Origin of the sequence: Dactylosporangium sucinum, from assembly GCF_014647515.1 — a bacterium.
Classification (GTDB): domain Bacteria; phylum Actinomycetota; class Actinomycetes; order Mycobacteriales; family Micromonosporaceae; genus Dactylosporangium; species Dactylosporangium sucinum.
This window is the reverse complement of sequence record NZ_BMPI01000036.1, coordinates 1-54647: the sequence shown is the minus strand read 5'-3', so window position 1 is coordinate 54647 and position 54647 is coordinate 1. Positions and strand designations below refer to the sequence as shown.

The 54647-nt window shown below is 74.8% G+C and carries 57 protein-coding genes and 1 pseudogene; 31 read left to right on the top strand and 27 right to left on the bottom strand.

From position 1 onward, the window contains the following. Positions 1-146 precede the first annotated feature (146 nt). Positions 147-998 (top strand): annotated as a pseudogene (locus tag IEZ31_RS32180) (TIGR04222 domain-containing membrane protein); the annotation flags it as partial. Here IEZ31_RS32180 and IEZ31_RS32175 read toward each other — a convergent pair. Beyond that, positions 995-2125, bottom strand: coding sequence for a cytochrome P450 (locus tag IEZ31_RS32175; RefSeq protein ID WP_190253799.1), 1131 nt, complete (start codon positions 2123-2125; stop codon positions 995-997). The pseudogene IEZ31_RS32180 and the gene IEZ31_RS32175 overlap by 4 nt on opposite strands. 161 nt (positions 2126-2286) lie before the next feature. On the opposite strand from IEZ31_RS32175, the gene IEZ31_RS32170 reads away from it, so the two are divergent. Together IEZ31_RS32170 and IEZ31_RS32165 are read left to right on the top strand one after the other, a co-directional pair. Continuing rightward, positions 2287-3534, top strand: a complete 1248-nt coding sequence (locus tag IEZ31_RS32170) for an MFS transporter (protein WP_190253798.1) — start codon at positions 2287-2289, stop codon at positions 3532-3534. Between the two features lie 114 nt (positions 3535-3648). After that, a complete protein-coding gene (locus IEZ31_RS32165; RefSeq protein ID WP_190253797.1) occupies positions 3649-4380 on the top strand; it encodes a GAP family protein in 732 nt (243 codons plus the stop codon). A gap of 378 nt (positions 4381-4758) precedes the next feature. Here IEZ31_RS32165 and IEZ31_RS32160 read toward each other — a convergent pair whose 3' ends face one another. Further along, positions 4759-5439, bottom strand: coding sequence for a FadR/GntR family transcriptional regulator (locus tag IEZ31_RS32160; protein WP_190253796.1), 681 nt, complete (start codon positions 5437-5439; stop codon positions 4759-4761). Between the two features lie 66 nt (positions 5440-5505). Between IEZ31_RS32160 and IEZ31_RS32155 the strand changes: the two genes are divergently transcribed. The 3 genes from IEZ31_RS32155 to IEZ31_RS32145 are packed head-to-tail and all read left to right on the top strand — an operon-like array spanning position 5506 to position 8263. Continuing rightward, positions 5506-6252, top strand: coding sequence for a (Fe-S)-binding protein (locus tag IEZ31_RS32155; protein ID WP_190253795.1), 747 nt, complete (start codon positions 5506-5508; stop codon positions 6250-6252). Then, positions 6249-7676, top strand: coding sequence for a LutB/LldF family L-lactate oxidation iron-sulfur protein (locus IEZ31_RS32150; RefSeq protein WP_190253794.1), 1428 nt, complete (start codon positions 6249-6251; stop codon positions 7674-7676). Before IEZ31_RS32155 ends, IEZ31_RS32150 begins: the two co-directional genes overlap by 4 nt. Beyond that, complete coding sequence (locus tag IEZ31_RS32145) at positions 7673-8263, top strand: LutC/YkgG family protein (protein WP_190253793.1); 591 nt, start codon at positions 7673-7675, stop codon at positions 8261-8263. Before IEZ31_RS32150 ends, IEZ31_RS32145 begins: the two co-directional genes overlap by 4 nt. Here the strand turns inward: IEZ31_RS32145 and IEZ31_RS32140 are convergent. From IEZ31_RS32140 to IEZ31_RS32125, 4 genes are all read right to left on the bottom strand, one after another. Further along, positions 8256-9146, bottom strand: coding sequence for a carbohydrate ABC transporter permease (locus IEZ31_RS32140; RefSeq protein WP_190253792.1), 891 nt, complete (start codon positions 9144-9146; stop codon positions 8256-8258). The genes IEZ31_RS32145 and IEZ31_RS32140 overlap by 8 nt on opposite strands. A gap of 8 nt (positions 9147-9154) precedes the next feature. Continuing rightward, positions 9155-10066 (bottom strand): carbohydrate ABC transporter permease, encoded by a 912-nt coding sequence (locus IEZ31_RS32135; protein WP_190253791.1) that lies wholly within the window; start codon positions 10064-10066, stop codon positions 9155-9157. A 3-nt stretch (positions 10067-10069) separates the two neighbouring features. Further along, entirely contained in the window at positions 10070-11482 is a 1413-nt protein-coding gene (ngcE, locus tag IEZ31_RS32130; RefSeq protein WP_190253790.1) for an N-acetylglucosamine/diacetylchitobiose ABC transporter substrate-binding protein, read from the bottom strand. A 496-nt stretch (positions 11483-11978) separates the two neighbouring features. Further along, complete coding sequence (locus IEZ31_RS32125; RefSeq protein WP_190253789.1) at positions 11979-12956, bottom strand: N-acetylglucosamine kinase; 978 nt, start codon at positions 12954-12956, stop codon at positions 11979-11981. A 53-nt stretch (positions 12957-13009) separates the two neighbouring features. Between IEZ31_RS32125 and IEZ31_RS32120 the strand changes: the two genes are divergently transcribed. Next, positions 13010-13915, top strand: coding sequence for a MurR/RpiR family transcriptional regulator (locus IEZ31_RS32120; protein ID WP_190253788.1), 906 nt, complete (start codon positions 13010-13012; stop codon positions 13913-13915). Next, positions 13912-14811, top strand: coding sequence for an N-acetylmuramic acid 6-phosphate etherase (gene murQ / locus IEZ31_RS32115; protein ID WP_229836023.1), 900 nt, complete (start codon positions 13912-13914; stop codon positions 14809-14811). The genes IEZ31_RS32120 and murQ overlap by 4 nt, the downstream gene beginning before the upstream one ends. A gap of 40 nt (positions 14812-14851) precedes the next feature. Here murQ and IEZ31_RS32110 read toward each other — a convergent pair whose 3' ends face one another. Next, positions 14852-15145, bottom strand: coding sequence for an STAS domain-containing protein (locus tag IEZ31_RS32110; protein ID WP_190253787.1), 294 nt, complete (start codon positions 15143-15145; stop codon positions 14852-14854). 251 nt (positions 15146-15396) lie between these two features. Between IEZ31_RS32110 and IEZ31_RS32105 the strand changes: the two genes are divergently transcribed. Further along, positions 15397-16989 carry a ricin-type beta-trefoil lectin domain protein gene (locus IEZ31_RS32105; RefSeq protein WP_190253786.1) on the top strand — a complete coding sequence of 531 codons (1593 nt, stop codon included), beginning with the start codon at positions 15397-15399 and terminating at the stop codon, positions 16987-16989. Between the two features lie 96 nt (positions 16990-17085). Here the strand turns inward: IEZ31_RS32105 and IEZ31_RS32100 are convergent, their stop codons facing one another. Continuing rightward, the gene (locus IEZ31_RS32100; RefSeq protein ID WP_190253785.1) at positions 17086-17871 is read right to left on the bottom strand and encodes a siderophore-interacting protein; all 786 of its coding nucleotides are present in this window, start codon (positions 17869-17871) and stop codon (positions 17086-17088) included. Continuing rightward, positions 17868-18884 carry an ABC transporter substrate-binding protein gene (locus IEZ31_RS32095; protein ID WP_190253784.1) on the bottom strand — a complete coding sequence of 339 codons (1017 nt, stop codon included), beginning with the start codon at positions 18882-18884 and terminating at the stop codon, positions 17868-17870. Before IEZ31_RS32095 ends, IEZ31_RS32100 begins: the two co-directional genes overlap by 4 nt. 84 nt (positions 18885-18968) lie before the next feature. Here IEZ31_RS32095 and IEZ31_RS32090 point away from each other — a divergent pair, with 84 nt between their 5' ends. From IEZ31_RS32090 to IEZ31_RS32070, 5 genes are all read left to right on the top strand, one after another. Continuing rightward, entirely contained in the window at positions 18969-19949 is a 981-nt protein-coding gene (locus IEZ31_RS32090; protein WP_373294727.1) for a FecCD family ABC transporter permease, read from the top strand. Between the two features lie 83 nt (positions 19950-20032). After that, a complete protein-coding gene (locus tag IEZ31_RS32085; protein WP_190253782.1) occupies positions 20033-21010 on the top strand; it encodes a FecCD family ABC transporter permease in 978 nt (325 codons plus the stop codon). Continuing rightward, complete coding sequence (locus IEZ31_RS32080) at positions 21003-21803, top strand: ABC transporter ATP-binding protein (RefSeq protein ID WP_190253781.1); 801 nt, start codon at positions 21003-21005, stop codon at positions 21801-21803. The genes IEZ31_RS32085 and IEZ31_RS32080 overlap by 8 nt, the downstream gene beginning before the upstream one ends. A gap of 118 nt (positions 21804-21921) precedes the next feature. Further along, positions 21922-22890 carry an Acg family FMN-binding oxidoreductase gene (locus tag IEZ31_RS32075; RefSeq protein ID WP_190253780.1) on the top strand — a complete coding sequence of 323 codons (969 nt, stop codon included), beginning with the start codon at positions 21922-21924 and terminating at the stop codon, positions 22888-22890. A 61-nt stretch (positions 22891-22951) separates the two neighbouring features. Continuing rightward, positions 22952-23848, top strand: a complete 897-nt coding sequence (locus IEZ31_RS32070; protein WP_190253779.1) for a GH25 family lysozyme — start codon at positions 22952-22954, stop codon at positions 23846-23848. Positions 23849-23885: 37 nt separating this feature from the next. Here the strand turns inward: IEZ31_RS32070 and IEZ31_RS32065 are convergent, their stop codons facing one another. After that, on the bottom strand, positions 23886-24254 hold the full coding sequence (locus IEZ31_RS32065) for an ATP-binding protein (RefSeq protein WP_229836022.1): 369 nt from the start codon (positions 24252-24254) through the stop codon (positions 23886-23888). Beyond that, a complete protein-coding gene (locus IEZ31_RS32060) occupies positions 24247-24582 on the bottom strand; it encodes an STAS domain-containing protein (RefSeq protein WP_190253777.1) in 336 nt (111 codons plus the stop codon). The genes IEZ31_RS32065 and IEZ31_RS32060 overlap by 8 nt, the downstream gene beginning before the upstream one ends. A 58-nt stretch (positions 24583-24640) precedes the next feature. Here IEZ31_RS32060 and IEZ31_RS32055 point away from each other — a divergent pair, with 58 nt between their 5' ends. Next, entirely contained in the window at positions 24641-25015 is a 375-nt protein-coding gene (locus IEZ31_RS32055; RefSeq protein WP_190253776.1) for a hypothetical protein, read from the top strand. A gap of 204 nt (positions 25016-25219) precedes the next feature. Next, a complete protein-coding gene (locus IEZ31_RS32050) occupies positions 25220-25378 on the top strand; it encodes a hypothetical protein (protein WP_190253775.1) in 159 nt (52 codons plus the stop codon). A gap of 146 nt (positions 25379-25524) precedes the next feature. On the opposite strand, the gene IEZ31_RS32045 is transcribed toward IEZ31_RS32050, so the two are convergent. Then, on the bottom strand, positions 25525-26064 hold the full coding sequence (locus IEZ31_RS32045) for a permease-like cell division protein FtsX (protein WP_190253774.1): 540 nt from the start codon (positions 26062-26064) through the stop codon (positions 25525-25527). Then, a complete protein-coding gene (locus IEZ31_RS32040) occupies positions 26057-26587 on the bottom strand; it encodes an RNA polymerase sigma factor (protein WP_190253773.1) in 531 nt (176 codons plus the stop codon). The genes IEZ31_RS32045 and IEZ31_RS32040 overlap by 8 nt, the downstream gene beginning before the upstream one ends. Before the next feature lie 135 nt (positions 26588-26722). On the opposite strand from IEZ31_RS32040, the gene IEZ31_RS32035 reads away from it, so the two are divergent. Then, on the top strand, positions 26723-28246 hold the full coding sequence (locus IEZ31_RS32035; protein WP_190253772.1) for a family 43 glycosylhydrolase: 1524 nt from the start codon (positions 26723-26725) through the stop codon (positions 28244-28246). An 82-nt stretch (positions 28247-28328) separates the two neighbouring features. On the opposite strand, the gene IEZ31_RS32030 is transcribed toward IEZ31_RS32035, so the two are convergent. After that, on the bottom strand, positions 28329-28682 hold the full coding sequence (locus tag IEZ31_RS32030) for a hypothetical protein (protein ID WP_190253771.1): 354 nt from the start codon (positions 28680-28682) through the stop codon (positions 28329-28331). Positions 28683-28794: 112 nt separating this feature from the next. Between IEZ31_RS32030 and IEZ31_RS32025 the strand changes: the two genes are divergently transcribed. The 3 genes from IEZ31_RS32025 (at position 28795) to IEZ31_RS32015 (ending at position 31485) form a co-directional block, all read left to right on the top strand. Beyond that, positions 28795-29424 carry a class I SAM-dependent methyltransferase gene (locus IEZ31_RS32025; protein ID WP_229836021.1) on the top strand — a complete coding sequence of 210 codons (630 nt, stop codon included), beginning with the start codon at positions 28795-28797 and terminating at the stop codon, positions 29422-29424. A gap of 81 nt (positions 29425-29505) precedes the next feature. Next, positions 29506-30675: an MFS transporter gene (locus IEZ31_RS32020; RefSeq protein ID WP_190253770.1), complete on the top strand. Its 1170-nt coding sequence runs from the start codon at positions 29506-29508 to the stop codon at positions 30673-30675. Positions 30676-30711: 36 nt separating this feature from the next. After that, complete coding sequence (locus IEZ31_RS32015) at positions 30712-31485, top strand: 5-formyltetrahydrofolate cyclo-ligase (RefSeq protein WP_190253769.1); 774 nt, start codon at positions 30712-30714, stop codon at positions 31483-31485. A 103-nt stretch (positions 31486-31588) separates the two neighbouring features. On the opposite strand, the gene IEZ31_RS32010 is transcribed toward IEZ31_RS32015, so the two are convergent. Further along, complete coding sequence (locus IEZ31_RS32010; RefSeq protein ID WP_190253768.1) at positions 31589-32176, bottom strand: TetR/AcrR family transcriptional regulator C-terminal domain-containing protein; 588 nt, start codon at positions 32174-32176, stop codon at positions 31589-31591. Between the two features lie 29 nt (positions 32177-32205). Here IEZ31_RS32010 and IEZ31_RS32005 point away from each other — a divergent pair, with 29 nt between their 5' ends. Then, positions 32206-33447, top strand: coding sequence for a beta-ketoacyl-[acyl-carrier-protein] synthase family protein (locus tag IEZ31_RS32005; protein ID WP_190253767.1), 1242 nt, complete (start codon positions 32206-32208; stop codon positions 33445-33447). Between the two features lie 55 nt (positions 33448-33502). On the opposite strand, the gene IEZ31_RS32000 is transcribed toward IEZ31_RS32005, so the two are convergent. Next, entirely contained in the window at positions 33503-34375 is an 873-nt protein-coding gene (locus tag IEZ31_RS32000; protein ID WP_190253766.1) for an SDR family oxidoreductase, read from the bottom strand. A gap of 121 nt (positions 34376-34496) precedes the next feature. Here IEZ31_RS32000 and IEZ31_RS31995 point away from each other — a divergent pair, with 121 nt between their 5' ends. Then, a complete protein-coding gene (locus IEZ31_RS31995; RefSeq protein ID WP_190253765.1) occupies positions 34497-35201 on the top strand; it encodes a hemerythrin domain-containing protein in 705 nt (234 codons plus the stop codon). Positions 35202-35303: 102 nt separating this feature from the next. Here the strand turns inward: IEZ31_RS31995 and IEZ31_RS31990 are convergent, their stop codons facing one another. Beyond that, a complete protein-coding gene (locus IEZ31_RS31990) occupies positions 35304-37097 on the bottom strand; it encodes a galactose-binding domain-containing protein (protein WP_190253764.1) in 1794 nt (597 codons plus the stop codon). A 380-nt stretch (positions 37098-37477) separates the two neighbouring features. On the opposite strand from IEZ31_RS31990, the gene IEZ31_RS31985 reads away from it, so the two are divergent. Genes IEZ31_RS31985 through IEZ31_RS31975 form a run of 3 tightly spaced genes read left to right on the top strand, consistent with a single transcriptional unit; the run spans position 37478 to position 39715 of the window. Next, positions 37478-37819 carry a YciI family protein gene (locus IEZ31_RS31985; protein ID WP_190253763.1) on the top strand — a complete coding sequence of 114 codons (342 nt, stop codon included), beginning with the start codon at positions 37478-37480 and terminating at the stop codon, positions 37817-37819. Then, positions 37812-39029: an RNA polymerase sigma factor gene (locus tag IEZ31_RS31980; RefSeq protein ID WP_190253762.1), complete on the top strand. Its 1218-nt coding sequence runs from the start codon at positions 37812-37814 to the stop codon at positions 39027-39029. Before IEZ31_RS31985 ends, IEZ31_RS31980 begins: the two co-directional genes overlap by 8 nt. Next, positions 39029-39715, top strand: coding sequence for an acetoacetate decarboxylase family protein (locus IEZ31_RS31975; protein ID WP_190253761.1), 687 nt, complete (start codon positions 39029-39031; stop codon positions 39713-39715). The genes IEZ31_RS31980 and IEZ31_RS31975 overlap by 1 nt, the downstream gene beginning before the upstream one ends. Before the next feature lie 25 nt (positions 39716-39740). On the opposite strand, the gene IEZ31_RS31970 is transcribed toward IEZ31_RS31975, so the two are convergent. Together IEZ31_RS31970 and IEZ31_RS31965 are read right to left on the bottom strand one after the other, a co-directional pair. Then, on the bottom strand, positions 39741-40055 hold the full coding sequence (locus IEZ31_RS31970) for a hypothetical protein (protein ID WP_190253760.1): 315 nt from the start codon (positions 40053-40055) through the stop codon (positions 39741-39743). Between the two features lie 215 nt (positions 40056-40270). Then, the gene (locus tag IEZ31_RS31965; protein ID WP_190253759.1) at positions 40271-40633 is read right to left on the bottom strand and encodes a DUF2203 domain-containing protein; all 363 of its coding nucleotides are present in this window, start codon (positions 40631-40633) and stop codon (positions 40271-40273) included. Between the two features lie 23 nt (positions 40634-40656). On the opposite strand from IEZ31_RS31965, the gene IEZ31_RS31960 reads away from it, so the two are divergent. Beyond that, positions 40657-41055, top strand: coding sequence for an MmcQ/YjbR family DNA-binding protein (locus IEZ31_RS31960; protein WP_190253758.1), 399 nt, complete (start codon positions 40657-40659; stop codon positions 41053-41055). On the opposite strand, the gene IEZ31_RS31955 is transcribed toward IEZ31_RS31960, so the two are convergent. The 3 genes from IEZ31_RS31955 to IEZ31_RS31945 are packed head-to-tail and all read right to left on the bottom strand — an operon-like array spanning position 41030 to position 46171. Then, positions 41030-42676 carry an Hsp70 family protein gene (locus tag IEZ31_RS31955; protein WP_190253757.1) on the bottom strand — a complete coding sequence of 549 codons (1647 nt, stop codon included), beginning with the start codon at positions 42674-42676 and terminating at the stop codon, positions 41030-41032. The two genes, IEZ31_RS31960 and IEZ31_RS31955, sit on opposite strands and share 26 nt — an antisense overlap. 10 nt (positions 42677-42686) lie before the next feature. Then, positions 42687-43844, bottom strand: coding sequence for an SWIM zinc finger family protein (locus tag IEZ31_RS31950; RefSeq protein WP_190253756.1), 1158 nt, complete (start codon positions 43842-43844; stop codon positions 42687-42689). Continuing rightward, positions 43841-46171, bottom strand: coding sequence for a DUF6493 family protein (locus tag IEZ31_RS31945; RefSeq protein ID WP_190253755.1), 2331 nt, complete (start codon positions 46169-46171; stop codon positions 43841-43843). The genes IEZ31_RS31950 and IEZ31_RS31945 overlap by 4 nt, the downstream gene beginning before the upstream one ends. A 56-nt stretch (positions 46172-46227) precedes the next feature. Here IEZ31_RS31945 and IEZ31_RS31940 point away from each other — a divergent pair, with 56 nt between their 5' ends. Together IEZ31_RS31940 and IEZ31_RS57000 are read left to right on the top strand one after the other, a co-directional pair. Beyond that, positions 46228-46785 carry a hypothetical protein gene (locus IEZ31_RS31940; RefSeq protein ID WP_190253754.1) on the top strand — a complete coding sequence of 186 codons (558 nt, stop codon included), beginning with the start codon at positions 46228-46230 and terminating at the stop codon, positions 46783-46785. A gap of 9 nt (positions 46786-46794) precedes the next feature. Next, the gene (locus tag IEZ31_RS57000; RefSeq protein ID WP_229836020.1) at positions 46795-47001 is read left to right on the top strand and encodes a hypothetical protein; all 207 of its coding nucleotides are present in this window, start codon (positions 46795-46797) and stop codon (positions 46999-47001) included. Here IEZ31_RS57000 and IEZ31_RS31930 read toward each other — a convergent pair. Then, complete coding sequence (locus IEZ31_RS31930) at positions 46986-47873, bottom strand: TIGR03560 family F420-dependent LLM class oxidoreductase (protein ID WP_190253857.1); 888 nt, start codon at positions 47871-47873, stop codon at positions 46986-46988. The genes IEZ31_RS57000 and IEZ31_RS31930 overlap by 16 nt on opposite strands. A gap of 116 nt (positions 47874-47989) precedes the next feature. Here IEZ31_RS31930 and IEZ31_RS31925 point away from each other — a divergent pair, with 116 nt between their 5' ends. From IEZ31_RS31925 to IEZ31_RS31915, 3 genes are all read left to right on the top strand, one after another. Then, on the top strand, positions 47990-48457 hold the full coding sequence (locus IEZ31_RS31925; RefSeq protein ID WP_190253753.1) for a phosphoribosyltransferase: 468 nt from the start codon (positions 47990-47992) through the stop codon (positions 48455-48457). Between the two features lie 86 nt (positions 48458-48543). Continuing rightward, entirely contained in the window at positions 48544-48819 is a 276-nt protein-coding gene (locus tag IEZ31_RS31920; protein WP_190253752.1) for a YggT family protein, read from the top strand. Positions 48820-48858: 39 nt separating this feature from the next. Further along, positions 48859-50064 (top strand): hypothetical protein, encoded by a 1206-nt coding sequence (locus tag IEZ31_RS31915; protein WP_190253751.1) that lies wholly within the window; start codon positions 48859-48861, stop codon positions 50062-50064. Between the two features lie 244 nt (positions 50065-50308). On the opposite strand, the gene IEZ31_RS31910 is transcribed toward IEZ31_RS31915, so the two are convergent. From IEZ31_RS31910 to IEZ31_RS31895, 4 genes are all read right to left on the bottom strand, one after another. Further along, entirely contained in the window at positions 50309-52417 is a 2109-nt protein-coding gene (locus tag IEZ31_RS31910; RefSeq protein ID WP_190253750.1) for a cellulase family glycosylhydrolase, read from the bottom strand. A 131-nt stretch (positions 52418-52548) separates the two neighbouring features. Further along, the gene (locus IEZ31_RS31905) at positions 52549-53214 is read right to left on the bottom strand and encodes an alpha/beta hydrolase (protein WP_190253749.1); all 666 of its coding nucleotides are present in this window, start codon (positions 53212-53214) and stop codon (positions 52549-52551) included. Further along, positions 53211-53522, bottom strand: coding sequence for an antibiotic biosynthesis monooxygenase family protein (locus IEZ31_RS31900; RefSeq protein WP_190253748.1), 312 nt, complete (start codon positions 53520-53522; stop codon positions 53211-53213). The genes IEZ31_RS31905 and IEZ31_RS31900 overlap by 4 nt, the downstream gene beginning before the upstream one ends. Positions 53523-53814: 292 nt before the next feature. Further along, entirely contained in the window at positions 53815-54363 is a 549-nt protein-coding gene (locus IEZ31_RS31895; RefSeq protein ID WP_229836019.1) for a mycothiol transferase, read from the bottom strand. Positions 54364-54647: the final 284 nt, after the last annotated feature.

Sequence of the window (54647 nt, the reverse complement as noted above, 5' to 3'; positions counted from 1 at the left end):
GCAAGGGTGCGAGGCCGGCGGACGGGAGCTGACTCGGGGCGGAACCGACCCGGACCGGAACCGACCCGGACCGGAACCGACCCGGACCGGAACCGACGCGGGGCGGAACCGACGCGGGGCGAAGCGGCGGGGTTGCGTGGGCGGCGCACACTGCGTCCATGAAGCGCGACGGGGAGGCGCTGCCGCGGCCGGCCGTGATCGGGCTGCTGGCGGGTGGGCGGTGGCGGGCCTGCGTGACCGGGTACGCCGTGTTGTGGAGCCGCGGGCGGCTCGAGCACGACGGGCGGGGACGGGTCGACCGGCGGGGGTCGGCGCCGCGGGACGGCGAGCCGATCGAGCGGAGTCTGTTCAACGCGCTGCTCGGGTCGCAGGGGGCCCGGGAGGCGGCCAACCGGGGCGGGGTCCAGCGGGCCCTGCGTGAGGGTCGGCGGGAGCTCGGCCGGCTTCGGCTGCGCCGGTCGCTCCCCCGCCGGATCCTGGTGCCGCTCGCGTGCCTGGTCGTGCCGGCCTGGGTCGCGGCGCGCACCGGGTTGCCGCCCGTCGCCGGGATCGTCCTCGTCCTCGTCGGGACCTGCGCGGCCGTCTGGTTCGCCTGGCCGCGGACCGCCCGCGGTGAGCGGCTGCTGAGCGAGCTCCGCCGCCGGCACCCCCTGCCGGCCACCGCGCCCGAGGCCGCCGGCGCACAACAAGCCGCGCAAGAACAAGCCGCGCAAGAACAAGCGGCACAGGAACAGGCGGCACAGGAACAGGCGGCACAGGAACGGGCCGGACAAGAACAGGCCGGACAGGAACAGGCCGCGCAAGAACCCGAGGCAGTCGGGATGCTGGTCGCCCTCCACGGTAACGCCGCCCTGCACGCGCTCCTGCCCGGGCTCGCCCGCGGTGCGCGCCTCTACGAGGGCGGGCGGTGGAGCCGCGAGTACCGCCACCACGGCGACCACAGCATCGAGCCGTGGGCGGACGCCGCCGCGAGCGACCTCGACGCCGGCCGCCCCTAAGCGCTCACCGCCACCGGAAGGCGGGTCGGGCTCGCCATCACCCACGGGTTGCGGTAGCGGATCGGCTCGGCGCTGTCGACGGCGATCTCGCGGTACCGCCGCAAGAGCATGCGCAACGCCACGCGCGCCTCCAGGCGGGCCAGTGGCGCGCCCAGGCAGAAGTGGATGCCGTGCCCGAACGCCAGGTGCGGGTTCGGGTTGCGGTGCGGATCGAAGCGCGACGGGTCGGTGAACACGCGCGGGTCGCGGTTCGCCGCCGCGAGCCACACGGCCACGAGCGCCCCGGCGGGCAGCTCGACGCCGCCGAGCGTCACCGGTGCGGTGGTGCGGCGGGCCAGCCGCGGGAACGGCGTGCGCAGCCGCAGCGCCTCCTCGATCGCCGCCGGCAGCAGGTCCGGCGACGCGCGCACCTCGTCGGCGGCGCCCGGATGCTCGTCGAAGCACAGCACGGTGTTGCCGAGCGTGGCCGTGGTCGTGACGTGCCCGGCGATGAGCAGCACCCCGACGAACGCGGCCGCCTCCTCGTCGTCGAGGCCCTCCCGCACGAGCGCCGTCGTCAGGTCGTCCGCAGGGGCGGCCCGGCGCCGCCGGACGTGCTCGACCAGATATTCCCGCATCTCGTGTACCGCGGGCGCCACGGCCGCGAGCGCGTCCTCGTCGAGCAGCCGCTCCCCCGCCCGGTCGAACAGCCGGTCGGCCCAGCGCCGGAACGTCGGCCGGTCGGCGGCCGGCACCCCGAGCAGCTCGGCGATGACGATGACCGGCAGCGGGTACGCGAGGTCGTCGATCAGGTCGAACCGCGACCCGTGCCCGTCCAGCAGCGACCCGGTGATCGCCTCGATGCGCGGCTCCAGCCCGGCGACGACCCGCGGCGTGAACGCCCGGCTCACCATCCGCCGCAGCTCATCGTGGCGCGGCGGGTCCATCTGCACCACGTTCCCGCGCCGGAACAGGTCGAAGTCGTCCTGCCGCGGCACGAGGTCGCTGAGGTCGGACGAGAACATCGCCGGGTCGCCGAGCAGCGCCAGCGCCTCGGGATGCCCGGTCACGGACCAGCATCGTTGCTCGTCGTCGAAGTACACCGGACCGCGCCGCAGCGCTCCCTCGATCCACGCCGCTGTGCTCACCGTGCGGCGCTACCCGCGCCGTTCCCGGGCAAACGCCCCTCGACAGCCGGGGGCGGCCGGCGACATGCCGCACTGGCAGTGCAACATCATGCCGACCGATGGAAGGGATGCCTGGTCGTCGTCCGGTGACCGCAGCACCGTGAACTTCTAAGATCGGCCGGGTGCAGCAGCAGCAACGTCGTGTCACCGCCGTCGCGGTCGTCGTCGGCGCCGGGTACGGGTACTTCGGCGCCGCGATGGCCGGGGCCCAGCTCACCCTCGCCCCGGCGCTCGGGCTCACCGTCGCCGAGCAGGGCACCCTGTTCGCCGTCCCGGTCCTCGGCATGCTCCTCGGGGTGCTCGTCGCCGCCCGGGTGGTCGCCCGGGCCGGCCGGCGCGGGACCCTGCTCGCCGCGTCGGCCGTGGTCGGCGTGGTCGGCGGCGCGTCGCCGCTCGTCGCCGACCTGGTGTGGCTCGACGCGACCCGGTTCGTCGTCGGGGTCGCCTTCGGCGTGAGCACCGTCGTCGTGCCGATCTGGGTGGCCGAGGCCGCGCCGCCCGGGGTGCGGGGGCGCATCGCGGTGCTGTACCAGGTGTCGACGGTGGCCGGGATCGTCGCCGCGTTCCTGCTCGCGTACGCGCTCGGCGGCTGGCGGGTCGTCCTCGGGGTGACCGCGCTGCTCGCCGCGCTCGCCGTGGTGCTGCTGCGGGGCGCGCCGGAGACCGTGCCCGGCAGCGGCCCGTCGGTCGCGCCGAAGGCCGCCAGAGGGGTGGTCGCGGAGCTGTTCGGGCCGCGGTACCGCACCCTCACCGGTTTCGTCGTGGCGCTCGGCACGCTCGTCCAGCTCACCGGGATCAGCGCGGTCAGCAACTTCAGCCCGCTGATCTTCGCCGGCATGGGGTACCGCGGAACCCTCGCCCTCCTCGTCCTGCCGGCCGTCGTCCAGGTCAGCGGCCTGCTCGCGGCCCTGGCGTCGGCGGCCACGATCGAGCGGTTCGGCCGGCGCGCCACCCTGCTCACCGGCACCGCGGTCATGGCGGCCGGGCACGCGCTGCTCGTGCTCGCCTTCGCCCGCGACAGCGGCGGGACGGCGCTCGGCCTGGCCGGGCTGCTGGTGTTCACGATCGGCTTCAACGCGGGCCTCGGCTCGCTGCTGTGGATCTACGCGGCGGAGGGGTACACCGACCGGCTCCGCAGCGCCGGGGCCACCGCCCTGCTGCTGCCCAACCTCACCGCGAACGTGCTGCTCGCGCAGTTCTTCCTCGGCGCGCTGACCGCGTTCGGCGGCGCCGCGACGTTCGGGGTGCTGCTCGGCGTCACCGCGCTGTCCTGGCTGTACCTGTTCCGGGTGGCGCCGGAGACCCGGGGGCGCAGCCTGGAGGAGATCCACGCCTACTGGCAGGCCGGCCGGCGCTGGCCGGCCTACTGAGCGATCGCCCGGACGCGCAGCTTCGGGCCCGCCTCGGATGTTCCGGCGGACTTCACGGTGCTTCATCCCGCCGGGGTGGCGGCCACCGCCCGGCCCGGTGGCCACGATGGTCGCGTGGCACTCGGCGCGGCGATCGGCGGCATCCTCGTGCCGGCTGTGGGCGTGGCGCTCAGCCCCGTCCCGATCCTGGCCGCCTTCCAGGCCGCCGGCCCGGCCCGTGCCCCGGACAGCCCCGACGCCACCGCCACCGCTGTGTCCGAGGGGTCTCGGCGCACCGGGACCGCGCTGCTCGACCGCACCCGGACCGCGTTCGGTGACCTGGCCGCGGCGACCGCGGTGCCCCGCCCGACGGGCCTGGCCTACCTGTGCGCGTTCCTGGTCGCCCTCGCCGTCCCCGCCGTCCTGGTGGTCGCGGTGGCCGGCCCGGCGGCGCGCAACGCGATCGACATCCTGCTCATCCTCCTGGGCATCGTCCTGCTCCTCCTCGCGGCGACCGAGTGGCGCCGCCGCCCGCTGCCCGGGCACCAGCGCCGCCCGCCGCCGTGGCTGGCCGGCCTGGCCACGATGCCGCTGCGCGACGCGGCCCTGCGCGGCGCCCGGGCGGCGGTCGACCCGAAGAACCTGACCCTGACGGTGGCCGCGGCACTGCTCACGGCCCGCGCGGGCGGCGGGGAGGGCCCGGCCGTCCTCTACGCCGTCCTGGGGAGCCTCACGGTGGCCGCCCCGATGCTGTGGGGCGCCCGGCTCGCCCCGCTGGGCGACTGGTTCGCCCGCGACCACGCGCCGATCCTGGTCACCACGCTGCTCCTGACCGGCGCCGCCGTCCTCGGCGCGGGCCTCGCCTGACCCACCCGGCCGCGCCGGGGCCCCGTGGCATCGCCACGGCCTCGGGTGCGCCTGACCCGGTGCCGGAATGGCGGCCCCGTTCGGGCGGCGGGAACCGGCCGCGCGGGGCTGCGGGTCCGGGTGGCCGCGTTCCTACGATCTCTGTCATGCGGTGGCGCTCCGCATCGTCCTGACGACGGCGGTCGCCGCGTGCGGCGGCGAGGACAAGGCCCCGTCCTCGTCCGCCGGGACCCCCGGCGGGGTCCCGTGCTCGGCGACCGCTCAAGCAGGCGCGGGCGCCACCGCGCCGTGCCGCCGCCTGCGGCGCGGCCCTCGGCGTCCGGGCCGGCGAGCGTCGTGGCGGCCCGGCACCCGGACCGGCCGGCCGAGCGGCCGCGATCAGCGCAGCGTCTGGCGGTAGAAGCCCTCGATGTGGGCCACCACCCGTCGCGCGGCCAGCTCGGCGTCGCCGGTCGTGACGGCCTCCAGGACCGCCCGGTGCTCGGTGCGCAGCCGGCCGACGAGGCGGGTCCACTGCCGCTGCTCACGCTGCACGTACCCCGCGATCGCCCCCCGCAGCGCGGCCATCATCGCCGTCACCACCGCGTTGCCGGCGGCCCGGGTCAGCGCGAGGTGGAACTCGGTGTCGAGCGCGTAGAACTCGCCCGGCGCGATGCCGCGGCGCTCGCTGCGGGCGAGCAGCTCCGCCGCCTCGTCGAGGGCCGGCGACGGGCCGGCGGCCGCGGCGCCGCGCACCGACCACGACTCCAGCACCACCCGCGTGCGGACCACGTCGCGGACCGGCAGCGCGGTCGAGGCGAGGTGCAGCCGCAGGGCCGCGCTCAGCCCGGCGGCGGTGTCGGCGGTGACGACGGCGCCCGACGCTGGGCCGGAGCCGACGCCGATGCGCACCAGGCCCATCGCCTCCAGCACGCGCAGCCCCTCGCGGACCGTCGCGCGGCTCACCCCGAGCTCGGCGGCGAGCACCCGCTCGGCCGGCAGCCGCGAGCCGACCCGCAGGTCGCCGGCGGCGAGGGCCGCCTCGACGTGCGCGATGACCCGCTCGTGACTGCGCTGCACGAACCCACCCCCTGTGGTCAGACCATAGCTTGGACGCCGCGGTACGGCGGGCCTATGTTCGGCGGTATGCGCGTCGCACTGTTCGCCACGTGCCTGGTCGACGGCCTGCGGCCGGAGGTCGGGCGGGCCACGGCCCGGCTGCTGCGCCGGCTCGGCCACGACGTGGTGGTGCCGCCGGCGCAGACCTGCTGCGGCCAGATGCACGTCAACACCGGCTATCCGAAGCAGGCCGCCGGCCTCGTCGCCAACCACGTGCGGGCGTTCGCCGGCGCCGACGTGGTCGTGACGCCGAGCGGCTCCTGCGCGGGCGCGATCCGCCACCAGCACGAGGACGTCGCCCGGCGGCACGGGCCGCCCGGGCTGGCCGGTGACGCGGCGGCCGTCGCCGGGCGGACGTACGAGCTGTCCGAGTTCATCGTCGACGTGCTCGGGCTGACCGACGTGGGCGCGTACTATCCGCACCGGGTGACGTACCACCCGACCTGCCACTCGCTGCGCGTGCTGCGGGTCGGGGACCGGCCGCTGCGGCTGCTGCGTGCGGTGCGCGGGATCGATCTGGTGGAACTGCCGGAGGCCGAGCAGTGCTGCGGGTTCGGCGGCACGTTCGCGCTGAAGAACCCGGGCGTGTCCGCCGCGATGCTCGCCGACAAGCTGGCCGCGATCCACGCCACCGGCGCCGAGTACTGCACCGCGGGCGACGCGTCCTGCCTGCTGCACATCTGGGGCGGCCTGAGCCGGGCCGGCAGCCCGGCGGGCACCGTCCACCTCGCCGAGATCCTGGCGTCCACGAAGGACACGGAGGAGGAAGCATGACGTCCCCGCCGACCGCGCGCCCGGTCACCGAGCTGCGGGCCGAAGCGCCGTTCCCGGTCAACGCGGCCGTCCAGCTGCGCAACGAGCAGCTGCGCCGCAACCTGGCCGGCGCCACCCGCACGATCCGCACCAAGCGCGCCAACGTCGTCGGCGAGCTGCCCGACTGGGCCGAGCTGCGCGCGGCCGGCGCCGCCGTCAAGGACGACGTGCTGGCCCACCTCGACACGTACCTGCTCCAGTTGGAGGAGCGGGTCACCGCCAACGGCGGCGTGGTCCACTGGGCCCGCGACGGCGCCGAGGCCAACCGGATCGTCACCGACCTGGTCCGGGCGACCGGCGCGACCGAGGTCGTGAAGGTCAAGTCGATGGCCACCCAGGAGATCGGGCTCAACGAGGCCCTCGCCGAGGCCGGCGTCACCGCGATCGAGACCGACCTGGCCGAGCTCATCGTGCAGCTCGGCCACGAGAAGCCGAGCCACATCCTGGTCCCGGCCATCCACAAGAACCGCGACGAGATCCGCGACCTGTTCCAGCGCGAGATCCCGACGGCCGGCGACATCCCGACGAGCGAGCCGCGCGTGCTGGCCGAGGTCGCCCGCCGCCACCTGCGGGCCAAGTTCCTGTCGACCCCGGTCGCCATCAGCGGCGCCAACTTCGCCGTGGCCGAGACCGGCACGCTGGGGGTGGTGGAGAGCGAGGGCAACGGCCGCATGTGCCTGACCCTCCCGCGCACGCTCATCACGGTGATGGGCATCGAGAAGCTGGTGCCGACCTTCGCCGACCTCGGCGTCTTCCTGCAGCTGCTGCCCCGCTCGTCGACGGGCGAGCGCATGAACCCCTACACGTCGATGTGGACCGGTGCCGTCGAGGGCCAGGCCTTCCACCTGGTCCTGCTGGACAACGGCCGCACCGCGACGCTGGCCGACCCGGACGGCCGCGACGCGCTGCGCTGCATCCGCTGCTCGGCCTGCCTGAACGTCTGCCCGGTCTACGAGCGCACGGGCGGCCACGCCTACGGCTCGGTGTATCCGGGCCCGATCGGCGCGGTATTGTCCCCCCAGCTGACCGGTGTCCGGGAGAACCTGTCGCTGCCCTTCGCGTCGACGCTGTGCGGCGCCTGCCTGGACGCCTGCCCGGTCGCCATCGACATCCCCCGCATGCTGGTCCACCTGCGCGCGAAGGCGGTCGAGGCGAAGGGCCCGACGGCGGAGTCGGCGGCGATGCGCCTGGCCGCGTCGACGATGCGCTCCCCGCGCCGCTGGCGGATGGCGCTGCGCGCGGCGCGCGCCGGCCGCGTCCTGGGCCGCCGCGACGGTGTCATCCACCGCCTGCCGTTCCCGCTGACCGGCCTGCTGAAGGGCTGGACCGCGGCCCGCGACCTGCCCCGCCCTCCGCGCCGGCCGTATCGGGACGGTGCCGCATGAGTTCCCGCGACGAGGTCCTGTCCCGCATCCGTACCGCCCTTTCGGACCGCCCCGCCCCGGCACCGGCGGAACGCACCTACCGCACGTCGGTCCCGGCGGACGTGGAGCGCTTCGAGGACCGGCTCCGCGACTACAAGGCCACGGTCCACCGGTGCGCCCCGGACGCGATCGCCGCCACGGTGGCCGCCGTCCTGCCCACGCAGGGCCGGATCGTGGTCCCCGCGGGCTGGCTGGACCTCCCCGGCCGCGACGTGGTCACCGACGACCCCGAGCTGTCCCCGGCCGACCTGGACGCCGCGGCCGCGGTGGTGACCCGCTGCGCGGTGGGGATCGCCGAGACGGGCACGATCGTCCTGGACGCGGGCGAGGCCCAGGGCCGCCGCGCCCTGACCCTGGTCCCGGACGTGCACGTGGTGGTCATCGACACGGACCAGGTGGTGGGGCTGGTCCCGGAGGCGCTGACCCGCCTGACCGCGACCCGCCCGCTGACCTGGATCAGCGGCCCGAGCGCCACGAGCGACATCGAGCTGCAGCGCGTGGAGGGCGTCCACGGCCCCCGCACGCTCCACGTGGTGATCGTTACTTGAGCTGGCCGGCGGTGAGGCCCGACTGGACCTGGCGCTGGAACGCGAGGTACAGGATGAGCACCGGCAGCATCGCGATCGCCATGCCGGCGAAGAGGGCGCTGTAGTCGCCGGCGTATCCCTGGTTGATGGTCAGCGCGGTCAGGCCCTGGGTCAGCACCCAGCGTTTCTCCGCGCCCTCGCCCTGCATGAGGACGATCGGCAGCACGTACTGGTTCCAGTGGCCCAGCAGGTTGAAGATGCCGACGCTGATCAGGCCCGGCTTGGCCATCGGGAGCATGACGCGGAAGAACAGGCCCCAGTGCGAGCAGCCGTCGACCATCGCCGCCTCGCCCACCTCGGTCGGCAGCGTGCGGAAGAACGCGGTCAGGAAGAACACCGTGAACGGCAGCGAGTAGGCGGTGTACACCAGGATCAGGCCGAGGTGCGTCGAGAGCAGCCCCAGGTTCTTCACCACGAAGAACAGCGGGACCAGCGAGAGGAAGACGGGGAACATCATGCCCCCGACGAACGTGAAGTAGATGAGGCGGCCGAACCTCAGGTCGTACCGCGCGAGCACGTACGCCGCCATCGCGCCGAGCATCATGGTGAGCACCAGCGCGCCGCTCACGACGATGGCCGAGTTCAGGAAGTACCGCCCGATGTTCGCCTCGGTCCAGGCGCGCGACCAGTTCTCCCACCGCAGGTGCGACGGCAGGCTCCAGGCGTCGGTGAGGATCTCGTTGTCGTCCTTGAACGCGCTGACGAACGCCCACACGAGCGGGAACGTGGTGAGCACCGCCCAGCCGGCGAGGACGGTGTGGGAGAACATGTTCAGCGGGCTGGGCAGCCGCCGGCGGGGACGCTGCCGCGCCGCCGGTTCGTCCCGCACCGATGGGGTCGTCATGGAGTCGATCACGACAGCTCGATTCGCTCGCGGCGGGTGGCCCGCAGCGCGACGACGGCGACGGACAGGGTCAGGAAGAACATGGCGACGCCGATCGCGGAGGCGTAGCCGAACTTGAAGTCGCCCATGGCGTTGGTGTAGAGGCGCAGGCCGATGACGTCGGAGCTGTTGCCCGGGCCGCCCTCGGTGATGATCTGCACGAGCGCGAACCCGTCGATCGCCAGGATCGCGAGGTACACCCACGCCACCTGGATCGTGTCCCACACCAGCGGGACGGTGATGCGCGCCAGGGTGGCCGCGCGGCCGGCCCCGTCCAGCAGGGCCGCCTCGTAGATCTCCCGCGGGATCGACTGCATCGCGGCGTTGAACAGCACCACGTAGAAGCCGACGTTGCTCCACACCATGACCGCGAGGACGCACCAGAACGCGAGGGCGGGGTCGCCGAGCCAGGGCTTCGCGAGGGCGTCGAGGCCGACGGCGCGCAGGAAGCCGTTGAGGATGCCGCTGTTGGGCGCGTACACCTGCTTCCAGAGCACGCCGATGATCGCCACCGACAACACCTGCGGGAAGAAGTACACGATGCGATAGAGCGCGGCGCCGCGCACCCCCGTGACACCCGCCTTGCCCGCGCGGCCGCCGACGCTCAGCATCGAGGCGAAGAACAACGCCAGCAGGATCGTGACCACCGGCAGGGCCACGAGGATGATGGCGTTGTTCTTCAGGGCGTTCCAGACGTACTGGTCGTGCAGGAGCAGGCGGAAGTTCTCCGGCCCCACGTACTCGTACTCCGGCGACAGGCCCCGCCAGTCGGTCAGCGAGATCTGGAACGCCTGCAGGTACGGCGAGATGACGAACACGGCGTACAGCGCCAGCGGCGGCAGCAGGAACGTGAACGCGAACAGGCGCCTACCGTGCCGCATCCGTCAGCTCCGCTTGTACTTCGTGATCGAGGTGTCCTTGGCGATCTCGTCGGCGCCCTTCTGGCACGCCTCGACGAACTGCTGCGCGTTGATCCGCTTGGTGAACAGGTCGCCGCAGGCGGCGTCGACGAGGTTGCGCTCCAGGCGCCGATAGAAGGAGTTGTACACCCAGTTGAACCCGTTGGACCCGGACGCCTTGAGCACCTTGGTGACGCTGGTGAGGCCGGGCGGCAGGTCGACGCCCTCCTCGGCGCCGGCCACGCAGGTGAGGCTGGACGTCTTGCGGGTGAAGTCGGCCGCGCCCTTCTGCGACAGCATGATGCGCATGAGCTCCATGCCGCCGTTGGCGTTCTTCGCCTTCGCCGGCACGATGTAGGGCTCGCCCGCGGTACCGCGGATGGCCTCGAACGGCAGCTTGTCACCCTTGCCGAGGCTCGGGGTCGGCGCGACCGCCATCCTGAAGTCGGGCGGGGTGACCTTCTTCTGCTCGCTCTCCAGCCACGAGCCGCACGAGATGAACACGGCCTTGCCCTGGGACCACTCGGTCTGCGACTGGATGTGGTCGAGCCCCTCGGAGCCGGGCAGGATGAAGCCGTCGACGGCGAGCTGCGAGTACGCCTCGGCGGCCGCCTTGATGGCCTCGTGCTTCCAGGCGTTGGGCTCGAGGTTGTCGATCGCGACCAGGACCTCCGGCCCGGCCATCTTGGCCGCCGCCGACAGGATGGGCCAGCTCATGTACCGCGGGTGCTTCCCCTGGTAGGTCCAGGGCGCCAGGCCGGCCGCCTTGATCGTGCGGCACAGGGCGATCATCTCGTCCCAGGTCTTCGGGTACTGCCAGCCGCGGTCGGCGAGCAGCTTCTCGTTGTACCAGATGCCGTAGGCGGTGTAGGCGTAGTTGAGCGAGAAGACCTTGCCGTTGTACGTTCCGGGCAGCAGGGAGCCGGGCAGCAGCGTGTCGCGGACCTTCTTGCCGGGGATGTCGAGGCTGGGCGCGTCGAGCAGCGGCTGCAGGTCGGTGAGCGCGTTCTGCGACACGAGCCCGTTGAAGTCGATCTGGGCCGACCCGGAGTTGTTCACCATGTCGGGCGGGCTGCCGTCGACGAACCGCGGCTGCAGGGTCTTGGCGATCTCCTGCGTGGCGGAGTGCTTGATCTCGGCCTTGGGGTATTGCTCCTTGTACATGGCCTCGTGGGCCTTCGCGTAGTCCTCGCCGAAGCCACCGTTGAAGATCACGACCTCCAACGGGGCATCGTCCTTGACGCCGAGCGGGTTGGCGTCACTCTTGTCGCCCTGGGCACTCTTGCTGTCGCTGTCGCCACCACCGGTGGCGCAGGCACTCAGGACGGCCGGACCGGCGGCGAGCAGACCGGCGGTGGCGGCGGTCTGCAGGACGCCCCTGCGAGTCAGCGTGTTCATCCGTCGTGCTCCTTCGTGGGGGTTCGAGGGGGCGCTCGTCGATGACGACGATGAAGGTTTCTTACATGTTTTTCAAGAGTAGGAAGATTCCTGCCACCCGGCAGGTCACGGTGTGGCAGCGAGCCAGTTCGATGGTTCGATGCGCCGGCAGGATGCGGTGCGACCTGCGGATATCGCCGGCGCTCGACACCCGGCCGGGGTCGTCGGAAGCGCCCGGAAGCGGTCAAGGCGCTGGCAAAAATTGACGAAATCGTTGCCACTCGGCGACGGGACGATGGCGGCCGCAGGGGCGCTCAGCATCCGTCGCCGCGCTCGCGCCGGCTCGCGGTCGGCCCGGGCGGCCTCGCGCGGTCCGCGCCATGATCGTGGGAAAGTTACGGCTGTCAGAGCGACCAGCTGCGTCCCACGATCAGGGCAACGGGCCGGCGCGGCGAGTGGATACCCGCCCTCCGAGCGGCAACCCGGCCGACGTCGGTGGGCACCGGGCCAGCCGGGGCTAGCCGGGCCGGGCCGTCAGGCGGGCGTGGATCTCAGCGGAGACCGGCGTGCCCGTGCGGCCGGCAATCGCGAGCGCCGCGGCGCCGGCCGCGCCGTCCCGGGCCTCCGCGGGGTCGGCGGCGAACCGGTCCCGGACCCCGTCGCGCACCCGGTCGGCGACCGGGCCGCCGGCGAGCAGGACCGAACCGGCGAGGACCACGGCGCCCAGCTCCCCGGCCGGTACGTGCCGGGAGGCCGCGTCGAGGGACTCCAGCAGCCGGTCCGCGGCCTCCTGCACGATCGCCGACGCCACCGGATCCCTGTCCGTCGCCGCCGCCCCTACGAGGGGTGCGAGCCGGCCGAGGGCGGCGGGCGGCTCCCGGTACGCGGCCCGCAGCACGGCCGCGATCACCGCAGACGCGTCGCCGGGTGCGGCGCGCAGCGCGGCCAGGACCGGGGCCGTCAGCGTCGTCGGGGCGCCCCGGCCGTCCACCGCGCGCAGGACCACGCGCACCGCCTCGCGGCCCAGCCAGACCGCGGAGCCGTCGTCGCCCAGCAGCCAGCCGTAGCCGTCGCAGCGGGCCAGCAGCCGGCCGTCGCGGAACGCCACCGCGGCCGCGCCCGTGCCGGACAGCAGCAGGAGGCCGGACGGGGACGGGGTGCCGGCCGCGTACGCGACCTCCAGGTCCGTCACCACCCGCACCGCCGACGGGTCCAGGCCCAGGTCGCGCCACATCTCGGCGCCCCGCGAACCGGCCGTGCCGTCGGCCACCGCGCCCGAGCGGCCGACCACGCCGGCCACGACCGACGTCGGGTCCAGGCCGGTCAGCGCCGCGCCCACCGCGGCCGTCAGCGCGGCCGTTGCCGCGGCGCCGCTGGACTGGGCGTTCGCGCCGCCCGCGCGGCCGCGGCCGACCACCTCGCCGTCCAGCCCGGCCACCACGCAGCGGGTCGTGGTGCCGCCGGCGTCGACGCCGATGACCAGCGGTACAGGCATCGCCACACCGTACTCCATTGACGAAAAGGTCTGGGAAACGGAAACTTTCCCACATGAACGTCGACGAGAGCGGCGGCGCCCCGTCCACGGCGGTGCGCATCCGCGGGTTGCTGCCCTCCCTGTCGCCGGCCGAGCAGCGCGTGGGGCGGCTCATCGCCGACGAGGCTGCGACCGCGGCGCAGCTCACCATCACCGAGCTGGCCAAGCGGGCCGAGACGTCCGAGACGACGGTCGTGCGGTTCTGCCGGGCGATCGGCTTCTCCGGCTATCCCGAGCTGCGGCTCACGCTCGCCGCCGAGGCCGGCCGGGCCCAGGACGACGGCGAGCGGGCCGAGGCGCCGGGCAGCGACATCAGCCCGACGGATCCCCTCGGTACCGTCGTGAAGACCATCGCCTTCGCGGACGCGAGAGCCGTCGAGGACACCGCCGCCCAGCTCGACCTCGACACGCTGCAGCAGGTGATCGACGCGGTGGCCGCGGCCCGGCGCATCGACATCTACGGCGTCGGGGCCAGCGCGTTCGTGGCCCGCGACTTCCAGATGAAGCTGCACCGGGTCGGCCTGGTCGCCTACGCCTGGTCCGACCTGCATCTCGCCCTCACCAGCGCGGCGCTGCTCGACGAGCGGGACGTGGCGATCGGCATCTCGCACACCGGCACGACGATCGACACGATCGAGGCGTTCGCGGAGGCGGGCCGGCGCGGCGCCCGTACCGTCGCGCTCACCAACTTCCCCAAGTCGCCCATCACGCGCATCGCCGACCTGACCCTCACCACCGCCGCGCGGGAGACGACCTTCCGGTCGGGCGCGATGGCGAGCCGGCTGGCGCAGCTCACCGTCGTCGACTGCGTGTTCGTCGGCGTCGCCCAGAAGACCTACGGACAGACCAAGTCGGCTGTGGAGAAGACCCGCGAGGCGGTCCGCAGCCGGCGCGTACGACCGGAACGAGGCCACTGGTGACGACTGCCCCCACGGAAGCCCCGACGGAGGCCCGCAACCCGCGCACCCTGGAGATCGACCGGCTGCCGACGCTGGAGATCCTGCGCCTGGTCAACGCCGAGGACGCCACGGTCGCGCCGGCCGTCGCGGCGGTCCTGCCCGACCTCGCGCGGGCCGTCGACGTCGCCGTCGACGCCCTCCAGAACGGGCGGCGGCTGCACTACTTCGGCGCGGGCAGCTCCGGGCGGATGGCGGTGCTCGACGCGACCGAGCTGCGCCCGACGTACGGCATCGCGCCCGGCTTCGTCGTCGCGCACCTCGCCGGCGGCGAGCGGGCGATGGTCGACGCGGTCGAGGCGGCCGAGGACAACGAGGACGCGGGTGCCGCCGCGGCCGGCGACCTCGCGGCGGGCGATGTGGCGTTCGGGGTGACGGCCAGCGGCGGCACGCCGTTCGTCGGCGCCGCGCTGCGGGCGGCCCGGCTGCGCGGCGCGCACACCGTGCTGCTGTCGGCGAACCCGGCCGCGCCGGTGGCCGCGCACGCCGACATCCACCTGGCGGTCGACACCGGCCCGGAGGTGGTGACCGGCTCGACCCGGATGAAGGCCGGCACGGCGCAGAAGCTGGTGCTCAACGCGCTGTCGACGGCGGTCATGGTGCGGCTCGGCCGCACGTACTCCAACCTGATGACCGACATGCTGGCCACGAACGCGAAGCTGCGGGTGCGGCAGGTGCGCATGCTGGTGCAGGCGACCGGCGCGCCGGCGGAGGCCTGCCAGGCGGCACTGTCGGCGGCGGACGGCGAGGCGAAGGTGGCGCTGCTGACGCTGCTCTCCCCCGCCGACGCGCAGCAGGCCCGCAAGGCCCTGCGCGCGGCCGGCGGCGTCGTCCACCGCGCGCTGCGGGAAGTGGGCTGAAACGGCGCTCGCCCGAACGGCGAATCGCCTAAGGCTTAGCTTAGAGCGGCGGCAACAGCGCGAGCAGCCGCTCGACCGGCGGCGCGACCGCCACGAGCACCACGTCCACACCGGCGCGCCGGGCGCCGAGGACGACCTCCATGCCGGCCGACGAGAAATACGTCACGCCGGACAGGTCGAGCTCGACGCGGCCGGTCACCCGGTCGGTCCGCAGGAACGCGGCCAGCCGGGGCGCGGTGGCGGCGTCGACGTCGCCCGTGACCGACACCCGGAGGGTGCCGCCACGCTGCGTGGTCGTCAGGCCGAAGTCCACACCGGTCAGGAGCGCATTCACACCACCCACCGTAGCGGCGGGGCCTGCCGCCGAGCACCGGACGATCAGCCGATCCCATCGGCTGCCCGGTCAGGACGGCCGGTCGACCCGGCGTACCCCACAATACGGAGGTGACCGGCCGGTGAGATGACGGCGACGGCGGCTGCCCCCGGACGCGGCGGCGTGGGTGACCGGGTGAGGCGGCGGGTGATTCGGCGAATCACCCGAAGAAGCTGAATCGGTGAGCGCCGATCCTCAATACGGTCGCCCACATGACCGCCTACGACACGATGGACGCCCGCCCGATCCCCCTCGACCCCCGGCGCGAGCCCGTCCTGGTCCGCCCCTACGTCTCGGCGCTCGACGACCCGCCCCCCATGGACCGCACGGACTGGCCGGTCGGCGGCAAGGTGCAGCGCAAGCCGGGGGCGACGATCCCGGCCGAGCTGCGGGGCCGGTCGGCGAAGGGCGGTCAGCCGGCCCGGGAAGGGCGGCCCAGGACCCGCCACGACTGGTTCGGCGCCACCGCGGCGCCGGCCCGGACGGCCGGGGACGACGAGCCGGCGCGGGTGGTGCCGCTCGCCCGGGGCGCGGACGTGCCCCAGGCGCGGGTGGCGGAGGACGCGGTGCAGCCACGCGGCGGGCACAGGGACGCCGAGTGGGCGCAGGACGCGGCGCAGGCGCGTGGCGGGCAGCCGCGCGTTGCGGCGGGTGGCGGTGCGCGGGCGGTTCGGCCCTCGACGCCGTTCGGTACGCCCGCCGAGCCGGACTCGGTCGCGCGAGTGGCCGAGGACATGCCGGAGCCCCGATCGGCGCGGCCCGCCCGGCCCTCGCGGGCCGCGGCGACCGGCGGCGACCGGCGCACGGGGCAGGCCCGGGCGGCGCAGCGCGGCGCCGCCCGGGCCGTGCCTCCGGACCACCACACCGGATCGCCCGAGCCGGTGACCCATCGGCAGACGATCACGCGGGCCGAGCGGCGGGCGGCCGAGCGGGCCGCGGCGCGCGGCGAGAAGCGGGTCCTGTCCCGCAGCGAGGCGCAGGCCGCCGCGCGCGGCGAGAAGCGGGTCGTGACCCGCAGCGACCCGCAGGCCGTGACGCGGGGCGAGAAGCGGGTCCTGACCCGCAGCGAGGCGCGGGCCATGGCGCGCAGCGAGCAGCGGCGGCGCAGGGCACGCCGGGGGACGCACGGGGACTATCGGCGGCGGCACTCCGGCGGGGCAGCGTCGGGGCGGGCCGGCGGCCGGCGGCGCGGGCCGGCGCTCGGTTGGGGGGTGCTCGCGCTCACCGTGGGCACGACCGGGCTGGTGCTGGGGGTGCACGAGCAAGCGGCCATGCCGATGCCGACCGCGGTGGCGTTGACGTCACCGCAGCCCGTGCGGGCGCACACGGCCACCGCGCCGGCGCCCGCCGACGGGGAGCAGGGTGCGAGGGCCGCCGCCGCGGGCCGGACCCGGGCGCCGCACACGCCCGGGTCCACCACGGGCGCGCCCGCCGGCTCGACGGCACCGGGGCGGGCACCGCTGCCGCCCTCGACCGGGCCGATCGTGAGCCACGACGGGAAGTGCCTCGACGGGGCAGCCCTCCTGCTGGCGAACTGCGACGACTCGGACACGCAGGTCTGGACCGCGGCTGGCGACGGCACCCTGCGGCTCGCCGGGCAGTGCCTGCAGGCCGGCGGCGCCGCGCTCGTCATCCAGCCGTGCGACGGTAGCGCCGGGCAGTCCTGGGGCCGCATCGCCCAGCCCGGCGACGCGGCCGAGGTGGCCAGCGTGGCCTCCGGGCTGTGCCTCGACCCCGGCCTGGGCACCGTCCCCGGCCTGGCCAACTGCGACGGCACCGCCGACCAGCGCTGGCAGCTCCCCTGACCCGCCCGCGTCGATCTTGCAGTTGTGGTGCCCGACAAACCCGGACATCGTGGGAGTGTCATGGCACCACAAGTGCAAGATCGACGCGGGTGGGGGTCAGGGGAGGGACTCGGCCAGCAGGTCGTCCTCGGTGGCGCCGCGGCGCCAGTAGCCGGTGAAGACCACGCGGCTGCGGTCGACCTCCCGCTCCCGGACCAGGTGGCGGCGCACCGAGCGGACGACGCCCGCCTCGCCGGCGACCCAGGCGTACGGGACGCCGGAGGGCAGCGCCGCCGCCCGGACCGCGTCCAGGGTGCCGCCGCCGAACAGCCAGGTCACCTCGCGGCCCGGGGCCGGGGGCAGCGGCCGCACGCCGGCCGGGTCGTGGACCTCGATCCAGGCCCGCACCGGCACCGCGGGGTCCAGCCAGGTGAGGATGGCCTCGATCGCCGGGATCGCCGTGTCGTCGCCGGTGAGCAGCACCCAGTCGGTGTCCGGCGGCGGCTGGAAGTCCACGCCGCCGTTGTCGGGCACGGTCGGGCACAGCGCCAGGAGGCGGTCGCCCGGGACCGCTGTGCGCGCCCACGAGGCGGCCGGGCCCGCCGGGCCGTGCAGGGCGAAGTCCACGTCGAACTCGCCGACGCGCTGCTCCCGCACGGTGTAGGTGCGCATGATGCCGCGGGTGGCCGGGTCGGCGGCCCGCCAGGCCGCGTACCAGTCCGCGCCGACCGACGGCACGACCGGCAGCTCCTGGCCGGCCTGCGGCAGGAACAGCTTGAACCGCTGGTCGCGCCCGCCGCTGACGAACCCCGACAGATCCGGGCCGCCGAAGACGATCCGGACGGCCGACGGCGTCAGCCGCGCAGTGCGCAGGACGTGCAGCTCGAAGAAGCCGTACGTCACGCGCTGACCTTTCTGGCCGCGGCGAGGGCCTTGCCCAGCGCCTCGAGCGGGCCGGCGCACCCGGCGTGGCTGAAGCGCGGCTCGCTCTGCCACGGGACGACCTGGCCGGCCTTGACCGCGGGCAGCGCGGCCCAGGTCGGCTTGGCGGTGAGGTCCTTGGGCTGCAGCGCGGACGTGCGGCTGTCGAGCAGGATGACGTCGGCCTTGTACTTGTCGACGGTCTCCCAGCTGAGGTTCTCGAAGAACCCGCCGGTGACGTTGTCCGGGACGATGACCTCGACGCCGAGCTCCTGGTAGTAGCTCAGGTCGGCGTAGATCTTCGGGGTGGAGACGTAGAACAGGTCGGCGCTGGCCGAGCCGGCGAGGACCTTGAGGCCGCCGTTGGCCTTCACGGCGTCCCGCACGGCGGCGGCGGCGGCCTCGAAGCGGGCCTTGGCGTCGGTGACGAGCTTCGCGTTCTGGTCGGCGCCGAGCGAGGCGGCCAGCTCGCCGTACCTGGCCAGCACCTGGGCCAGCGAGACGCCCGCGACCTTGATCGCGACGCTCGGCGCGAGCGCGGCGATCTTGTCCTTGCTGTCGTCGGGGACGTACCACAGCGCCGGCGGCTCGTAGGTGTTGGTGACCAGCAGCTCGGGCTGGAGCGTGGCGTACTTCTCGATGTTGAACTCGCCCCAGGCGTTGCCCAGCGACGTGACCTTGGCGACGTCGAGGTCACCGGCCAGCGGATCCTTGCTACCGTCGGACGCCTTCGACGGCCCGAAGACGCCGACGAGCTGGCTGTCGACGCCGAAGTCCTTGAGCGCCGCGGCCGACCCGACGTAGGCGACGATCCTCTTCGGCGTGCCCGGCGCGGTGACCTTGGTGCCGCGGTCGTCCGTGAACGCCCACGGTCCGGCCGCGGCCGGTGCCGCCCCACCCTCGTCGTCGGTCCCGCCGCACGCGGCGAGCAGGGCGCCGAGGCCGAGCGCGCCGGCGCCCGTCAGCAGCCGGCGGCGGGACAGGGATGGGGACATGGCATTGCCTCGTTTCTGACGACTTGTACGCGAACCGCGATAAGGTTAGCCTTCCCTAACCAACGGATGTCAAGGGAGCGCGGGTTGCAGGTCGTCCACAAAGGACGCTGGCTGGTCGCCGCGGCGGGCCTGCTGCTCGGGGCCCTCGCCGCCAGCCTCGCGATCGGCGCCCGGCCGCTCGGCCCGGCCGAGGTCTGGCACGGCCTCACCGACGCGTCCGGCGCGGCCGCGACCGTCGTACGCGAGCTGCGCCTGCCCCGCACCGCGCTCGGCCTCGCCGTCGGCGCCGCGCTCGGCCTGGCCGGCGCGCTCATGCAGGCGCTGACCCGCAACCCGCTCGCCGACCCCGGCCTGCTCGGCGTCAACGCCGGAGCGGCGGCCGCCGTCGTGTCGGCGATCGCGTTCCTCGGCGTGACGGACCTCATCGGGTACGTCTGGTTCGCCTTCGCCGGCGCCGCCGTCGTGTCGGTCGGGGTGTGGGCCGTCGCCGGCGGGCGGCGGGCCGGCCCGGCCGGGCTCGCGCTGTCCGGCACCGCCGTCACCGCGGCGCTGTTCGCCTACGTCTACGCGGTACAACTGCTGAACACGAACTCCCTGGACCGCATGCGGTTCTGGACGGCCGGCTCGCTCGCCGCGGCCCGGCCGGGCACCACCACCGTCGTCGTGCCGTTCATCGCGGCCGGCATCCTGCTCACCGCGCTGCTCGCCCGCTCGCTCAACGTCCTCGCCCTCGGCGACGACGCCGCCCGCGGGCTCGGCGCCCATCCGGACCGCATCCGCGTCCTCGCCGCGCTCGCGATCGTGCTGCTGTGCGGGGCGGCGACCGCGGCCTGCGGCCCGATCGTGTTCCTCGGCCTCATGGTGCCGCACCTGGTCCGCCCGATCACCGGGCCGGACCTGCGCTGGCTGCTGCCCTTCTCGGCGGTACTGGCCCCGGCCCTGCTGCTGGTCGCGGACGTGCTCGGCCGGGTGGTGGCCCGCCCCGGCGAGCTGCAGGTCGGCGTGGTCACCGCGGTCGTCGGCGGCGCCTTCTTCCTCGGCGTGGTCCAGCGGAGGCGGGCATGAACGGTTCCGGGAGCGAAGCGGAGGAGGCCGCTCATCATGGGCTCAGCTGCAGACTCATTCGGCCGTAGCGAAGTGGAGGCCGCATGAGGGCGAAGGTGGCGACGGCGGCGTTCCTGGTCGTCGCGGTGGTCGTCGGGCTGGTCGCGATCGGCAGCGGCGACTACCCGATCACCGTCCCCGACGTGGTGCGCACGCTGCTGGGCAACGGCTCCCCCGCCGACACGTTCATCGTCGAGGAGCTGCGGCTGCCACGCGTGCTCACCGGCCTGTTCGCCGGGGCCGCGCTCGCCCTGGCCGGCGCCGTGTTCCAGTCGCTGGTGCGCAACCCGCTCGGCAGCCCCGACGTGCTCGGCTTCACGCAGGGCTCGGCGACCGGCGCGCTCGTCGCGGTCGTGCTCGTCGGCGGCGGCGCCGTCGCGGTCGCCGCCGGCGCCGTCGCCGGAGCCCTGGCCACCGGCGCCGTCATCTACCTGCTCGCCTGGCGCCGCGGCGGCCACGGCCACCGGCTCATCCTGGTCGGCATCGGCGTGGCCGGCATCCTCACCGGCGTCATCAGCTGGCTGCTGACCCGGGCGCAGATCGTCGACGCGGCCCGCGCGATCCTCTGGCTGACCGGCAGCCTCGACGGCCGCGGCTGGGGCAACGTCGCCGTCGCCGGCGGCGGCCTCGCGATCGTCGCGCCCGTGCTGCTCGGGTACACCCGCGCGCTCACCGTCCTGGAGCTCGGCGACGACCCGGCCCTCGCGCTCGGCGTGCCCGTCCGCGCGGTACGCCTGGTGGCCCTCACCGGCGCCGTCCTGCTGTGCGCCGCCGCGGCGGCCGCCGCCGGCCCGGTCGCGTTCGTGGCCCTCGCGTCGCCGCAGCTCGCGAAGCGGCTCACCCGCGCGTCCGGCCCCAACCTGGCGCCCGCGCTGTGCCTCGGCGCCGCGCTCATGGTCGCCGCCGACGTCGTCGGCCAGCGCGCCCTCCCCGGCCACCAGGTGCCGGTCGGCGTGGTCACCGGGCTGCTCGGCGGCGGGTACCTCATCTGGCTGCTGGCACGGAGGAGCAAGCATGTCTGACCGGCTCAGTGGCCAGGGGCTCACGCTCGGCTACGACCGCCGCACCGTCGCCACCGACCTGACGGTGACCGTCCCCGACCACTCGTTCACCGTCATCGTCGGCCCGAACGCGTGCGGCAAGTCGACCCTGCTGCGCGCCCTGGCCCGCACGCTGAAGCCGCGCGCCGGCAGCGTCCTGCTCGACGGCCGCGAGATCGGCACGCGCCCGGCCCGCGAGGTGGCCCGCATCCTCGGCCTGCTGGCCCAGACGTCGATCGCCCCCGACGGGATCACCGTCGCCGACCTGGTCTCCCGGGGCCGGTACCCGCACCGCGGCCCGCTCAGCCAGTGGACCCCGGACGACGAGCGGGCGGTCCGCACCGCGATGGCGGAGACGGGCGTGGCCGACCTGGGCACCGCGTTCGTCGACGAGCTGTCCGGCGGCCAGCGCCAGCGGGTGTGGATCGCGATGGTCCTCGCGCAGGAGACGCCCCTGCTGCTGCTCGACGAGCCCACGACGTACCTCGACATCGCCCACCAGATCGACGTGCTCGAGCTGTGCGCGCGGCTGCACCGCGAGCGCGACCGCACGCTCGTCGCCGTCCTGCACGACCTCAACCTGGCCGCGCGCTACGCCACCCACATGATCGCCATGCGGGACGGCCGCGTGGTGGCCGAGGGCCCGCCGGCCGAGGTGATGACGGAGCCGGTGATCGAGCACGTGTTCGGCCTGCCCTGCCGGGTCGTCCCCGATCCGGAGACCGGCACCGCGCTCGTCATCCCGCGCCGCCCGGCCGCCGCTACCGTCCAGTGACATCGCGCCCGTGGCCGCCACACCGACGGCGTGGTGCTCACCGTGCAGGGCCTGTCATGAGCGCGTCCTGACGGGGTAGAGCCGCTCCCGCTGCGTTCATCGGCGGAGGGGGTGCACGGTGGCTGTCCGAACCGACGCGGTCGGCCGCCTGCTCACGCAGGCGGTCCTGACGGCCCTGGAGGCGCCGTCGGTGCTCAACACCCAGCCCTGGCACTGGCGCATCGACGGCGACGCGGCGCAGCTGAGCGCCGACCGGACCCGGCAGCTGCGGGTCATCGACCCGGACGGGCGGCTGCTGACGCTCTGCTGCGGCTCGTCGCTGCACCACGCCCGCGTCGCGCTGGCCGCCGACGGGGTCGCCGTCGCGGTGAGTTACCTGCCGGACGAGGCCGACCCCGATCTGCTGGCCGTCCTGCAGTACCACGGGAGCGCCGAACCCTCGACGGCGGCGCAGCGGCTGCGGGCGGCGATCGGGCGGCGGCGCTCCGACCGGCGCCCGTTCACCGACGAGCCGGTCCCGGACGCGGTCGTCGCCCGGCTGGCCCGCGCGGCCGCCGACGCCGGCGCGAACCTCCACGTGGCCCGGCCGCAGGACCGCTCGACGCTCGCGGTGGCGGCCGGCCACGCGGCGAACGTCGAGCGGTCGGATCCCGCGTACCGCGCCGAGATCGCCACCTGGGTCCGCGGCGGCCTGCCGGCCGAGGTGGCGGCGCAGTCGTCCGGGGTCCGGCCGGTGTCGCTGCGCGCCCTCGACGACGAGCCGGACGCGTCGATCTACAGTGGACAGCGGGTGACCGACCGCAACGCGCGGTACGTGATCGTCGTCACCGACGGCGACTCGCCCCGCGACTGGCTCACGGCCGGCGAGGCGTACTCGGCGGTGGTGCTCGGCGCGATCGCCGACGGGCTGGCGTTCTCGCCGATGAGCGACCTGGTGGAGGTCGTCGCGGCCCGCACCACCCTGCGGCGCATGCTCGGCGACGTGGGCTGGCCGGCGATGGTGGTGCGGCTCGGCGTGGCGGCCGCCTCCCGCGGGGCGCCGCGCTCGCCCCTGCGGCCGACCGCCGACGTCATGGACGTGGCTTGATGCGCACACCGCCCGAGCTGCGGCTCGATTGCGGGTCGCGGTGGCCGGGCACACTGGTGTGATGCGCTCGTTCCCGGCGGCTCAGCGGCGTGTCGCGACGGCCTGGCGGCTTGCCCGCCGGTTCGTCGCCGACCTGACCCCTGGCCAGCGCAAGGCCGCCCTGATCGCGACGATCGTCGTCAGCAGCCCGATCTGGGCGGTCGCGGCCGCGCCGGCCCGCCAGGCGCCGCTGCTGCGGCTGGGCCCGCCGGTGCTGGAGGCGGTCAGCGCGATCGAGGCGGCCCGCCCGGCCGGGTTCCCGGTCGGCGGCATCGATTTGTCCAGCCACGACCACCGCACGTTCGGCGTGCACTGGCCGACCGAGGTCGCGGCCGGCAGCCGGTTCGTCTACATCAAGGCGACCGAGGGCCGCTCGTACGTCAACCCGCACTTCGCCGCCGACTACGCCACGGCCCGGGCCACCGGCCGGTACGTCGGCGCCTACGTGTACGCCCGCCCCGACCTCGGCGACCCGGTCGGCCAGGCCGAGCACTTCCTGCGCCACGCCCGGTTCACCCGCGACCAGCGCACCCTGGTCCCGTTCGTCGACCTCGAGTGGCCCTACGCGGGCGTGCGGGCGGACGACTGCTACAACCTCTCCCCGGAGCGGCTGCGCGCGTGGATCGCCGCGTTCATCGGCCGGATCGAGGCGGGCATCGGCCGCAAGCCGATGATCTACACGAACACGAACTGGTGGAACCCGTGCACGGACAACGACGCGTCCTACGCGACGTACCCGCTGAACATCGCCGGCTACACGAAACGCCCCCCGAAGCTGCCGGCGGGCTGGACGACCTTCGCGATCTGGCAGTACCAGCCGGGCGACCCGAACCGCCGCCACAGCCACGACCGCGACGTGGTCCAGGGCGGCGAGGCCGGCCTGCGCGCTCTCGCCTGGCCACCCCCGTCCGGCGGCTGACGCCCGCGGTCCACCGGGCTTCCGGGCGGCGGCCGCGCTAAAGGTCGAGGCGCATCCGGACGACGGTGCCCTCGGCGGCGGTGAAGACGCTGACGTCGTCGCAGATCCGCTCGACGATCGCGAGGCCACGGCCGCCGATCGCCTCGGCCGGCGGCATGGCGCGCCCGAAGGCGCGCGGCGCCCCCTGGTCGACGACGTCGCACCACAGCCCGGACGCGTCGGCCCACACCCGCACGGTGCCGCCGCCGGTCGTGTGCTGCAGCGTGTTCGTGGCCAGCTCGTTGACGGCGAGCATGAGCAGGTCGGCCCGCGGCGCCGCCAGCCCGAGCGCGAGGGCCCGCGCGGCGACGAACTCACGCAGCGGCCGCAGGTCGCTGATCGCCGAATACCCCGCCGTGTCAGCCACGGCCGTTTCCCCCGGTCTCACCGGGCGGGCGCAACAGGTCCGCGACGCCGGTGACCTCCAGGACGTGGGCCACCACCCCGGTCGCGTTCACCAGGTGCAGCCGCCGCCCCTCCGCCTGCGCCGCCCGGTGCGCCATGACCAGCGTGTGCACGCCGCTGGAGTCGAGGAACCGCAGCTCGGCGGCGTCGACGAGCACCTCCGGCGCGGCCCGCACCGCCGCCGTCAGGGCCGCCTCGAACTGGTCGCGCACGGCGAGGTCACACTCGCCGGCCAGGGACACGACGGCCCGGCCGGTGCCCGTCGCCGTCCGCGCCTCGAACTGCGTCACGCGGCCATCATGCCATTCGCGTCGCCCTCCCCGTTGCGCCGGTCGATACAGTGAACTGATGGCCGCGGACCAGCCGGACGGCGTGCTCCACGTCGTCAGCGACGGCACGGGCGTCCACCTCGTCAGCCTTGACCAACCCTCGTTGCTGCGCGCCGAGCTGACCGACCGCATCGCCCGGGTCGAGGCGGCCCTGCGGCCGCTGTGGACGGACGCCCGCCGCCGGGTGGCCTCCCTGGAGCACCTCGCGCGGCAGTGCTCCGACCTGGCCCGCGACGAGCAGGCGACGGCGACCGCCCACGAGGCCCTGCGCCGCGCCGACCGGTCGCTGGGCCTGCGGCCGGCCCAGCCCCAGCCCGGGCTCCCGGCCGACGAGTTCGCCGACCGGGTCCGCTGGGTCATCAGCGCGTACCGCGACCTGTCCGGCCTCGGCTGACCCGGCGCAAGGCGTTGCGCGAAGCGGGTGCGATGCCTGAGGCGGCAGGGTGAGCAGCATGATCACGGACGTTTCTGTGTCGTGGAGGTACACAAAGTTCCGTGATCATGCAGTCGAGCCGCGAGCATCGACGCCCCGCCGCGCCGGGATCCCGCTCCGACCCGGCACGTCGTGCGAGCGTGGCTTGGGATCACACTCGTCGGCATGACCGATTCCGTAGCCCCGCGTGCTGGCATGGTCATCAGTGTTCGCACCCGCCGGGACGTGGTGGTGACCGACCCGGAGCGGTTCCTGGCCGCGGCCCGTCAGGCACTGTGTGACACCGGCCCGGCCATGACCGCGACCGGGCCGCCGCGATGGTGACCGACGTGTACGACGCCGTTCACGCGCTGCTCGACCGCGACGGCACGCTGGTCGCGGACACCATCGCCACCGAACTGGTGGGCCGGGGCGGCCCGCCGCCCCGTTCGCCCTCCCGGAGCCGCACGCCCGCGACTCCCGCTGACCGCTCAGCGGGTCGGGGTGGGCGACGGCTCGCAGCGCTGGCAGATCACGTCGACGATGCGCGTGGACTCCAGCAACCGGGACTTGACCGGCGGGAAGTCCGTCGTGCAGCGCAGCGTGAAGCGCCACGAGGCCGGGATTTGGTCCTCCGTCGTCGCGTTCACCAGCTCCGGCGTGTCGGCGAACTCGACCCTGAAGCGTTCCCACGCCTCCCTGCGCGACTCGAAGACCACCGACGTCACCTCCGGGGAGGCGTACAGGACCGACCCGACCGCGGCCTTCGCCTCCTCCTCGCCGTAGATCGGCAGGAAGGCCGTGACCTCCGCCGGGGTGCAGGCGGCCACCTCGGCCGGGCGGTCGGACAGGGTCCAGGCGCCGGTCGCGGTGGCCCCCGCGAGCAGGGCCAGGGCGGCGCCCGCCCCGGCGAGGCGGCGGCGGTGGCCCGCGGTGGCCGCGGCCGCGGCGCCGGGCGCGTGCAGCTGTCGCTCGGCCTGCTCGGCCAGGGCGCCGAGCGCGGTGCGGATGCGGTCGTCGAGCTCAGGCATCGTCGGACACCTCCAGGTGGCGGGCGAGGGTCTGGCGGGCGCGGTACAACCAGGTGCGCACGGCGCCCTCGCGCGCCCGGCACAGGTCGGCGATCTCGGCGACCGGCAGGCCGGCCAGGTAGTGCAGGACGACGGCGCGGCGCTGGTTCGGCGGCAGCTCGGCGAGGGCGGCCTCCAGGGCCACCCGGTCCGGGCCGGGGCCGGCGACGAGCTCGAGGCGCTGGCCGCGCCAGTGCCGCAGGGCCGTGCGGGCCCGGCGGAGCCGGCTCGTCGCCAGGTTCCACGCGACCCGGCGCACCCAAGCGCCCGGGTCGTCGTAGTGGGCGATGCGGCTCCAGCGCGACCAGGCCCGCGTGAACGCCTCCTGGGTGACCTCCTGGGCCTCCTCGACGCTGCCGAGGTACACGGCGAGCTGGGCCGCGATGACCCGGAACTGCGCCGCGTAGCAGTCGGCGAACTCCGGTGGCCGGTCGGAGGTCGCGGGCGGCGCGGGCACGCCGTCCAGCGTATGGATCGTCGTCATACCAGCAACACGCGCGGCCCCGGCGGAACGTCACACGCCGAAATGTTTTCGGGTGCCGATGTTCCATGTCACAGCATTGACACGAGGAAATGGCGCTGCAACTATTCCGAAAAGGTTTTCAGGGAGGTATCCGCCATGCCATCCGGGAAAGTCCGCAGGTCGTCCGGCGTGCTCATCGCCGTCACGGCCGTCGTCGCGGGCCTGCTGCCCGCCATCCCCGCGTCCGCCGCTCCGGTGACGTTCACGAGCACCGCCGTCAACCAGGCCAACGGCCGCTGCGCCACGGTCCCCGGCGGCGCGTCGACCCAGGCCCTGCAGCTGCAGCAGCAGAGCTGCACGTCGGCGACGAGCCAGAACTTCACCTTCAACCCCGTCGCCGGCACCACCGACACGTACACGGTCGCGACCGTCGCGGCCGGCCGCTGCCTCGACGTCAGCGGCGTGTCGACGGCCGACAACGCGCAGATCATCCAGTACTCCTGCAACAGCCAGACCAACCAGCAGTTCCGGCTGCAGCCGGTGACCGTCTCGGGCGCCACGAACACGTTCAACCTGGTGGCCGTCCACTCGGGCAAGTGCGTCGCCCCAGCCGGCGACTCGACCGCCCAGAACGCGCTGCTGGTGCAGCTGCCGTGCACGACGGCCACGAGCCGCGTGTGGCGCCTGGCGGGGTACAACCCCGGGACCGGCGGCGGTGGCGGTGGAACGTTCACCAACCCGCTCGACCCGCAGGGCCCCGACCCGTGGCTCACGTACTACAACGGCTACTACTACCTGGCCGCCACGACGTGGAACCGCACCATCACGATGCGCAAGGCCACCACGCTCACCGGGCTGAAGAGCGCCCCGGAGACCGTGATCTTCAACCTCACCCGCCCGAACGGCGCCGGCACCATGTGGGCGCCCGAGTTCCACCTGCTCAACGGTCCCAACGGGCAGCGGTGGTACTTCTACTACACCGCCGGGCAGGAGCCGTACAACCTCGGCACGCAACGCATCCACGTCCTCGAGAGCGCCGGGCTGGACCCGATGGGCCCGTACTCGTGGAAGGCCGACATGCTGGACCCGACGGCCGACAACACGTGGGAGCTGGACGCCAGCATCCTGCAGCTCAACGGCCAGCTGTACCTGCTCGGCACCTTCTACAACGGCGCGCAGCCGATGTTCATCCGCCCGCTGTCGAACCCCTGGACGGCGAGCGGCACCCGGCGGACCCTCTCGACGGCGACGTACTCCTGGGAGACCATCGGCGGTTCCGTGAACGAGGGCCCGGAGGTGCTGCAGCGGGGCGGCAAGACGTTCATCGTCTACTCGGCGAGCCACTGCTCCACGCCGGACTACAAGCTGGGCATGCTGACGTACAACGGCGGTGACCCGCTGCTGTCGTCGTCGTGGGTGAAGTCGCCGAACCCGGTGTTCCAGCGCTCCAACGCCAACGGGGTGTACGCGCCGGGCCACAACGGCTTCTTCAAGTCACCGGACGGCACCGAGGACTGGATCGTGTACCACGCGAACAGCTCCGCGAGCGGCGGCTGCGACATGAACCGCAGCACGCGCGCGCAGAAGTTCACCTGGAACGCCGACGGCACCCCGAACTTCGGCGTGCCGGCGGCCCTGAGCACCGCGCTCCCCGTCCCGTCCGGCGAGCCCGCGGCGTGACGGACCCCGGTGGCGGGCGGCCGTTCCCTTCCCTTCGGGCCGCCCGCCACCGGCTCAGCCCCGCAGCAGAGGACGCGCACGGTCAGCAGCGCACGCCCTGCTTGCCCAGCTCGGCGATCAGCGCGGACGCGGTCAGGTTGGTGAAGCTGACGTCCTTGCCGTTGACCGTCTCGATGACGTAGTCGTGGTCGCCCGAGTCCTGCTCGACCTCCACCGTGCAGCTGCCGGCCTTGGCGGTGGCCTCGTAGTCGTCGAGCTTCTTCTTCTTTTTGCCGTTCTTCGTGGTGGTGTCGTAGTCGGCCTCGGCCGACACGTTCGTGTAGCCGGCCTTGCTCAGCTGCTGCTCGAGCTCGTCGGCCTGCGACGAGCACGCGGCCAGACCGGCGCCGATCAGCAACGTCAGGGTGGCGGTGACAACCGTCCGGGGGGCACGCATATCGTTTCGCACTCTTTCGGGTCGCGATCGGGGGGTCGGAGCCATCCATTCTGACCGACGCCCGCCACGGCACTGTCACCTTGCCGATGCACCCGCTGTAGGGTGGCGGATCGTGGACGGTTGGCTGGACGACACCCGCACCTCGTACGACACGGTCGCCGGCAACTACGCCGAGCTCGTCCGCGACTCGCTGGAGCGCGAGCCGTATCTCACCGCCGCCCTCGCCCTCTTCGCCGCGCTCGCCGGCCCCGGCCCGGTCGCCGACGTCGGCTGCGGCCCCGGCCACGTCACCGCGCACCTGCGCGGCCTCGGCGCCGACGCGTTCGGCATCGACCTGTCCCCGGCGATGGTCGAGCTGGCCCGCCGGGCGCACCCGGGCACCCGCTTCGAGACGGGCGACATGACCGGCCTCGCGCTGGAGGACGGGTCGCTGGCCGGCCTCCTGACGTACTGGTCGACCATCCACGTCCCCGACGAGCTGATGCCGGCCGTGTGCGAGGGCTTCCACCGCGCCCTGCGCCCCGGCGGCGTCCTGCTGGCCGGCTTCCATGCCGGCGACAGCACCCGCCTGAAGACCGAGGGCTACGGCGGCCTGCCGATGCGGGTGTACGTCCACCGCCGCTCACCGGCGAAGGTGTCCGCCTGGCTGCGCGAAGCGGGCTTCGCCGTCGAGGCCGAGTGGCTCCTCGACCCGGCCGAGCCGGCGACGGGCGCGCTGGTGTTCGCCCGCCGCCCCGCATGATCGTGGGAAGCATCTGGTCGTCGGGACGGCCAGCACGTTCCCACGATCATGGCCCACCGCGGAGCCGATAGGATCGCGTCGATGCAAACGGTCCGGGGGCTGCTGCGGCACCGCGAGTACGTCGTGGTGCTCGGTGGGTTCGCCGGCACCGCGCTGGCGAGCACCCTGACCGTGGTGGCGCTCGCCGTGCTGGTGTTCGAGCGGACCGGTTCACCGCTGCTGAGCGGGCTCGCGCTGGCCTCGGGTTCGCTGCCGTACCTCGTCGGCGCGGTCTTCCTCCTCGCGCACGCCGACCGGTTGCCGCCGCGGCGCGCCCTGGCCGCGGTCGGCGCGCTGCAGGCCGCCACGCTCGCGGTCCTGGCCACGGGACTGCTCTCGCCGGCCGTGATGCTGCTGGTGATGCTCGCCCTCGGCACGGTGCTGCCGGTCGGCACCGCCGCCCGCACGGGGCTGCTGCCCGACCTGCTGCCCGAGGACGCCTACGTGCTCGGGCGCGCCGTCTACAACGCGACCGGCTACGTCACCCAGCTCGCCGGGTACGCGGCCGGCGGGGTCCTGCTGAGCGTCACCGGCCCGGCCACCGCGCTGTGGGTCGCCGCGGCGCTCGCCGCCGGCGCGACCCTCGCGAGCGCCGCCCTGCGCGCCCGCCCGCCCCGGGGCCGGGCCGACGGGGCCGCCTGGCGGCAGACGTGGCGGACGAACCGGCGGCTGCTCGCCGACCCGGCGGTCCGCGGCCTGCTGCTCGCCCACTGGCTGCCGATGGCCGCCGCCTCGGGCGCGGAGGGCGCCTTCGTGCCGTACGCCGCCGCCCACGGCCCGGCCGCCCTCGCGAGCGCGCTGTTCTGGGCCGGCGCGGCCGGCATGCTGGTCGGGGACCTGACGTTCGGCCGGTTCCTGACCCCCGAGCGGCAGGACCGGCTGACCCTGCCGGCGGCGTTGCTCCTGGGGGCGCCGCTGCTGCTCTTCGCGGCCGGCCCGCCCGTGCTGCCGGCGGCCGTGGCCTGCTTCTTGGCGTTCGCCGGCATGTCCTACCACCTCGGGCTGCAGCGGCGGTTCCTGGCGGCCGTGCCGGCGCAGACCCGCGGGCAGGGGTTCGGGCTGCTGCTCACCGGGATCGCGACCACGCAGGGCGTGACGCTGGTGGCCGGCGGCGCTCTGGCCGAGGTGTGGCCGCCCGGGACCGTGGTCGCGGTCTTCGGCGCCGCCGTGCTGGTCACCGCGGTCGTCCTGCAGCGGCAGCTGCGGCCCTGAGCGGCCGGTCGCGGCCCGCGGCCGTAGGGTGGGGGCGTGCCGAGACGTGCGCCCCGCCATGACCACGACGCCGGCGGGCCGGCCGAGCTGCTCGCCGCCAAGGCCGCGCTGCGCGAGGAGGTGTGGGCCGCGCTGACCGCGGCGCGGGTCGCGCGGTTCCCCGGCGCCAAGGGACGCATCACGAACTTCACCGGCGCCGAGGCGGCCGCCGAGCGGTTGCGCGGGACGGCCGAGTGGGCGGCCGCCGGCACCGTCAAGGCCAATCCCGACTCGGCCCAGCTCCCCGTGCGCCAGCGCGCCCTCGAGGACGGCAAGGTCGTCTACATGGCGGTGCCGCGGCTCGCCGAGGCCGACCCGTTCTTCCTGCTCGACCCCGCGCACCTCGCCGACAAGCCGCGGACCGCGGCGTCGATCAGCGGGGCGACCCGCTCGGCCCGCCGGGTCGCGGTGGCCGGCCTCGCCCCGGTCGACCTGGTCGTCACCGGCTGCGTCGCCGCCGGGGAGGACGGTGCGCGGCTCGGCAAGGGCGGCGGGTTCGCCGACCTCGAGTTCGCCCTGGCCGCCGCGGCCGGCCTGGTCGGGCCGCACACCCTCGTCGTGACGACGGTGCACGAGCTGCAGGTCCGGCCGGCCGGCGCGATCCCGACCACCGAGCACGACGCGCCGGTCGACCTCGTCGTCACCCCGGAGCGGATCATCGACTGCCGGCCCGTGCGCGGGCCGCGCCCGGCCGGCGGGATCCGCTGGGACGAGCTGACCGAGGAGAAGATCGCCGCCATCCCGCTGCTGCGGGCGATGCGCGGCCGCTAGCCAACTGCGTCGATCTTGCAGTTGTGGTGCCTGACAAACCGGGGCGATGCGGGAGTATCCAGGCACCACAACTGCAAGATCGACGCGGGAGGGTACCGGCGCGTCAGTGCGTCTCCGCACGGACGGTGAGGACGCCGGCGAGGTCGATGTCGTCGGAGTGGCCGCCGTAGCCGGACTCCGAGACCAGGCGGGCGCCGAGCACGGCGCTCCAGAAGGTGCGGGCCTCCACCGCCGGCGGGCGGTCGATCGTCCAGCCGCGCCGGGTGAGCACCGCGTCGAGGTAGCGCTCCGCCTGGCGGAACAGCACCGCCAGCTGCTGCTGGGCCAGGGCGTGCAGCTCGGGGCGCATCCGGGCGACGGCGAGGGCCTGCACCACGGCCGGCACCGACGGCAGGCTCAACGCCGCCCGCGCCAGGGCCGCGCGGAACGCGGCCGGGGTGCGCCGGCGCAGGCCGATCGGCTCCAGCCGGCGGGCGTCGCGCAGCAGCACCAGGAACGCGGCCTGCACGAACAGCGCGTCCTTCGACCCGAAGTAGTAGGTGATCTGGTGCGGGTGGGCGCCGGCCGCGGCGGCGATGCCGGCGACGCTCACGGCCGCATACCCGTCGGCCGCGAACAGCTCGGCCGCCCGCTCCAGGATGCGCGCCCGGGTGCGCCGGCCCCGGTCGCGCGCCGGCTCCGCGATGGACACCCCTTATTTGTATGCGATACAAATAAGCTATGGCAAACCCCCGGAAGGAAGACGTGGTCGTCACCGGGCTCGGGGCGATCACCCCGCTCGGCGCCGACGTCCCCGCACTGTGGGACGGCATGCTCGCCGGCCGCTCCGGCGTCCGCCGCATCGACGACCTGGTCAAGGACTACGAGTTCCACGACGACCTCCCGGCGCGCATCGGCGCGCCGATGGCGACCCCGCCGGACACGCTGCTGCCGCGCGTCCAGGCCCGCCGCATGGACCGCTGTCAGCAGGCCGCGCTCGTCGCCGCCCAGCAGGCGTGGGCGCAGGCCGGCGCGCCCGGCGTCGACCCGGAGCGCCTCGCGGTGGCGGTCGGCACCGGCATCGGCGGCGTCTCGACGCTGCTGGCCCAGGACGACGTCATCGAGCGGTCGGGGCCGGGCAAGGTGTCGCCGCTGACCGTGCCGATGCTCATGCCCAACGGGCCGGCAGCCTGGGTCAGCCTGGAGTTCGGCGCCAAGGCGGGTGTGTATACGCCGGTGTCCGCGTGCGCGTCGGGCGCCGAGGCGCTGAGCCTCGCCGTGCGGCTCATCCGCGCCGGGGAGGCCGACGTCGTCATCGCCGGCGGCGCCGAGGCGGCGATCGCGCCGCTCACCCTGGCCGGGTTCGCGCAGGCCCGCACGCTGTCGAAGCGCAACGACGACCCGGAGCGGGCGTCGCGGCCGTTCGACGCCGACCGCGACGGGTTCGTGCTCGGCGAGGGCGCCGGCATCATGGTGCTGGAGCGGGCCGGGTTCGCCGAGGAGCGGGGCGCCCGGGTGCTCGGCCGGCTGGCCGGCGTCGGCGTGACCGCCGACGCCCACCACATCACCGGGCCCGACCCGAGCGGCGCGGGCCAGATCCGGGCGATGCTGCGGGCCGTGGCCGACGCGGGCCTCTCCCCCGCCGACGTCACCCACGTCAACTGCCACGCCACGTCGACCGTGGTCGGCGACGTCGGCGAGGCGGCCGCGATCCGCGGCGCGCTCGGCGGCGACGTCGTGCTCACCGCGCCGAAGTCGGCGCTGGGCCACCTGGTCGGCGCGGCCGGCGCGGTGGAGGGCATCCTGACCCTGCTCTCGGTCACCGAGGGCGTGATCCCGCCGACCCTCAACCTGGAGCGCCTGGCCCCGGAGGTCGACCTGGACGTGGTGCGCGGCGAGCCGCGCCGCGGCCCGGTCCCGGCGGCGCTGTGCAACTCGTTCGGCTTCGGCGGCCAGAACGTCTCGCTGCTGTTCACGGCCTGACGGCCCGGTCCCGGCTCGGTGACCGGGCGCCCGGTCACCGAGCCGCCCGCGCCGGCTACGACACGGCCTGCCAGGCTTCGGCGGTGTCGCGGACGTAGTCGCCGTAGGGGCGCGGCGCCCGGCCCAGCAGCCGGGTCATCACCGCGACCTCGCGGGCCGTCGTGGGCATGCCGCGGCGGGCCAGGAAGCCGTAGGTGTGGCGGAAGTCGTCGAGCTTCTGGCCGCTGAGCTGCCGGCCGAGGGCGGCCCGCCAGTCCTCGGGCGCGTAGCGGACCGGCCGGCCGAGCACCTGGGTCCATGTCCGCGCCGACTCGGGGCCGCCGATCGAGGCCGGGCCGCACAGCGCGTGGATGCCGCCGGGGAACTCCGGCTCGGTGAGCGCCCGGGCGATGAGCTCGCCGACGTCGCGCAGGTCGACGCGGTTCACCCCGGAGCCGTGGACCGGCAGGGGGTACGTGCCGGTCAGGATGTCCTCCCGCACGATCTCGTCGTTCTGGTAGTAGTTGCTCACCCCGAACAGCACCGGGCGCGCCGACGAGCGGGCCATCCGCCGGGAGATGCGCAGCTTCCCGCGGTAGTGCGGCAGGAACAGCCCGACGAGCGTCCGCACGAACAGGCTGTCGGTCACCACGCCCGCGAAGACCAGCCGCACGCCGAGCCGCTCGCACGCCGCGGCGAACGTCTCGGCGAGGCGTTCCTCGTCCGGGTCGTGCGGCGAGACGTAGAGGGCGGCCGTGACGCCGGCGAGGGCGGCCTCGACCGCCGCCGGGTCGCGCAGGTCGCCGACCGCCGCCGCCACGCCCGCGGGCAGCAGCGCCGCCCGGTGGGTACCGCGGACGAGGGCGCGCACCGGCGCACCCCGCTGGACCAGGGCGGCCGTGGCCGCGCCGCCGATGCTGCCGGTCGCGCCGGTCACCAGTACCGTCATCGTGATCGCTCCTTCAAAGGTCAGGTGCGCACACTGTGCGGGCGGGCGCTTGGCGCGCGCTTGAGGTGCGCCGCCCAGCCGGCCTCAAGCCCGCCTCAAGCGGCGCGCCGAGGCTCGGGGCATGACACAGACCAAGGAGCAGCTTCGGCTGCCCGGCCAGGCGGCGGCCCCCGGCGGCCCGCTCGACCTGACCGGGATGTACGGCATGCACTGGGCCTTCCGCCGCGACCTCGACCGGTTCGTCGCCGCGGTGGCCGCCACGCCGGTCGCCGACCGGGCGACCTGGCAGGCCCTCCAGCGCCGGTGGGACCTGTTCCGCCGGGTGCTGCACGACCACCACACCGGCGAGGACGCCGGGCTGTGGCCCGCCCTGGCCGCGAAGGCCGACGCGGCCGGCCGGGCGACCCTGGCCGCGATGGAGGAGGAGCACCACGGCATCGACCCGCTGCTCGATGCGGTCGCCGAGGGCATGGCCCGGATGGCGGCCGCCGCCGACGCGGACGCGTGGGCGGCGCTGCAGGTGCGGGTGGTCGCGGCCCGCGAGCGGCTCCACGCCCACCTCGCGCACGAGGAGCGCGACGCGCTGGAGCTGATGCAGGCCCTGCTGAGCCCGGCCGAGTGGCATCACATCGAGCGGACGTACTTCCAGCAGTCGAAGTCGCCGCGCCAGATCGCCGAGGTGGTCGGCTGGGCGCTGCACGACGTGCCGCCGGGCTATCTCGACCGGATGCTGCCGGCGGCGCACCCGCTGCGCATCGGGTGGCAGCTGTTCCTGCGCCGCCCGTTCGCCCGCCGCGAGCGCGCCGCCTTCCGCCACGCCCCCTGATGCGTCGATCTTGCAGTTGTGGTGCCTGACAAACCCGGGCATTCAGGGAGTGTCCGGGCACCACAAGTGCAAGATCGACGCGGAGGGGGCGGACGGGGCGGGTCAGGTGCCGTAGATCTGGAACTCCCATAGTGAGTAGCCGTACGCCGTGGCCCGCTGGGTGCCGTTCACCCGCACGTACCGGCCGGAGCCCGAGACCGTCAGGTTCTGCGTGCCGCCGGCGCCGGTGGTCGTGGCATAGACCGTCGTCCAGGTGGTGCCGTCGTCCGAGGTCTGCACCTGGAACGCCCGGGCGTAGGCGGCCTCCCAGTGCAGCGCCACCCGGCTGATGCTGTGCGCGGCGCCGAGGTCGACCTGCAGCCACTGCGGGTCGCTGAACGCGCTCGACCAGCGCGTGCCGGTGTTGCCGTCGGTGGCGAGGGCCGCCGCGGTGCCGGCGTTCTCCTGCGAGCTGGCCGTCGTCGCGCGGCCCTGGGACAGCAGGGTGGCGCCGCCGGTGCCGGGCGTGCCGGCGACCGACAGCTCCCACAGCGAGTACCCGTAGGCGGTGCCGCGCTGGGTGCCGTAGATCCGCACGTACCGCCCGGCGCCCGACACGGTGTAGGAGTCGATGCCGCCGTCACCCGTGGTGGTCGACGCGACCGTGGTCCAGGTGGCGCCGTCCGGCGAGGTCTGCACCTGGTACGCGCGGCCGTAGGCGGCCTCCCAGTTCAGCGTCACGTTGGTGAGGTTGTACGACTGGCCGAGGTCGACCTGCAGCCACTGCGGGTCGCTGAACGCGCTCGACCAGCGGGTGCCGGTGTTGCCGTCGGTGGCGAGGGCGGCGGCGGTGCCGGCGTTCTCCTGCGAGCTGGCCGTCGTCGGCTTGCCCTGGGCGATGTTGGTGCCCGGCGGGGTGGTGCTGCCGGGGCCCTTGTTGTACACGGCGACCCAGTCGATGTTCAGCTGCCCGCCGGAGATCGTGCTGGCGTTGGGGCCGCCGCCGAACGCGTCGGGGAAGCCGCCGCCCATCGCCAGGTCGTAGATGATGAAGAACGGGTGGTGCACGGCGTTGTTCCAGGTGGTGGCGTCCACGCGGGTCGCCGGCAGGGTGAAGTAGTTGGCGCCGTCGAGGTACCACCGGATCTCCTCCGGCGACTTGGACCGGTCGATCTCGACCGCGTAGGTGTGGTACCCGGTCTGGCACCCGGCACAGGCGCGCTCGCCGCTGCCGAGGCCGGTCGACTCGTTGCACGGGCCGCCGGGGTTGGTGCCGCAGTGCAGCGTCCCGAAGACCGAGCTGCGCCCGTTGATGTCCTCCAGGATGTCGACCTCGCCGCTGGTCGGCCACGGGGTGCCGGTGCGCAGGGTCGAGCCGAGCATCCAGAACGCCGGCCAGTAGCCCGCGCCGTTGGCGGTGGTCACGTTGGGCTGCTGGATCGAGGACTCCATGCGGACCACGCCGCCGGCCTCGGCGCCGAACGTGGCGGCCTGGGTCTCGATGCGGCCCGAGGTCCAGCCGGCCCGCGGGTCGGTGCCGCTGTGCAGGGCGCGCAGCACCAGGTGCCCGTTGCCGTCGTGGAAGACGTTGGCGGTGCTGTTGGTCATGGTCTCGATCTCGCCGGTGCCGAAGCTGCTGCCCGGTCCGGTGTCGTACTTCCAGGTGCCGGTGTTGACGCCGGTGCCGGCGGCGGCGTTGAACTCGTCGCTCCAGGTCAGCTGGAATCCCGGGGGCGGCGCCGGCACCGCGGCGGCCGCGAGCGCGCCGGCCCGGGCGTCGGACCCGCTGGTGCCGGCGTAGGCGACGGCGGTGACGGCGACCAGGGCGAGCGTGGCCGCGGCGGTGAGGCCCGCGGTCCAGCCGCGGACCCGGCCGGTGCGCCCGGACGGGGTCCGGTGCGGTGGGGTGTCGTGCATGATGCTCCTCTGGGCGGATGCCCACCCGGGTCATCGTCGTGTGCGCGTGTGCGGCGCGCTCAGGCGGGCATGTGGGGCCGGCCGCCAATTTATGGCGGTCGAACTGGCGGATTCAGAGAGCGCTCTCTCACGGCACCGTACCAGCGGCCGTCCGGAGGAAGTCAAGGCCTGATTGTGGTCGATGTTTCGATGGAGAGCGATTTCCGGAAAGCGATTCATGGCGACCGGCGAGTGCCGCGGAATGGTCGAAGGGAACCATTTCCCGGGCACCGTACCGGCCGGGCGGCGAAACTCGTCCGGTCCGCGTGTCGATTCCGGGTGCGGTTGAGTCGTCGTGTAGGCAGACGGGCCCGCCGGGCCCCGGCACGACGGGACGCACCATGGCGAAGTACCTCATCCTCATCTACGGCGACGAGCGCGAGTGGTCGGCGATGACGGCCCACGACCGGCAGCGGCTGGAGGAGGGCCACCTCGGGTTCCGGGCGGCGGCCGGCCCGGCCGTGCTCGGCGGGGAGGAGCTGGAGCCGGCGTCGACGGCCACGTCGCTGCGCGGCGCCACGGTCACCGACGGGCCGTTCCTGGAGACGAAGGAGGCCCTCGGCGGCTTCTACCTCATCGAGGCGCCCGACCTCGACGAGGCGATCGCGCTCGCGTCCCGCCTGCCGGAGGTCACGGCCGGCCACAGCGGCGTCGAGATCCGCCCCGTGGTCGACCATGGCTGACGCCGTCGCGGCGGCGGTGGCCGAGGCGCATCGGCGGGAGTGGGGGCGGGTCCTGGCCGCGACCGCGCGGCTGACGCGGGACCTGGACCTGGCCGAGGAGTGCACGCAGGACGCGTACGCCAAGGCCCTGGAGAACTGGCCGCACAGCGGCGTGCCGGCGCGACCGGCGGCGTGGCTCACGACGGTTGCGAAGCACCGGGCCCTCGACGTACTCCGGCGGGAGTCGACGCTGCGCCGAGCCCTGCCGCTCCTCGTCACCGAGGCCGGCCCGGCCGGCGCCGAGGACCCGCTGCGGCTCGTCTTCACGTGCTGCCACCCGGCCCTGTCCCGCGACGCGCAGGTGGCGCTCACGCTGCGGCTGGTGTGCGGCCTGTCGACGGCGGAGGTGGCGCGGGCGTTCCTGGTGCCCGAGCCGACGATGGCCGCCCGGGTCACCCGGGCCAAGAAGAAGATCGCCACGGCCCGCATCCCGTTCCGCGTGCCGCCGCCGGACCGCCTGGCCGAGCGCCTGGACGCGGTGCTGGAGGTGGTACACCTGGTGTACACGACCGGTCACGCGGCACCGACCGGCCCCGAGCTGGTCCGCCGCGACCTCACCGACGCCGCGCTCGCCCTGGCCCGCACCCTGCACCGCCTGATGCCCCGCGAGCCCGCGGCCACGGCACTGCTCGCCCTGCTGCTGTTCATCGACGCCCGCCGCGACACGCGGGTCTCCCCCGACGGCCGGCTCCTGCTGCTCGCCGAGCAGGACCGCTCCCGCTGGGACGCGGCCCGCATCGCGGAGGGCACCCGCCTGCTGACGGCGGCCCTGCGCAACCACCCGCCGACCCGCTTCGCGGTGGAGGCCGCGATCGCCGCGGTACACGCCGAGGCCCCGTCCTGGGCGGCGACGGACTGGACCGAGATCGCGGGCCTCTACGACGTCCTGCTGGGCCTGTGGCCGTCCCCGGTGGTGGCGCTGAACCGCGCCGTGGCGCTGGGGATGCGCGACGGCCCGCGGGCCGGCCTGGCGGCGCTGGACCGGCTGCTGGCGGAGCCGTCCCTGGCCACGTACGGCTACCTGAGCGCGGCCCGCGCCGACTTCCTCCGCCGCCTCGGCGACTACCCGGCGGCGGCCGAGGCCTACCGCGAGGCGATCGCCCTGACGGCCAACGACGTCGAACGCGCGTTCCTGGCCACCCGCCTGGCGGAGGTGACAGCGTTACGCTGATGGTGACGGCAGTACTCACCGGATGGGGGCAGATCATGTCGTATCCGCCGGAGCCGTGGTCGTTGCGCGGCGACATGTACGTGTCCGTGTGGCTGGTGCCCGCGGCGGTGGTGCCCCAATTGCCGGCCGGGCTCGACGGGCCGGTCCGGGTGGTGCGGCTCGGCTCGCGGGCCGTCGTCGGCGCCGCCTGGGTGGACTACCAGCCCGGGGGCGACCTGTCATACCGGGAGCTGCTCGCCGCGACCCTCACCCGGTCCGGCGCCCGGCCGCGGGTGACGATCAGCCACATCTGGGTCGACAGCGTCGACTCCCGCGACGGCGGCCGCGAGCTGTGGGGCATCCCGAAGGACCTGGCCGACCTCACGGTGACCACGGCGGCCGCGACCGCCGAGACCCGGTCCGGCCCGATCGCGTCGGCCGCCATCCACAACGGCCCGCACCTGCCGTTCCGCCTCCCGGTGGCGTTCCGCGTGGCCCAGGCCCTGGCGGGCGCCCCGAAGGTCACGCCGGTGCGCTCGACGGCCCGCTACGGCACGACCCGCGTCGTCTGGGACGTGGCCGCGGACGGCCCCCTGGGCTTCCTGTCGGGCCGCCGCCCGCTGGTGTCGATGGCCGCGACCGACTTCCGCATGCGCTTCGGCGACCCGGCCCGCCGGCCGGCCGCCGAGACGACCGCCGCCACCTGACCGCGGGCGCTCACGTCGCGGGCGGTCAGGAGTGCGGGTGGCCGGCCGGGGTCGCCGCGTCCGAAGCGGTCAGGCCCAGCAGCGGGGCCGTCGTCGGGCAGTGCGTCGAGAAGCACTCGCGGTCGTGGTCGCGGTAGGCCGGGCGGTCGATCGGGACCACGGTCACCGCCAGCGGGCGGACCGGGCCCGGCGCCCAGTAGTGGCGGGCGCTCGCCGCCCGGCGTTCGGCGCGTAAGCGGCTCGGGGTGAACCGGGTGAAGTCGTGGAACACGCCGCCCGAGCGGGCGTCGGCCCAGTCGAGGCGCACCGCATAGCCGTGCCGTGCATTGCGCGCGGGCATCCACCCGACGATCCCAGGCATCCTTCACCACCACTTCGAGCGCCGTCCGACCCGTACAACGACCAGCCACCGCCGAGGATACTCGAACATATGTTCGACTGCCAGACGCTGGCCCGGGGTCCTGGGGCCGGGATCACGCACCCCTACCCTGCCGCTCCGCGCAGCGAGCCCGGGCGACGCGGCGGGCTAGCCGGCGGGGCGCCGGGCAGGAGCGGTCACGGCAGCGGGCGGCGGCCGGCGAAGCCGAGGTCCGTGCGGTGGTACCAGGCGAGGGCGGGGTCGCCCTCCAGCCAGCACAGCAGTACCGGGACACCATCGAGGTCCGCGGGGAAGTCGACCAGCAGCGGGGCCAGGCCCTTGAGCTCGGCGCCGGTCTGCTGGACGGCGGTCATGAGCTCGTCGAGCCGGGCCGTCGCCGCCTTCCACTCCGGCAGCCCGCCCAGCGGCGTCGGCGGCCCGCCCGGGGCGAGCGCCGCGCCGAGCTCGGCGGCGTCGGCCCGCACGGCGACCAGCTCGTCCAGCACCGGCCGCAGCCGGTCCAGCTCCGCGCGTGCCTCCTCGACGGTGAACAGTCCCATGCCGAGAAGGGTACGGTGAGCGGGTGGCGACCCTCGACGACGTGGCCGCGCTGGCCGGTGAGCTGCCCGAGGTGACCGAGACCGAGCGGCACGGGGCCCGCGCCTGGTCGGTGGCGGGCAAGGTCTTCGCGTGGGAGCGGCGGTTCAGCAAGGCCGACATCAAACGGTTCGGTCAGGAGCCCGTGCCTCCCGACCCCATCCTCGCGGTCCGGGTCGACGACCTCGGCGAGAAGGAGGCGGTGCTCGCCGCCGGGCACGCCGGCTTCTTCGCCATCCCCCACTTCGACGGCTACGCCGCGATCCTGGTCGAGCTGGCCGCGGCCGCCCCGCAGCCGCTGCGCGACGCGCTGGTCGACGGCTGGCTGGCCTGCGCCCCGCCGGCCCTGGCCGCGACCCTCACCCGCGGCGACGCAGCCACCTGAGCAGGTTCCCGGCCGCGACCAGCGTCACGAGGACGGTCGCCAGCCAGAACCCGGCGCCGGTCCCGACGAAGTCACCGGCCGTCTTGCCGGCGGGCACCGCGCTCTGCGCGCGGACGGCCGCGGCGAGCCGCGCGGTGAGCGCGGCCTGCCCGGCGACGAGCGCCACCGCCGCCGCCCCGGCGAGCGCGGCGACGACCGCATGCCGCCGCCGGTCCCGCGCCAGCCCGACCCCGGCGGCCAGCCCGGCGAGCGTCGCGAGCAGCGCGAGGGCCTGCGCGGGCTGCGGTTCGAGCCGGTCGGGCCGCCACTCGACGCGGGGCCGGACGTGCTCGGCCGCCACCGCGGGCGTGCCGCCGACGGCGAGGTCCAGCCCGGAGTACTCGGTGGTGCCGCCGGCGCCGGCCCGCCCGTAACCGCCCGGCAGTCCACACGAGACGGTCGCGAACGGCAGCAGGAAGCACGCGATCGCCAGCGCGAGCATGACGGGGCTGAGCCACCGACGCCGCGGCCGTCGCTCCGGCTTCGGATTCGCCGGTACCGGTGGGAGCCCGGCCGCCAGGAGGGCGCCCTCGACGACCACGGTCTCGGGCCGCTCGACGGTGGTGGGCGCGATCCCGAGCCGCTGGTGCAACAGCCGCGCCAGCAACGGCAGCCGACCGCCACCCCCGACGAGCAGCACGCCCGCCGGGGCCGATCCGGGGGCGGCGATCTCCGCGGCCAGGTCCACCACCGGGGCGAGCAGCGGCGCCGCGACCGCCTCCAGTTCGTCGCGGGTCAGGTGCAGCCCGGCCGGGTGACCCGGCACGTGCACGGGCGCGACGCTCAGCCGGGACAGGCTCTCCTTCGCCGCCCGGACCTCCTGCCACAGTGCGAACCGGTCCCGCCGCTCGGCGTCGTCGCCCGGCGACGAGAGCCGGCGCCAGACCTCCGGCGCCTCGGCGGCCACCACCTTCCCGAGCAGTTCGACGAGTGCCGCGTCGACGTCGAGCCCACCCACGTCGAGACCGCCGTGCGCGATGACCGCCGGGCCGGGACCGGTCCGGACGAGGGCCACGTCGGCGGTGCCCGCGCCGAGGTCGACGACGAGCAGCGACGCCCCGGGCGGCAGGGTGTGGCCGAGGCGCCCGGCGAGATACGCGGCCGCCGCGACCGGCTCGGCCACCAGCTCCACGGCACCGAGCCCCGCCCGGGCCGCCGCGTCGGTGAGGACGGCCCGGCGGGTCGCGCCCCAACCGGCGGGGACGGTGAGCACGACGGGCGGGGCCGGCTCGCCTCGCGCGGCAACCGGACCGGGCGGGGCCGGCTCGCCCTGCCCGGCGACCGCGGCGCGCACCGAGGCCAGGACCGCCGCCAGGCCGTCCGCGACGGCCACCTCGTGCGCCCCGAGCAGCATGGTCCCGTCGTCGATGCGCCGCTTGGGGTGCGGCTCGAACGCCGCCGGCTCGGCCCGCGCCAGCCGCTCCGCGTCGCGCCCCGCGACCAGGCGCCCGCCGGGGCCGGCGTGGATCGCCGAGGGCTGCTGTTCGCGGCCGTCGAAGAGCAGCGCGCGGGGCGGGCCGTCCGCGTCCGCGACGACGGCGACCGTGTTGGAGGTACCGAGGTCGACCGCGAGCCGGTACACGACCAGCAGCCTACGCCCGTCGATGGAGCCGGACCGCGAGGATGTGCTTGCACGGGCCGCGGCCGAGGCCGTGGGTGGCGAACCAGGCGCAGGTGCAGCGCTCCCCCGCCGGCGTGTCGCGGACCGTGTACTCCGCGTCGGTGCCGCGGACCGTGGCGGTGTCCCCCGACACGGTGACCGCACCCGAAGCCAGCAGGGCCTCGGCGGCGCGGTGCCGGGGCTGGTCGGCCGCCAGGACCGCCTCGTCGAGCGGGAGGTGCCGCTCGAACGGGGCGGCGTCGGCCAGGTCCCAGCCCTGGTGACCGGCCTCGTCCGAGGTCAGGATGCCGCCCTCGCCGGAGAAGGCGCGGCTCGGCGACGGGCTCAGCTGCAGGGTGAACCGGGCGCCGGGCAGGTCGAGCAGCCAGGCGCTGCCGGTGTCGAGGCCGTACGTGCGCACCCGGCTGGCGTGGCGCAGCAGCGGTTCGAGGGCGCGGAGGCGCTCCGGGCCGGCCACGCCGACGCCGCCCGGGCCCGGCCGCGAGGCCAGCCGCGGGCCGCCGCCCGGCGCCGGCACGGCGAACAGCGCGCCGCGCCCGCGGGGCTGGGACTGCAGGAACCGGCGCACGGCCGCCGGCGCGTACGAGGCTCCGGGGGCCAGGACGCGGGCGATGAGGTGCAGCTCGGCGAAGCTGCGCACCCAGCGCTCCGGCAGCGGCACCCGCCGCTCGACCGCGGCGCCGTCGAGGGTGGTCACCCGCAGCTCGTCGGCGCCGACGGCGAGGTGCAGCGGGTCGAGGCCGGCGATGCCGGACAGGGCGTCGCGCATCGGCGGGTTGACGTCGACGTTCGTGGTGCCCCGGCCGTGCGGCGGGCGGTCGAGGCCGGCCGGGAGCAGGTCGAGGCGGCAGTACACGCCGCAGCACGCGGACAGGCTCTCGAACCGCAGCCCGGCGCCGTCGCTGGTGACGACCGGGTCGGCGGCGCGCAGCGCGGCGGCGAGCATGCCGGGCGGGGTGTAGAAGCGGGTGCGGGCGACCCGGGCGACGACGAGCAGCGCGGCCGCGGCGACGTCGGCGCGCTCGACGAAGCCCTCGAAGAAGTACGGGTGCGCGGCGGGGCCGCCGCTGGTGGCGAGGTCGACGCCGGCGTCGGTGACCGCCGACTCGCGCAGGTAGGTGTAGATCATGCCTCGTCCAGGAGCGCGCGGGCGGTGCGGGCCGCCTTCGACGGGCCGGTGAAGCCGGCCAGCCAGCCCGCCGCGGCAACGGGCCGGATGCCGGTGCGCACCACCTCCTCGTGCAGGACGGCGAGCAGCGCGTGCAGGCCGTGGTGGTCGCGCGGGAGCCGGGGCAGCAGCCGGGCGAGCACGTCGACGACCGCTGCGGAGGCGCCCGAGTCGCGCAGCGTGGCCGCCCAGCGGTTGGCGGTGGCGTGCCCGGCGAGCACGACCATGGCGCCGGCGAGGACGCCGGGGTCGAGGCGGCCCGGCGGGACCAGGGCCGCGAACGCCTCGGCGGCCCGCGCCCGGTGCCCGGCGTCGGCGGTGGTCATCCCGGCGGCGAGGACCGCCGCCGACAGCGGGCCGAGCCGCCCGGGATGGGTGCGCAGCGCGTCGAGGATCGGCGGGGTGCGCCGCGACGTGCTGAACGAGGCGTGGACGACCTCGTCCACGTCGGCGGCGAAGAACGGCTCGGCGTCGTGCGGCCAGACCTGCGCGGCCCATGGCAGCCAGTCGGCCATGAGGTCGGGGCCGCGGCGCTGCGGCGGGACCACCGTCGGCTGGTCCGCCGCGGCCGGGGCGGGCACGGGGTGCACGGCGAGCGACGGCGCCCAGTAGCCGTGGTCGTGCGGGGTCATCACCAGCTCGTACCGGGCGGCGCGGCCCTGCCCGGCGCCGCCGAGCCCGGCCGCGACCAGGTGCGGGTCGTCGTCGAGCGGCGCGCGTCCGCGGGCGGCGGCGATCCACACGGCCGGGTCGCCGACCGGGCCGGGCGGGCCGCCGAGGGCGTACCGGGCCGCGGCCCCGGCGTCGCCGGGCAGGTCGCGGGCGGCTCGCAGGGCCTCCGCACGGCCGTCGACCGACAGCTTGAGCAGCGCGGCGACGAGGTCGTGGTGGTGCGGCGCGCCTTCCCACGAGGCGAGGCGGTCGACGAACACGCCCGGGTCGAGCCAGCCGGCCGGATCCGTGGGCGTGGCGAGCAGGACGCCCGGCCGGGCCTTGCCCCGCACGATCGCGCGGACCTCGGCGAGGCGGGCGACGAGCAGGTGCGGGACCCGGTCGAGGTCCTCGCCGAGCAGCACGGCGGCGATGTTGCGGCGCAGCTCCCAATCGTGGCGCAGCGCCTTGCGGGCCGGTTTGGCGAGCGCCGCGAGCTCGTCGGTGCCGCGGCCGGCGGCGGCCAGGAACCGCTCGACGAGCCCGGGGTCGTGCTCCCCGGCGAGCAGGGCGGCGGCCATCTCGGCGACGGTCCGATCGTCGTCCACAGTGGATGGTTCGAGGGCGGCGGGCAGGAGGGCCGGCTCGGCGCTCGCCGCGCCGAGCCATGCCGCGGCCGCACGGGCGACCGTGGGCTCCAGCAGCCCGGCCCGTTCGGCGGCGAGGTCCCGGGCGCCGAGGCCGCGCAACATGGCCAGGGCCCGCGACTGGACCTCGCGGTGGCGGTGCTCCAGCCCGGTCGCCACGGCGGCGGCGACCGGCGCGGCGAGCCCCGGCTGCCGGGCCAGGATCCGGTCCAGCAGGTCGAGTGTCCCGAGTGGCGCCTTTTTCGGCGGTACCGTCAGAGCCTCCGCCGCCACGCAGACGAAGGCGGCGTCGTCCAGCGCACCCGCCCGGTCCACGACGGCGAGCCGCTGCAGCGCGAACGACACCGTCGGCGGGACGGTCGAGCGCATGAGCCGCAGCAGGGCCGGCTGCGCGGCGACGAGCTCCTCGGTGGTGGGGTCGAGGGCGGTGTGCAGCTGGGTGAAGAACCCGGCCCGGTAGGCGCTGAAGTCGCGCCCGAGGGCCCGCAGGCACTCCCGCAGCACCCGCTCGCGGGGCAGCGTCCCCTCGGCGACGAGGGTGGTCAGGCAGGCCAGCCAGCCCGCCTCGGGCCGGCTGTACTTGTCCACGTTGGACAGGCTGACCTGGCCCCCGCCCTCGACCTCGAAGACCCGCCAGAACACCTCGTCGCGCAGCTCGGCGTCGTGCCGCAGCGCGTCGAGGCGCGGCTGGGCGTCCCACCGGGAGCCGAGCGCGGACACCATCGCGAGCACGTAGGCGTCGTCGTGGTCGAGCGTGACGACGCCGAGCCGTTCGAGGCGGCGGATGTCGGCGAAGTACGCCGACTGCGGCCACCTCGTGGACAGCCACGCGACGGCCCCGGCGACGAGCGGCCCGACCCACGCGGGCACCGGCCCGGTGAGCGGCACGCCCGGCTCCACCTTCTCCAGGGCGCCGCACACGGTCCACAGGGTCCGCTTGTCGGCCGGCAGCCGGTCGAGGTCCGCGAGCACCGCGTCGATCGAGGCCATACCGGGCAGTCTGCCAGGCGCCCCGGGGGTTGCGGCGGGGTCCTACCATCCTCCGGGTGATCGACTTCGACGGCCTCGTGCCGGCTCACTTCGGCGACGGCGAGGCGGCCCGCTCGCGCAAGCACCTGCGGAAGGTCCTGGCCGCCGCCGGCCTCAGCCTCAGGGGCGGCAAGCCGGCCGCGCCGGACGACCGCCCGCACGTGCTCATCGTGCACACCAGCGACTACGCCTACGCGAGCAGGGTCTACGCCGTGCCGGACGAGGCGGTGACGCCGGCGCTGCGCACGGCGCTGGGGCGGGTGCCGGCCTGCTTCGCCGCGCCCGACGACGCCCGCCTGCGGGTGTGGGGCGACGTGCTGCGGCTGATGGCGGTGCTGGGCCTCGACGGGCTCAGCGCGGCCGACTTCCACAACGTCATGGTCGAGGACTTCGGCGCCCAGCACGGCCACCGCGACCTGCCGGACCTTGCCGAGCTGACCGAGCTCGGCAACGCCTGGTCGCCGTACGCCGTCGCCGAGGTCGATCACCTCGACGACTCGACGACCACCGACGGCACGGCGGCCTGGCTGGGCCACCACTACGTGTCGATGTACGCCTTCCGCCAGAGCATGTGACGCCGGGTCGTGACGCTCACCCGGCCGCGCGGTGCGCCTCGCCGGCCGTTGCCAGAAGGATGGTTCGCGCCGGTCCTCGCGGCCGGGGACGGCGGCGCGATCCTCAACGTGCTGTCGGCGATGTCGTGGTTCTCGTACGACGGCGCCAACGCGTGGAGCGCCCAGGTCAAGGCGTCCCTGGCCGGGGACCCGGCCGCGTTCTACGCCGCGGCCTGAACGATCCCCAGGATCGTGTCCATGGCGCGCAGCCGCTCGGCGCCCTTGCCGAGCATGCCGTCGGGGACGATGAGCTCGTCGAGGCCGATCGCGCGGTACTCCGCGACGGTCTCGGCGAGCGCCTCCGGCGAGCCGCCGATGGCCGGCATCGGCAGCCCGTCGGGCACCGGCCCGTCGACGAACGTCATCGCCTGGGCCGTCCGCGCGATCGCCTTCGGGTCCCGCCCGACGGCGGCGCAGTGCTCGTCGAGCACCCTGGCCTTGTGCGCGATGGTGTCCGGCCGCCCCCAGGTGTTCCACACGTCGGCGTACTCGACCACGATCCGCAGCATCCGCCGCTCCCCGCCCCCGCCGATGAGGATCGGCAGCGGGTCCTGCACCGGCTTGGGCTCGCAGACGGCGTCGGTGAGCTGGTACCACCGTCCCTGCACGGTGGTCCGCGGCTGCCGCAGCAGCCCGTGCAGCACCTGCAGCGCCTCCACGAAGCGGTCGAGGCGTTCCCTGACCGGCGGCAGCTCGATGCCGTACTGCTCGTGCTCGTTGACCTGCCACCCCGCCCCGACGCCGAGGGTGAACCGGCCACCGCTCACGTGGTCGGCGGTGGCGGCCATGTTGGCGAGCACGGCCGGGTGCCGGTAGGTGTTGCCGTAGACGAGGCTGCCGATCCGCACCCGCGGGACGGCGGCCCCGAGCGCGGCGACGAGCGTGCCACACTCGAGCGTCGGGTGGTCGGGGTCACGCCCGACCCCGGCGTTGGGCATGAAATGGTCGGCGACGTAGACACCGTCCCACCCGGTGTCGGCCGCGTGCCGCGCGACGGCGAGGATGTCGCCGAACGCCTGCCCGGCCCCGGGCCAGATCGAGACTCGCATGTTCATACCGTCATCCTGCCGCGCCCCGGGCGGCACTCCCTGCAGTACACCCTTTCGTCACCACCGCTTCGACGGACGTCGTAGCGTCGCCGGCAGCCGGCAGGGATCATGGAGGGATGACGGAACCACGCGAGGTCCTCGACTGGGCCACGTTCGGCGACGCCGCGCGTGAGCTGGCCCGGACGGTCGCCGACGACGGGTTCCGGCCCGATCTCGTGCTGTGCATCGCCCGCGGCGGGCTGCTGGTCGGGGGCGCGCTGAGCTACCCGCTCAAGGTGAAGTCGACGCACCTCATGAACGTCGAGTACTACACCGGGATCGGCGAGCGGCTCCCCGAGCCCGTCGTGCTCCCGCCCGAGCCGGACGGGGTCGACTTCGCCGGGCAGAAGGTCCTCATCGCCGACGACGTCGCCGACACGGGCGCCACGCTGGAGGTCGTGCGGGCGTTCTGCGCCGACCACGCCGCCGAGGTGCGCTGCGCGGTGCTCTACGAGAAGCCGCACGCGACGGTCAGCTGCGAGTACGTCTGGCGGCGCACCGACCGCTGGATCACCTTCCCCTGGTCGGCCGGCCTGGAGGGCTGAGTTCGAGGTTCACACAACCGGCCTACAGCCACCTCACAGGATTCGCGGGCACTCTTGAGGTACGTCAAGCGATCTGGAGGTACCACATGGGTCCGGTTCTGGGCCTCGTGAGCCTGCTGCTGCTCCTGGTGCAGCTGCTGCTCATCGCCCGCGCCATCGTCGACTGGAGCGCGGTGCTGGCCGGCCCGGCGCAGTACGGGTCGGTGCGGCAGCGGGTGTCCTCGGGCATCTTCGCCGTCACCGAGCCGATCCTGGCCCCGGTCCGCAAGGTGATCCCGCCGCTGCGCATGGGTGGCGTCTCCCTCGACCTCGCGTTCATCGTCGTCTTCCTCGCCATCATCGTCCTCCGCGCCCTGATCTGACCCTCGCGCGCCGTCCGCCGGTTCTGACATGATCGGCTCGTGCTGGAGACCGGCGGCGCGGCGGTACCGGCGGCGCTGCGGGCTGCCGGGTTCGACCTGCGCACCGACGTGCCCGGCTGCCTGGCCGCGGTGGCCGTGCCCGGCGGCGGCCGGGTGGCGGTCCGCGCGGCGCCCGTCAGCCCCGACGACAGCACGGGCGGCTGGCGGCGGGCCATCCCGCCGCTCGACACGCTCAGCGCCGTCGAGGGCTTCGAGATCGGCTTCCACTCCGAGCACACGTACGCCGTCTTCGTCGACGACGTCGTCGCCCGGGTCGCCGAGTGGGTCCGCTGGGAGGAGACCTGGTCGGTCCCGCCCGCCGGCGAGCCGGCCGCGCGGCGGCGCCGCCGCCTGGAGCGCCTCGCCGCGTCCCGCCTGGCCAGCGCGGCCGTCCCGGTCGGCGTCGACCTCGACCCGTTCCTGCGCGCCGTGCTCGACGCCGACCAGGCCGTCGCCCTCGACGCGGCCGTCGAGGCCCTGTACCGGCCCGGCGTCGCCTGGCACTTCCCGCGCGACCGCACCGGGGCGAGGCTGGCCGGCCGCACGAGGGTCCTGCTGCGCGAGTTCGCCCCGCCGCCGCACCCCAACGCCAAGGGCATCTGGCTCGTGGTGGACGGCCCGCCGCCCCGCACCGAGGCGCGCCTGACCGTCCGCCTCGCCGAGGCGGTCGGCAAGGCCGCCGTCCACCGGTGGGACCGGGTCCCGGAACGCTGGCGCGCCGACGCCGACGGACGCTCCCTCGACGAGCTGTGGGGATTCGGCGGTACCGTCACCGCCTCCTTCGCCACCGACATCACCGCCGCGCTGGTCGGCGGCCACGCCCTCGACGCCCTCGTGACCTGCGGCGTCGTGGTCGACGAGCCCACCCAGCGCCTGCTGACCGGCCGCCCGACCCGGTTCACCGAGCGCCGCTGGACCGACCTGTGGGTGACCAACGCCCTGACCGCCCTGGCGGACGCCGCCCCGTGGCGCTGGCCCTCAGCGGTGCCGCCGGGCCGGCGCCGCCAACGCCTGGAGGGCCTGCGCGGCCGCGTCGCGAGCAACCGCTCGGGCCTGTTCCTGCAGAACCGGTCGGGCCGCGCCGTCCTGACCTTCGACTGCAACGGCAGCCCGCTGGTCACCCCGCGCGTCCTGTGGGAGCGCGACCCGGACCTGGACCTGCTCGGCCTGGGCCTGCTCACCCGCGCCGACATCCCCCTGCCGTGAGGTCAGGCACGCACCAGCAGCGGCAGCTCGGCGCGCAACAGGCGTTCGTCGAGGACCGCGCGGGCACGGACGGCCAGCCGCGCGGTACCCGGTCGGCGGGCTGCCGGCGGCGACGGCCGCCGTCCGGGACCGCCGTTTCGACGGTCCCGGACGAGGACGGGATGCGGTAGCGGGTGGTCGCCGCGCAGGCACCGGCGCCTGGGAGGCGGCTACCCCGCCCTCGGCCTCAGCCTCAGCCTCAGCCTCAGGTGAGGCTGCCGGTGACGGTGGTGCCGGACTTGGTGACGTAGTACGTGACCTTCGTGCCGCTCCAGAAGTGGAACGTCAGGGTCACCTTCGCGGTGTCGTTGACCTCGGCGAAGAAGGCCGGGCGCAGGGCGATGGTGTTCGCGGCGTAGTCCGGCGCGAAGGTCACGTCGAACTCCTTGAACGACGTCCAGTTCTGCGGGCCGGCGTTGCTGCCGTCGGCGTACCTCGCCTCCATCGTCGCGAGCTGGTCGCCGCGGAACTGGGCTGGCAGCGTGAACGCGGCCGTGGTGCCGGTCGCGGCCGACAGTAGCGGCGGGTCGTAGGTGATGATGTTGATCCGCCACGGCACGCCGGCCGAGAACCTGGCCTGCAGGGTGGCGTTCACGCCGTACGACCGGGAGCCCACGAGCCTCGTCAGGGCGCTCGCCGTCAGGGTCAGCTGGTTGCCGGAGACGGTGTAGTCGGTGCCGCGCACCAGGTCGGTGCTGCCCTGCCGCAGGCTCTGGAACGTGGTGCCGTTGAGGTTCAGCGTCAGGGTCTGCGCCGCGACCGAGCCGGTCCTGGGCACGTAGACGAAGTCGGCCGAGGCGGTGCCGGAGCGGGTCGTCCAGCTCGACTTGATCTGCGCGAACAGCTCGGGGTCGCTCCAGGCGAACGAGGTGCGGCCGAAGTGCTGGCCGTTGTCCCACAGCATGGTCGTGAGCTTCTTGGCGCGGGCGTAGTAGCCGAGGTACTCGAAGAACTTGAGCTTCTCGCCCTGCTCGATCGTGCCGGTGTGGCGGTCGAAGCCGAGCAGGCCGTACTCACCGATGATGACCGGGATGCCGCGCGACACGAACGCGTTCGCGACGCGGTCGAACTGCCCGACCAGGTCCTGCTCGACGGCCGAGTCGAACCGGGTGCCGCCGGCGATGTTGACGCTGAACGGCCAGTAGCCGTAGAAGTGCACGGTCGCGATGAGGTTCGGGTCGTTGAGCTGGTTGAACGTGGCCGTCAGCTCGTCGACGCGGGCCTGGTCGGCCGACGTGTGCAGGGTCGGCAGCACGAGCGGGCGGGTCGCGTTGTTCCCGCCGGAGGCGCGCACGATGCGGCGGAACTCGGTGTTCAGCGCGGCCAGCAGCTCGGCGTTCTGGGCGTCGCCGGAGGAGCCGGTGAACTGCGGCTCGTTGACGCTCTCGAAGACCAGCTTCGGCGAGGCGGTGCGGAACGCGGCGGCGAGCTGGGTCCACAGCGCGTTGTACTTGTTCTGCACGTTCGTGCGGTCCGCCGGCATCGTGTTGATCCACTGCCACGAGTCGTGGTGCACGTTGATCATGACGTAGAAGCCGTCGGCGAGGGCCCAGTCGACGACCTCCTTGACGCGGGCCAGCCAGGCCGCGTCGACGGTGTAGGAGGGCGCGCCGCCCATGTGCTGGCCCCAGGTGACGGGGATGCGGATGCTGTTGAACCCCTGGACGCGGATGTTGTCGAGCAGGGCGGCGGTGACGCGCGGGTTGCCCCACGAGGTCTCGTCGGCGCCGGTCGCGTCGAAGCTGTTGCCGAGGTTCCAGCCGGGCTGCATGGCGGCGACCGCGGCCATGGCGTTGCCGGCGGGCGGCGTGCTGGTGCTCGGCGACGCGCTCGGCGACGTGCTCCGCGACGCGCTCGGTGAGGCGCTCGGTGAGGCGCTCGGCGACGTCACGCCTCCGGTGCAGGCGGTGCCGTTCAGGGTGAACGTCGTGGGCACCGGGTTGCTGCCGGTCCACGATCCGTTGAACCCGAACGAGACGGACCCGTTGGTGGCGATCGAGCCGTTGTACCCCACGTTGACCGCGGTAACCTGGGCGCCGGACGCGGTGACGGTGGCGTTCCAGGCCTGGGTGACGGTCTGCCCGGCCCCGAACGTCCACTGCAGGGCCCACCCGGTGACCGGGTCGCCGAGGTTGGTGACGGCCACGTTGCCGGTGAACCCGCCGGGCCACTGGCTGGTCACCCGGTAGTCGACCCGGCACCCGGCGGCCGCGTAGGCGTTGGTGGTGACGACCGCGACGAGGCCCGCGAGCAGGGCGACGGCCGCACCGATCGCCACCGCCAGCCGGGCCCGGAGTGTGTGCCTGCCGGCCATGACGCTCCTCCAAGTGGTTTCGAAACCCGCCCGTTTCGGACGGCGGGCCCGGACACTAGGGAGCGTCGCTGAAGCCTGTCAATGTGTGACGTCGCAGGCGGCCAGGTGCGGGCCGTTCCCGCGTGAACGTTTCACGCGCCGGCGTCCTGCGTCAGCGCCGCGGCGACGAGGGCGGGGTGGGTCAGGGGTGCGTCGTGGTCGCTGTCGAGCACGGTGTACGGGTGGGCCGCCGCGTCCAGGCGGGACCGCGTGACCCACGACGGGTAGCCCGGGGGCGTGCGGGAGCAGAAGACGTACGAGCGGGGAACGTCCGGCGGGCGGGCCGGGAGCGGGTCCAGGGACGGCGCGAGCGGGGTCGGGCCGAGACGGGCGTTCACCCACGCCGCCAGCGCGGGGTCGTCCAGCGAGACCGGCGACGGCGGGAGCACGAGCGAGCGGGGCAGGTCCGGCGCCGGGCCGGTCAGGTCGACCGCCCGCTCGCCCGGCAGCGGGTCCGGAGCGTCGACGAAGACCAGGCGGGCGAGCCGCGGGGCGCACCGCGCGGCGGCGGCGACGACGGCGATGCCGCCCTGGCTGTGCCCAGCCAGTACCGCCTGATCCAGATCCTCGTCGTCCAGCAGGGTGGCGATGTCCAGGGCCCAGGTCTCCAGCGAGGCGACCGGCAGGTGGCGGCGGTCGCCCATGCCCGTCAGCGACGGGGTGAAGACCTCGTGGCCCGCCGCGGTGAGGAGGCGGCGGACCCGCTGCCAGGACCAGGCGCCGCGGAAGGCGCCGTGGATCAGCACGAACGTCGTCACGGGAGGTCCTCCACGACGACCTCGCCGATGGTGCGCGGGTAGCTGTCGTACGGGCGCAGGTGCTCGTACATCGCCTCGGTGTGCTCGACGTAGCCCGGCGTGCGCGTCGCCGCCTCGTACGACTCGGCCGTGTCGAACATGCGGATGTGCGTGAAGTGGGTCGGGTCCTCGACGTCCCGGACCAGCCAGCGGCCACGGAAGCCGGGCCGGCCGGCGAAGAACTCGGCGAAGCGGACCGACAGGGCCACGTAGGCGTCGGCGTGCTCGCCGGCGTCCTTCGTCCAGGCCTGGCTGACGACGACGTGCATGAGCGGCCTCCCGGGGTCAGGCGTGCGGACAGGCGACGCGGCGGTCCCCGCCGGCTCGTGCCGGGACCGCGGCGGCGCAGGACAGCCGGGCGACGGGAAAGCAGGGGTGGAACGCGCACCCAGGCGGGCGGTGATCCGGGCTCGGGGACCGTTTCACTGTGCGAATCACTGTTTCCAATCGCGTGGAGTCTGTATACCCCGTGTCGCCGCGGGGCGGGAAGCCCCAGCCCACCGTTTGGTAACACTGTTTCCGCCTGGAAACCTAGCCGATACGGCCGCTGGGGGTGCCGAGCTACGACCGCGAAGCGGGCTGCCAGCCGGCCGGCGGGTCCTCGCCGACCCGGCCGTCGACGGCCTCGCGGAGCAGGTCCGCGTGACCGGTGTGCCGGCCGTACTCCTCGATCAGGTCGCACACCAGCCGCCGCAGGCTCAGGTGGCGCCCGCCCGGCCAGGCGAGGTGGACGAGCTGACCGAGCCCGCCGTCGTCGATGGCCGCGGCGAGCCGGGCCCGCGACCGGGCGATCGTGGTGTCCCACAGCGCGTAGAGCTCGGCGGGGCGGTCGGCGGCGGCCGAGGTGAAGTCCCAGTCCGGGTCGGCGGCCCAGTCGGCGCTCGCCCACGGCTCCCCGATCGGCGAGCCGTCGAGCTTCGGCCCGAACATCTCCGACTCGGCCCGCGCGAGGTGCTTGAGCAGCCCGCCCAGCGTCAGCGTCGAGGCGCCGACCCGGGTCGCCAGGCCGGCGGCGTCGAGGCCGTCGGCCTTCCAGCGGAACGTGGTGCGCAGCCGGTCGAGGGCGCCGGTCAGGTGCTCGGCCTCGGTGCCGGCGAGCGGTGGCTCCATGCGCGCCACCATAGCCGCGGTTCCGGACGATCGGCGTCCGGAATCAGCGGTACCGATGGAGGAAGTACTCCCCGGGGGTATCAGGGTCACTGCGGCGCGGCGCACTGCCGCTAGGATCGCCGGGTGATCACGGCTGCGGTGCCCGACGTCGTGCGGCGGCGACTCGCCGCACCGGGGCGGTTCACGCCGAACTTCTGGCTGGTCGCGATCCTGGTCACCGGGATCGGTCTGGTGCTGCGGCTGGTGAATCTTTCCCACCCGAAGGAAACGATCTTCGACGAGGT

Coding starts and splice junctions, on each gene's coding strand:
- IEZ31_RS32155 (WP_190253795.1), top strand. CDS start 5,506: ATGCGCGTCGCACTGTTCGCCACGTGCCTGGTCGACGGCCTGCGGCCG.
- IEZ31_RS32150 (WP_190253794.1), top strand. CDS start 6,249: ATGACGTCCCCGCCGACCGCGCGCCCGGTCACCGAGCTGCGGGCCGAA.
- IEZ31_RS32145 (WP_190253793.1), top strand. CDS start 7,673: ATGAGTTCCCGCGACGAGGTCCTGTCCCGCATCCGTACCGCCCTTTCG.
- IEZ31_RS32140 (WP_190253792.1), bottom strand. CDS start 9,146: ATGACGACCCCATCGGTGCGGGACGAACCGGCGGCGCGGCAGCGTCCC.
- IEZ31_RS32135 (WP_190253791.1), bottom strand. CDS start 10,066: ATGCGGCACGGTAGGCGCCTGTTCGCGTTCACGTTCCTGCTGCCGCCG.
- ngcE (WP_190253790.1), bottom strand. CDS start 11,482: ATGAACACGCTGACTCGCAGGGGCGTCCTGCAGACCGCCGCCACCGCC.
- IEZ31_RS32125 (WP_190253789.1), bottom strand. CDS start 12,956: ATGCCTGTACCGCTGGTCATCGGCGTCGACGCCGGCGGCACCACGACC.
- IEZ31_RS32120 (WP_190253788.1), top strand. CDS start 13,010: ATGAACGTCGACGAGAGCGGCGGCGCCCCGTCCACGGCGGTGCGCATC.
- IEZ31_RS32105 (WP_190253786.1), top strand. CDS start 15,397: ATGACCGCCTACGACACGATGGACGCCCGCCCGATCCCCCTCGACCCC.
- IEZ31_RS32095 (WP_190253784.1), bottom strand. CDS start 18,884: ATGTCCCCATCCCTGTCCCGCCGCCGGCTGCTGACGGGCGCCGGCGCG.
- IEZ31_RS32085 (WP_190253782.1), top strand. CDS start 20,033: ATGAGGGCGAAGGTGGCGACGGCGGCGTTCCTGGTCGTCGCGGTGGTC.
- IEZ31_RS32080 (WP_190253781.1), top strand. CDS start 21,003: ATGTCTGACCGGCTCAGTGGCCAGGGGCTCACGCTCGGCTACGACCGC.
- IEZ31_RS32070 (WP_190253779.1), top strand. CDS start 22,952: ATGCGCTCGTTCCCGGCGGCTCAGCGGCGTGTCGCGACGGCCTGGCGG.
- IEZ31_RS32055 (WP_190253776.1), top strand. CDS start 24,641: ATGGCCGCGGACCAGCCGGACGGCGTGCTCCACGTCGTCAGCGACGGC.
- IEZ31_RS32050 (WP_190253775.1), top strand. CDS start 25,220: ATGACCGATTCCGTAGCCCCGCGTGCTGGCATGGTCATCAGTGTTCGC.
- IEZ31_RS32045 (WP_190253774.1), bottom strand. CDS start 26,064: ATGCCTGAGCTCGACGACCGCATCCGCACCGCGCTCGGCGCCCTGGCC.
- IEZ31_RS32040 (WP_190253773.1), bottom strand. CDS start 26,587: ATGACGACGATCCATACGCTGGACGGCGTGCCCGCGCCGCCCGCGACC.
- IEZ31_RS32035 (WP_190253772.1), top strand. CDS start 26,723: ATGCCATCCGGGAAAGTCCGCAGGTCGTCCGGCGTGCTCATCGCCGTC.
- IEZ31_RS32030 (WP_190253771.1), bottom strand. CDS start 28,682: ATGCGTGCCCCCCGGACGGTTGTCACCGCCACCCTGACGTTGCTGATC.
- IEZ31_RS32020 (WP_190253770.1), top strand. CDS start 29,506: ATGCAAACGGTCCGGGGGCTGCTGCGGCACCGCGAGTACGTCGTGGTG.
- IEZ31_RS32005 (WP_190253767.1), top strand. CDS start 32,206: ATGGCAAACCCCCGGAAGGAAGACGTGGTCGTCACCGGGCTCGGGGCG.
- IEZ31_RS32000 (WP_190253766.1), bottom strand. CDS start 34,375: ATGACGGTACTGGTGACCGGCGCGACCGGCAGCATCGGCGGCGCGGCC.
- IEZ31_RS31995 (WP_190253765.1), top strand. CDS start 34,497: ATGACACAGACCAAGGAGCAGCTTCGGCTGCCCGGCCAGGCGGCGGCC.
- IEZ31_RS31990 (WP_190253764.1), bottom strand. CDS start 37,097: ATGCACGACACCCCACCGCACCGGACCCCGTCCGGGCGCACCGGCCGG.
- IEZ31_RS31985 (WP_190253763.1), top strand. CDS start 37,478: ATGGCGAAGTACCTCATCCTCATCTACGGCGACGAGCGCGAGTGGTCG.
- IEZ31_RS31980 (WP_190253762.1), top strand. CDS start 37,812: ATGGCTGACGCCGTCGCGGCGGCGGTGGCCGAGGCGCATCGGCGGGAG.
- IEZ31_RS31975 (WP_190253761.1), top strand. CDS start 39,029: ATGGTGACGGCAGTACTCACCGGATGGGGGCAGATCATGTCGTATCCG.
- IEZ31_RS31970 (WP_190253760.1), bottom strand. CDS start 40,055: ATGCCCGCGCGCAATGCACGGCACGGCTATGCGGTGCGCCTCGACTGG.
- IEZ31_RS31965 (WP_190253759.1), bottom strand. CDS start 40,633: ATGGGACTGTTCACCGTCGAGGAGGCACGCGCGGAGCTGGACCGGCTG.
- IEZ31_RS31950 (WP_190253756.1), bottom strand. CDS start 43,844: ATGATCTACACCTACCTGCGCGAGTCGGCGGTCACCGACGCCGGCGTC.
- IEZ31_RS31945 (WP_190253755.1), bottom strand. CDS start 46,171: ATGGCCTCGATCGACGCGGTGCTCGCGGACCTCGACCGGCTGCCGGCC.
- IEZ31_RS31930 (WP_190253857.1), bottom strand. CDS start 47,873: ATGCGAGTCTCGATCTGGCCCGGGGCCGGGCAGGCGTTCGGCGACATC.
- IEZ31_RS31925 (WP_190253753.1), top strand. CDS start 47,990: ATGACGGAACCACGCGAGGTCCTCGACTGGGCCACGTTCGGCGACGCC.
- IEZ31_RS31920 (WP_190253752.1), top strand. CDS start 48,544: ATGGGTCCGGTTCTGGGCCTCGTGAGCCTGCTGCTGCTCCTGGTGCAG.
- IEZ31_RS31910 (WP_190253750.1), bottom strand. CDS start 52,417: ATGGCCGGCAGGCACACACTCCGGGCCCGGCTGGCGGTGGCGATCGGT.
- IEZ31_RS31900 (WP_190253748.1), bottom strand. CDS start 53,522: ATGCACGTCGTCGTCAGCCAGGCCTGGACGAAGGACGCCGGCGAGCAC.
- IEZ31_RS31895 (WP_229836019.1), bottom strand. CDS start 54,363: ATGGAGCCACCGCTCGCCGGCACCGAGGCCGAGCACCTGACCGGCGCC.